We start from the raw sequence: 57,671 nt of genomic DNA on the forward strand, positions 1-57,671 counted from the left end.
ACGCCGTTCTTCGTGGCGGATCAGCTGGTGTCGTGGCCCCGGGTCGAGGGTGCGCCGCGTCGGGCGGCGGTGTCGGCGTTCGGGATGGGCGGGGTCAACGCCCACGTCATCGTCGAGGAGGCACCGGCCCCGGCGGCCCGGGAACCCCTGCCGCAGCAGTCGTACGTGGTCAAGGTCTCCGCCGCCACCGAGGACGCGGTACGCCGCCTCGCCGCCGCGTACGCCGACTCCTTCGCGGCCGCCCCCGACGACCGGGCCACCGCCGACCTCTGCCACACCGCCAACGTGGGCCGCTCCTCGCTCGACCACCAGACCGCCGTGAGCGGCCCCACCGGGCAGGCACTCGCCGAGCAGCTCCGGGCGGTCGCCGACGGCCGGGTCCCGGTCGCCCGCGTCGACTGCCACCGCCCCGCCGAGCCGCTCCCCGCCGACCCGGCGCAGCGGCACGCGGTGGTGGTGGACCAGGTCCGGCAGGGCCACGCCGACATCGACTGGGCGGCCCTGTCCGCACCGGGCGCACGGATCGTCGCGCTCCCCACCTACCCGTTCGACCGGGGCCGCTACTGGCACACCCGCCCCACCGCGACGGTGACCGTGCCGGCCCCGGTCACCACCGTGCACCTGCCCCCGGAGAGCATCCCGCCAGTGGACCCCGGGGCCGCCGACGGCCGCCCCGGCGACCCGGGGTCGACGCCCGCACCGCAAGCGCTGCGCACCCGGTGGCGGCCCGCCGACCCGCTGCAAGGCGCATCGGCGTACGGGGTCACCGTGCGGGTGGTCGTGACGGACCGGGCCATCGGTGGAGCGGTCTGCGCCGCGCTCGCCGCCCAGGGTGCCGACCTGGCCCCCGACGGGGCGACCACCCGGGCACTGGTGGTGGTCGACACCGCCACCGGGCCCGCCGACGCCGCGCCGGACCTGCGCGGGTTCTGGGAGCAGCTCCGCTCGTACGCCGCGACCATCCCGCCGCAGGGCAGGGTGGTCTGGGTCGAACACCGGTCGGCCACTGTCGACGAGGCGGACCGCGCGCTGCTCGACGCCGAGGCCGCCGCGCGGGCGTTCGCGGTCCGCGCCGCCGCCGCCGAGAACCGGTTCACCGTCGCCGTGCTCGACCTCGACCCGGCCGATCCGGTCGAGACCCGCGCCTGGCAGATCGCCGCCGAGTTCGCCGCGCTGCGCCCCGGCGCGGACACCGTCGTGGCCTACCGCCGGGGCGTCCGGTACGTGCCGACCCCGTTGCCGGCCCTGCCGGGGCCACCGGCCGACCTGACCGGGGACGGGTACCACCTGGTCACCGGCGGCCTCGGCGCGGTCGGCCGGCGACTGGTCACGCACCTGGTGACGCGCGGTGCCCGGCGCATCGGCATCGTCGGCCGGTCACCGGTCGACGGGGCCGCCGAGGGCTTCCTCCGCGGGCTGCACCCCGCTGCCGAGGTGGACTACCACCGGTGCGACGTCGCGGACCAGGCCGCGTTGACCGCCGCCGCCGCGTCCTTCGCCCGCCGGTGGGGCCGGCTGCGCGGGATCGTGCACTGTTCCGGCGGGGTCAACCAGTTCGGGTCGCTGCGTCGTCGGCAGTGGTCGGAGGCGGCCCGGGTGACCGCCCCGAAGGTCGCCGGCTCCCGCAACGTGATCCGGCTCGCCCGCACCGAGGGCGCCGACCACGTCGCCCTGGTCTCCTCGATCGCCGGCACCCTGCCCGACGCCGGCCGTGGCCTGGTGGACTACGCCCTGGCCAACGCGTACCAGTTGGCGCTGGCCGAGCAGACCGGCGACGACGGACCGACGGTGACCGCACACGCCTGGCCGAACTGGTCCGGCATCGGCATGGCGGCGGACGAGTCCTACTCCGCCGGGCACTCGATCACCCTCGACCAGGCGTTGGCCGGCTTCGACGCGTACCTGCTCACCGGGGGTGCCGTGGTGTTCCCCGGCAGCGCCGTACCGCAGCCGACCACCGTCTCCGCGCCACCGCCGGAGGCGGATCACCCGCCCGCACCGACGGCGGACCCCGGGCGTGCCCCGGCTTCGCCCACCGGCGGCGGCAACGGGGCGGCCGGGCCGTCGTCGGACGGTGACCCGGGGGTCGCGTACCGGCTGGTGCGGGACGCCTTCGTCGACGTGCTCGGCGAGGACCCCGGTGACTGCCCCCTGCCCGACCTCGGGCTGGACTCGTTGGTCATCGCCGACCTGACCAGCGCCATCGAGCGGCTCAGCGGGACGACCGTCGATCCCTCGCTGGTGATGCGGTCCCGCACCATGGCCGACCTCGCGGCCCGGCTCACCGACCGGGCCGGCAGACCGGCCGGACCACCCGACCCGGCGTCCGGACCCGCCCCGGTGCCCGGCACGCCCGTGGCGGTGTCGTCCGGCGCGCCCGGAGCGGTGTCGTCCGCGCCCGGCCCGGACGACCCGGCACCCACGACGAGCCTCAGCGCACTGCTGCGGCCACTGCTCGCCAATGGCCAGCAGTCGCACTGACCTGCCCACCGAGCCTGACGGAAGGAGCGACGCGAGCATGACGGACAGTCGAATCGCGGTGATCGGCATGGCCGTACGGCTTCCCGGTGCCGAGGATGTGGCGGACCTGCGCTGGCTGCTGACCCACGACTCGGTCGAGGTCGACGAGGTCCCGCCCAGCCGGTGGGCCCGCGACCACTACCTCGGCGACGGCGACCACCAGGGCACCCACCACCGGGGTGCCTTCCTCCAGGACCCGTTCTCCTTCGACCACGAGGCGTTCGGCCTGACCGCCGGTGACGCCGTCCTGCTCGATCCGCAGCAGCGGGTGATGCTGGAGGTCGGTGCGCGGGCGCTGGAGGACGCCGGCTACCGGTCCGTCCGCCGCCGCCTCGACGCGGGCGTCTTCGTCGGTGCCCGGATGAACTCCTACGGCTTCGACCACGGTCGTGGGCTGGCCCCGACCGGCTCGGACGGCACCGGACGGCCGGTCCCGGCGGCCCTGTGGGGCCGGTCGCAGAACTTCGTCGCGGCCTGGCTCTCCGACCGCCTCGACCTCACCGGCCCCAGCCTGGTCGTCGACACCGCCTGCTCGTCCTCGCTGACGGCGGTCTGGTTGGCCTGCCAGAGCCTCGCCGCAGGCAGTTGCGAGATCGCGCTGGTCGGCGGCGTGGACCTGCTGCTCGACCCGCTGACCTTCGTGTTGCTGTCCCGCACCGGCGCGCTCTCCCCGGACGGGCTGTGCCAGACCTTCGACGAGCGGGCCAACGGATACGTCCCCGGCGAGGGGGCCGTCGCCCTGGTGCTCAAGCCGATGGCCACGGCGGTGGCCGACGGTGACCTGATCCTCGGCGCGATCGCCGGCACCGGAGTCAACAACGACGGCCGCACCATGGGGGTGACCACCCCCAACCTGGAGGCCCAGATCGCGCTGCTCGACCGGGTGTACGGCCGGATCGACCCCACCACCGTGCAGTACGTCGAGACCCACGGCACCGGCACCGCCATCGGCGACCCGATCGAGGTACGGGCGCTCACCGACGTGTTCGGCCGGCGCGGCGTCGCCACCGGCAGCGTCGCGCTCGGCTCGCTGAAACGGCGGATCGGGCACCTGCACTCGGCGTCCGGCCTGGCCGGCCTGGCCAAGATCGTCCTCTGCCTACGGGACGAGATCGTCCCCGGGGTGCCGGTGCCCACGGTCAACCCGCGACTCCGGCTGGACACCGGCCCGCTGCACCTGCCGCCGCGTCCCCGACCCTGGCCGGCGGCCCCGATCCGCCGGGCCGGCGTGAGCGGCTTCGGCTTCGGCGGCACCAACGCGCACGTGGTGGCCGAGGCAGCGACCGGGCCCGCGCCGACCAGCACCGGGGCCGGCCGGCCCGCCGAGGTGCTGGCCCTCTCCGCCGACAGCCCGGACGTGCTGCGCGAACTGGTCGCGCAGTGGGTGGAGTTCCTCCCGTCGGCAGCCGACGAGATCGCCGACGTGCTCGCCACCGCCCGGCTCGGCCGGCCGGCCCGCGCCGTACGCTGCGCGGTCGCCGGACCGGACGCCGACCGCCTCGCCGCCGCGCTGCGCGCCCGGCTGCTGCACGCCGACGTCCCGCTGGGGGAGCCCACCGGACGACCGCCCGTGGTGGCCGTCCGCCCGGTGGCCGGGTCCGCGCCGCCGCGCTGGCTGCTCGCGCTCCACCACGACGTGCCGGCGGTACGGGAGATCGTCGGCCGGTTCGAGACCGCGGTCGGCAGCCCGGTGACGACGTTCTCCGGCCCACTGCTGCGGATCTGCGCGGGGGTCGTGCTGGCCGTGGCGCTGCGCGACACCGGGGTACCCGAGCAGGCGGTCGACCTGCCGCCCGGCTGGTCGCCGATCGCCGACTTCACGCACGGCCGTACCTCCCTGGAACAGGCGCTCAGCACGGTGCTGGCCGCCGGGGCCGCGACCACCGAGGCCCCGGCCCCCGCTGACGGCGCGGTGGACCTCGGTGCGCGCCTCGCCGCCGCCACCGACGGGCGGGAGGTCGCCGCGGTGCTCGCCGTCGTCGCGGCGGAACTCTACGAAGCCGGCGTGGACATCGACTGGGCCACGTTCCAGGGGCCGGTCGCCTGGCGCAAGCGCCTCCTGCCGGTCGGTCAGGCCCGGGGCCCCGCGCTGGACCTGCGGGAGCCGCTGCGCTCCGCCGAGCCCGGCGGCCCGCTCACGCTCGACGACGCCGGCCCGGCCGGGTTTGCCTTCTCCCGCGTCTTCGGGCCGGGCGAGGTGCCGATCGCCCAGCACTCGGTGTACCGCCGGATCATGCTCCCCGGTGTCGCCTGGTTCGACTTCCTGCGCCAGGGCGCCGAGCTGCGCGGCGGGCCGTTCCACGGGGTGCACGACGTGCTCTTCCACCGCCCGCTCATCCCGACCGGGGCGCACCGGGTGGTGTGCCGGGTCGATGCCGAGGGGCGGTTCACCGTCGCCGACGTCGCCGGCACCCCCTTCGTCACCGGCCGGTACGCCCCACAGCCCGATCCGGTGCCCGCGCCGCAACCGCTCGCGGCGCTGCTCGACACCTGCGCCCGGGTGCACGCCGGGTCCACCGTGTACCGCTGGCTGCGCCGCATCGGCTACCAGCACGGCCGGTACTACCGCAACATCTCCTGGGTCGCCAGCCTCTCCGGCGGGGGCACCCTCGCCCGGATCGAGGGGGGCCGGCAACGCATCCTGAACCCCCCGGACGTCCAGCTCTTCCCGGGGCTGCTGGACAGCGTCACCATCGCGGCGATCGACCCGGACAACCCCGTCTTCGGCACCGACCACGCCACCGCGTTCATCCCGCTCTCCGTCGACCGGGTGAGCGTGCACGGTGCGCTGGCCGACGCCGCCTACGTACGTACCGAGGTGTCCTTCTGGAACGAGGAGGCGTGCCGGGTCACCCAGGTCGTCCTCGACGCCGCAGGCGTACCCCTGCTGACCTTCGGGGACATCTCCTCCAAGCGGGTGCCCGTCCTCGCGTTCAGCGACCCGCCGCCGGCCGACACCGCGCGGCGACCGGCGGCCGGGTCGGCCGTCGCGCCGGTCACCGCCGCTGCTGCCGTCCCGGTGGGCCCTGCCGTGCCGGCCGCTGCGGTGAGCGCGGCGCCGGTGCGTGGGGACGCGCCCGTGCCTGTGGAGGCGCGCCGGCCCGCAGCGGAGCCGGCCGGGCCAGCGCCGGAGGTGCCGCCGGCCGGCGGCACCTCCGGCGCTGACCTGCCGGCCAGCGGCCCCGTCCCGACGACGCCGTTCGCCCGGGCGCTCGCCTGGTTCCTGGCCCTGGCCGGTACGGACGCCGAGCACGTCGATGTCGAGTTCCTCTCCGCCGGCTTCGACTCCGTCGGCCTGGTCGGTCTCAGTGAACGACTGTCCCGGGAACACGGGCTGTCGCTGTATCCGACCGTCTTCTTCGAGTACCCGACCCCCCGCAGCTTCGCCCAGCACCTCGTCGACGAGGCACCCGAGTTCGTGGCCGCGCTGACCGCGTCGCCGGCCCCGGTCGCGCCGGACGCCGTCGCCCCACCGCCAGCTGACACCACCCGCACCCCACCGGTCGGCACCGTCCCCATCCCGCCGCCGGCCGCCCCCGGGGCGGCGCGGGCCGGTACCGCCTCCGCCGCGCCGCCGGACCGTTCCGTGCCCGTCCCGCTGCCGGACCGTTCCGTGCCCGTCCCGCTGCCGGACCGTTCCGTGCCCGTCCCGCTGCCGGACAGGTCCGTGCCCGTCCCGCTGCCGACCGGCAGCGTTCCCACTCGGCCCCCGGCCGCCTCGATGTCGGCCGTCGCCGCGTCGCCCGTTGCCGGCGCGGCGGGGGTGTCCGGGGTCGACGGGACGGACCCCGGGCGCGACATCGCCGTCGTGGGTGCCGCGATCCGGGTGCCCACGGCAGGCGACCTCGACGCGTTCTGGACGCTGCTCACCGACGGGCGCGACACCGTCGGCGCCCTGCCCGAGGGCCGGTGGCAGCAACTGGAAGGCCCGGTGCCGCAGGCGTCGTTCCTGGACCGGGTCGACGAGTTCGACCCCGTGCCGTTCCGGATCTCCGCCCGGGAGGCACCGCTGATCGACCCCCAGGCCCGCATCGTGTACGAGACCATCTGGCAGGCCCTGGAGGACGCCGGCCGGACCGGGCAGGGGAGCCCGGACAACCGGATCGGCCTGTGGATCGCCTACAGCCACGACCACTATCACGAGGAGCGGTCCCGACACGGGGTGGCCGACGGGCGCGGGCTGGGCCTGGAGGCGATGATCCCGAACCGGCTGTCGTACCTGATGGACTGGCACGGCCCGAGCGTCGTGGTGAACACGCTCTGTTCGTCGTCGCTGGTGGCGTTGCACACCGCCGTACAGCACCTGCGGGCCGGCGACATCGACACCGCCGTCATCGGTGGCGTGCACGCCGCGATCAGCCCGGAGTACTTCGACTCCATGCGGGACCTGCGCGCACTATCCCCCAGCTTCCGTTGCCGGGCCTTCGACGTCGAGGCCGACGGGTTCGTGCCCGGCGAGGGAGCGGTGGCGATCGTGCTCCGCCGCCGCGCGGACGCCGAACGCGACGCCGACCGTATCCGGGGCCTGATCAAGGGGGTGGCGGTGAACCACGGCGGCCGGACCACCCGCTACTCCGCCCCGAGCCCCGCCGGCCAGCGGGAGGTGATTGTGGCGGCGTTGCGGGATGCGGGGGTGGGTGTGGATCGGATCGGGATGGTGGAGGCGCATGGGACGGGAACGTCGTTGGGTGATCCGATTGAGGTGGAGGGTTTGACGCGGGCGTGGCGGGGTTTCACGTCGCGGACGCAGTTCTGTGCGATCGGTTCGTTGAAGTCGAACATCGGTCATTTGGAGCCGGCGGCGGGCCTGGCGGGGTTGGTGAAGGTGTTGTTGTCGTTGGAGCACGGGGTGGTGCCTCCGACGTTGCATGTGGTGCGGCCGAATGACCACATCCGGTTTGAGGACACGCCGTTCTTCGTCGCGGATCAGCCGGTGTCGTGGCCCCGGGTCGAGGGTGCGCCGCGTCGGGCGGCGGTGTCGGCGTTCGGGATGGGTGGGGTGAACGCGCACGTCATCGTGGAGGAGGCACCGGCGCCGGCCGTCCGGGAACCCCTGCCGCAGCAGTCGCATCTGGTGAAGGTGTCCGCGGCCAGTGAGGACGGGGTGCGTCGGTTGGCGGGCGGGTATGCGCGCATGTTGTCGGGTGTGGATTCGTCTGTGGTGGGTGATGTGGGGTTCACGGCGAATGTGGGTCGGGCGTCGCATCGTTTTCGGGTGGCGGTGCAGGGTGCTGACGGGTCGGGGTTGGTCAATGGTCTGAGTGCGGTGGCGGGTGGGGATCGGCCGGTGGGTCGGTTGTCGAATGAGCCGCCGGTGTCGGTGTTCCTGTTTTCGGGTCAGGGTTCGCAGTATCCGGGGATGGGTGCTGGTTTGTACGCGACTGAGCCGGTGTTCCGGGCGGCGTTCGATGAGTGCGCGGAACTGGTGGCGTCGGGTGGGGATGTGCCGTTGCGGGAGGTGGTGTTGGGGGGTCGGGGTGGTGAGTTGGTGCAGACGCGGTTTGCGCAGGTGGGGATCGTGTCGGTGCAGGTGGGGTTGGTGCGGTTGTTGGAGTCGTGGGGGGTGCGCCCGGGTCTGGTGGTGGGTCACAGCGTGGGCGAATTGACCGCGGCGTGGGCGGCGGGGGTGCTCGCGTTGCCGGAGGTGTTGCGGTTGGCGGTGGTGCGGGGTGGGTTGATGCAGGCGCAGCCGTCGGGTGGGGCGATGGCGGTGGTGTTCGCCGACGCCGGATCGGTGGAGGCGGTGTTGCCGTCCTTCCCGGGGGTGGAGATCGCGGCGTGCAACGCCCCGCGCAGCGTGACGATCTCCGGCCCGGCCGAGGCGGTGGAGGCGTTCGGTGCCGGGTCGGGGTTGCGGATGCAGCGGTTGACGGTGAGTCATGCGTTCCACTCGGCGGCGATGGCCGGGGCGGTGGACCCGTTCGCCCAGGCGTTCGGGCAGGCGGTGGTGTCTCCGCCGCGGGTCGGGTTCGCCTCGACGGTGACGGGTGGTTGGCATGACGCCGGGTCGGTGGCCGACGGCCGGTTGTGGGGGTCGGGGATTCGCCGGCCGGTCCGCTTCACCCAGGCGATCGAGGCGGTGCACACCGCCGGCGGACGAGTCTTCTGGGAGATCGGCGCGCATCCCGTGTTGACCGGTCTGGCCCGGGCGACCCTCACCGACACCGATCTGACCTGGCTACCGACGCTACGCCGGGACCACGACGACCAGACCCAGCTCCACACGGCCATCACGTCGTTCTACAACCACGGCCACGGCGACCTCGACTGGGCCGGGGTGCACCACGGGAAGGGACACCGCACCACCACCATCCCCACCTACCCCTTCGAGCGCCGGGAGCTGAGCGCGCCCCGGGTCCCCGGGTCCGCCGCCGTGCGGCGTCGACCGGAGCCGGAGGTTTCCGTACCCGCAGCAGGTGATGAGGCAGTCGGCCACCCGTTGTTCGACCGTCACTACGAGCACTGAGCGAGGGAACGTGACGTACCGGGTTGAGACCTACGAGAAGACCTTCGCCGCACACGAGCCGTTCATCGCCCAGCACCGCTCCGGTGGTCTCGGCATCCTGCCCGCCGCCGTGCAACTGGAGATGGCCCTGCTGGGGGTCGCGCAGCGCCGGGCGTTCCGCCCGCTCGAACTCGTCGACGTCGCCTTCGTCCGGCCGTTCACGGTCGCCGACGGCGAGCAGGTCACCGGCCGCCTGGACGTGACCCTGGGGGAGCGGACCCGGTTCGAGTTGGGTGCGGTGACCCCCGAGGGCCGCAGGACGGTATCCACCGGGTCGGGCGGCCCGATCCCGCCGGGCACCCACCCGCCGGCCGCCTGGGCGGTGAGCTGTCCGGTGCCGGTCCCGCCGGAGCGCGTCTATGACGGCTGGTCGGCCGCCGGCCTGGTCTACGGGCCGGACTTCCGGACCGTACGCCGGCTCGCCGTCGGCGCGGGCACCGCCGAGGCGACCCTGGAGACGGTGGTCCAGCCGCTGCCGTGGTACTCCCACCCGCTGCTGGTCGACGGCGTGTTCCAGGTGGTCAGCTGCGCCCTCCAGGACCTCGCCGGGGGTGACCCGCCGGGGCCGATGCTGCCGATCGGGGTGGCCCGTCTCGCCCTGCACGCCGAGTTGTCCCCGCTCAGCGCCGGGGTGACCGTCCGGGTACGCCGTACCGCCGTGCAGGACGCCTGGTCCGTCGCGGACGCCATCCTGGTGGACGACGCCGGCCGGGTCGTCGCCGAACTCACCGGGGTACGGATGCGCCGGCTGCCGGCCGCACGTCCCGCGCCGGCGACCGGGCGGCTGCTCACCCGGATCGACTGGGCCCCCGCCGCCGCCCCCGCCCCCGGGGGGTCGGCGGCCGGCACCTGGGTGGTCCTGCACCACGGCGAGCGGGACGGCCCGGGAACGGCCACCGTGCGGGCACTGCGCGCCGACGGGGCCCGGGTCGTCGAGGTGCTGCCCGAGCCACCGGCGTCGGGCCTCGGGGCCGACCAGCGGGTCATCCCGGAGCCCGACGAGTCGACGTTCCAGCAGCTCTGGGCGGATCTGGCGGAGCCGGTCGCCGGAGTGGTGCACCTGTGGAACACCGGCCCGGCCCGACCGGAACCCACCGAACTGCGCCTCGGCCTCTACTCCTGCCTCGCCGCCCTGAAGACCCTCGGCCAGCGGCAGCGCTCCGGGCACTTCCTGGTCGGCACGGAACTCGGCCAACCGGTGGCCGGCGGCGACACCCCGGAGCCGGCCCGGGCCGCGCTGTGGGGGCTCGTCCGCACCGCCGCCATCGAGTACCCGGGGCTGCGGCCCCGCCTCGTCGACCTCGACCCCGCCTCGGCCGCCGCCCTGCCGGCCGAGCTGGGCGACGGGGGACCGGTGGAGGTCGGCTACCGCGCCGGGGTACGGCATCTGCCGGTCCGGGTGCCCCTGGGCGCGGCCGACGGTGGTCGGCCGTCGGTCCGGCCGGCCGGCCGTTACCTGATCCTCGGCGGCCACGGTGGGCTGGGCCTGGCGGTGGCGCGCCGCTTCGCCGCCGACGGCGCCGGCCTGGTCGCGCTGGTCAGCCGCTCCGGCGGCACCGGTATCGACCGGGCCGACCTGGCCGGTATCGAGGCGTACGGCTGCCGGGTGGTCTCGTTCGCCGCGGACGTCGGCGCCCCCGGCGCGCTGGCCGAGGTGGTGCGGGAGATCCGCCGCCGCTTCGGCGACCTGCACGGCGTGGTGCACGCCGCTGGCACGCTGAAGGACGGCCTGCTGCGCGGCACCACCGCCGGGGACGTGGCCGAGGTGCTGCGCCCGAAGATCGACGGGGCGCACGAGCTGGCCGCCGCCGTCACCGGCACCACGCTGGACTTCGCCGTGCTGTTCGCCTCGGTCTCCGGCACCTTCGGCAACCTCGGCCAGGGCGGGTACGCCGCCGCCAATGCCTACCTCGACGCGTTCGCGCACGCCCAGGGCAACCCGTGGACCAGTGTGGACTGGGGGTTGTGGGGCGAGGTGGGCATGGGCACGGCGGTCGCTGCCCAGCTCCGGCGGCGCGGTGTCCGGCCGCTGGGCACGGTCGAGGCGCTCGACGCGCTGATGACCGTCCTGCGCGACGACGTCCGGCAGGTCGTCATCGCCCACCCCGACGCCGCGTCGGGCGTCGGGCCCGTCGCCACGGGGGAGACACCCGGTGCTGCCCCCGCCCCTGCCTACCCCGCCCCTGCCCACCCGGCACCCGGGCCGCCGGCCGCCGGCGGCCCGGCCCCGGGTGCCGCCGCCGGGCCCGGTGCGTCCCCGCGCGGGTCCGGCGACACCGACGCCGGACGCACCGAGGACGGGCTCGCCGACTTCCTCGCGGAGCGGCTGGGCCTCGGCGACCTCGACCGGACCGCCCCGCTGACCGACTACGGCATCAACTCGATCCTGAGCGTCGAGCTGGCCGAGGAGTTGTCCCGGCGGTGGGCGGTCGCCCTCCCGGCCACCCTCTTCCTCGAGTACGGCGACTTCGCCGAGCTGGCCGGGGCGCTCGCCACCCGGTACGGGGCCCGGCCACCCGCCCCGCAGTCGGCACCGGCCGCCGCGACGTCCCCGCCGGCCGCCGCTGCACCCTCCCCGGCCGGTGTCGCCTCCCCGGTCGAACTGGTGTCGTCGCCGATGCCGCAACCGATGTCGACAACGGTGCCGGAGCCGGCATCGCTCCCCGAACCCGGCCCGGTGACCGGAACCGTGCCGGCCCCGGCTGCGGAATCGGCACCCGTCACCGGGCCGGCGACGCGGCGGGCCGGGGACATCGCCGTGGTGGCCGTCTCCGGCGACCTGCCCGGGGGCCGCGACCTGGCCGACCTGTGGCCGATGCTCCGCGCCGGCACGGACGCGTTCACCGAGATCCCGGCCGACCGTTGGCCCATCGACGACCACTACCAGCAGCGCAGCCCCGACATGACGGGCACCTACTGCCGGACCGGCGCGTTCGTCGCCGGGATCGACCGCTTCGACCCGAAGTTCTTCGGCATCGCCGTCCGGGAGGCCGAGGAGATGGACCCGCAGCAGAAGCTGCTGCTGGAGCACGCCTGGTCGGTGGTGGACGACAGCGGGCTCGCCGGCCGCCGGGACGTCGGTGTGTTCGTCGGGGCCACCTACACCCACCACCGCGACGCGCACGGCCTGGCGGCCGTCGGCCCGCACACCGCCCTCGGCTCGATGAACGCCGTCCTGGCCAACCGCATCTCCTACGCGCTGGACCTGACCGGCCCCTCGCAGACCATCGACACGCTCTGCTCGTCGTCCCTGGTCGCGCTCCAGCAGGCGGTGGTCAGCCTGCGTACCGGGCAGTGCGGCGCGGCCATCGTCGCCGCCTGCCACGTCGGGCTGACGCCCTGGTACTACCGCAGCCTCAGCCAGCTCGGCGCGTTGTCACCGACCCGGCCCCGGCCGTTCGACGACCGCGCCGACGGGTTCGTGCCCGGCGAGGGCGCGGTGGCCGTCATGCTCAAGCGACTCGACGACGCCGAACGCGACGGTGACCGCATCCATGCGGTGATCCGGGGCGCGGCGGTCAACCACGGCGGCCGGGGCAGCGCCCTGCCGGTGCCGCGCAGCGAGTCGCAGGTCGCGGTGATCCGGGCCGCGCTGGCCGACGCCGCGCTCACCCCGGCCGACATCTCCCTGGTCGAGACGCACGGCACGGCGACCCGGCTCGGCGACCCGATCGAGATCGCCGCCCTGGCCGAGGTCTTCGACGGCGACCGGCCCGAACCGTGCCAGCTCGGCTCGGTCAAGGCCAACATCGGCCACCTGGAACCGGCGAGCGGCCTGGCCGGCCTGGCCAAGGTGCTGCTCTGCCTGGAGCACGGTGAGATCCCACCGCTGGCCGGCTTCGCGACGCTCGGCGCGCACATCGCCCTGCCCCCGGGCCGGCTGGCCATCCCGACCGCGCCGCAGCCGTGGCGGGCCACCGGCCCACGCCGGGCCGGCATCAGCGCCTTCGGCATGGGCGGCACGAACGCCCACGTCGTCGTCGAGGAGTACCTGCCCGCCCCGGCCGCCCGGCCCGCCGACGGGTCGACGCGCGAGCACCTGCTGGTCCTCTCGGCGCACACCCCCGAGCTGCTGACCCGGCGGGTCGCCGACGTGCGGCGGCTGATCGAGGCGGACGACGCGGTCGACGTCGGGGCGCTGTGCTTCTCCGCCTCGGTCGGGCGGGTCCACCTGCCGTACCGGGTCGCCGTGCTCGGGGCGACCGGGTCGGCCCTCGGCGCGGGCCTGCGCCAGGCGCTGCGCCTCGGGCCCGAGCTGCCGGGCACGGTGCTGCGCGGTGACACGGTGCTGCGCGGTGACACGGTGCTCGCCGGTGACCCGGTGCCGGTCGGGCCGGACCTCGCCGAGCGGCTCGCCCGCCACCTGCCGTGGCCCGCCGAGCGGATCGCCGCCGAGCTGCGTACCCCCGACGGCGGGCTGCTCACCGCGCTGGCCGGCTGGTACGTCGCCGGCCGCGACGTCGACTGGCGACCGCTGTACGACGGTGGTGGGCTCCGCCGGCTCGCCCTGCCGCCCTACCCGTTCCGGGACCGCGCCGACCGGGTGCCCGCCCGCCCGGCCGCCGATCCGTCCGTGCCGTCGATGCCGCTCCCGGCAGTCGCCCCCGACCCGGCGGACGGTCACCGGGAACCCGGGCTCGACCGGCTGCTGGACGCCCACCGGGTCTTCGGCCGGCAGACCGTGCCGGCGGCACTCCTCGTCACCCGGGGGTTCGCCACCGCCGCCGTCCTGGAGCGGCTCGCCTTCACCGCCCGGGGCACCGGGCACCACCGGCTCACCGAGGACCGGTCCGACGCGACCGCCGGCAGCACGGTGACGTTCCGCTATGGCGGCCAGGTCATCGGCCGTCTCACGGTGGGCGCGGTCCGGCCGGCGGGACCACCCCCCGCACCGCTGCCGGTGGACCGGGAGTACGCCGCGCACCCCCGCACGCTCGAGCCGGCCGGCCTGTACGCGTGGTTCGCCGCGAAGCGGGTCGACTTCGGTGCGGTACTGCGGGTCATCGGCCACATCGCGTACGGCACGACCGGGGTGCTCGTCCGGGTCGACCACGCCGACGCCGACCCGGCGACGCGCACGGTGGCCGCGCTCGACGCGGCGTTGCAGAGCATGGCGGTGCTGACCCTGGCCGATCCGGCCGCCTCCGCGCTGACCTACCTGCCGGTGTCGATCGGCCGGGCGGTGCGCTGGGCGGACCCGGCCGACACCCGGCACGTGCGGCTGCGCCTCACCGGTCAGGACGTCGACGGCAGCCGTCGGGCCGACGTCGCGCTGCTGGACACCGCCGGCCGGGTCCTGGTCTCCCTCACCGACGTGGTCTACCGGCCGGTCGCCGCACCGACCGACACCCCCGTCGCGGACCCGCCGGCGGCGGACGCCTCCCCGACGGTGGGTCCGGCGTCCACGGCCGGGCGGCAGCCGGTTACCGCTTTCGCGGTCGAGGAGATCGTCGTCGAGGTGGTCCGCACGGTGCTGCGGGACCCGGACGTCACCGCGACCGGTGCGCTCGCCGCGACCGGCATCGACTCGATGCTCGCCACCATGGTCGCCGCCGAACTCCAGGAACGGCTCGGGGTGACGCTGAGCCCGGTGGAGGTGTTGCAGGCGCGGGACTGCCGCGCACTGGCCGCCGTGGTGGCGTCCGTCCTGCCCGAGCAGACGATGCCGGCGACCAACCTCCCGGCCGAGATCGCCCCGGCGGCGGCCGGGGCCGACATCCCCGGACCCGCCGTCGACGACGCCCCCGTCAGCACCGACCAGCCGGTGCCAGCTCTCCTGGCCGTCCGGGAACAGCCTCCGGCCGGGCCGGACGGCGGGGACCGGGGCGACCTGGCCGTCATCGGGATCGCCTGTGCGCTGCCCGGTGCCACCGACCCGGAGGGCTTCTGGTCCCTGCTGGCGCGCGGGGGCAGCGGCATCGGCCCCGCGCCCGCCTTCCGCTGGGCGGGCGGCGACGGTGCCGCGATCGGCGGCTTCCTGGGCCCGATCGACGAGTTCGATGCCCGGTTCTTCGACTTCTTCGCCAAGCAGGCCGAGGTGCTCGACCCGCAGGTCCGCTGGCTGCTGCGCACCGCCTGGGAGGCACTGGAGTCCGCCGGGATCGCCCCGCTGTCCACGCCCGCCGCGACCGGTGTCTTCGTCGGCGCGAGCTATCAGCACTACAAGGACTACAACCTCGCCCCGGAGTTGGACGCGCCGAGCGGACTGGGTAACCACAACGCGTTCCTCGCGAACCGGGTGAGCTACTTCCTGGATCTGTCGGGGCCGAGCATGACGATCGACACGTTGTGTTCGTCGTCGTTGGTGGCTCTGCACACCGCCGTGCGCAGCATCCGCAGCGGCGAGTGCGATCAGGCGATCGTCGCCGGGGTGCGGCTGGCGATGTCCCCCCTGCACTACACCGCGATGCGGAACCTGCGGGCCCTCTCCCGCATTCATGGGTTGGCGGTGGTGCGGGGTGGGTTGATGCAGGCGCAGCCGTCGGGTGGGGCGATGGCGGTGGTGTTCGCTGATGCGGGGTCGGTGAGTGAGTTGTTGCCGTTGTTTCCGGGGGTGGAGATCGCGGCGTGGAATGCGCCGCGGAGTGTGACGATTTCTGGTCCGGCCGAGGCGGTGGAGGCGTTCGGTGCCGGGTCGGGGTTGCGGGTGCAGCGGTTGACGGTGAGTCATGCGTTCCACTCGGCGGCGATGGCCGGGGCGGTGGACCCGTTCGCCCAGGCGTTCGGACAGGCGGTGGTGTCTCCGCCGCGGGTCGGGTTCGCCTCGACGGTGACGGGTGGTTGGCATGACGCCGGGTCGGTGGCCGACGGCCGGTTGTGGGGGTCGGGGATTCGCCGGCCGGTGCTTTTCGCTCAGGCGGTGGAAGCGGCCTATGCGGCGGGGGGAAGGGTGTTCTGGGATATCGGCGCGCATCCCGTGTTGACGGGGTTGGGTCGAGCGACGCTTACGGGCACTGATGTGACGTGGTTGTCGACGTTGCGTCGGGAGCATGAGGATCAGGCGCAGTTGCATGCGGCGGTGGCGTCGTTCTACAGCCAGGGTCTGGGTGATATCGACTGGGCCGGGGTGCATCGCGGGAAGGGACACCGGACCACCACCATCCCTAGCTACCCATTCCAACGGCAGAGATTCTGGGTCCACGGTGGAGTGGACGAGGTGGCGAATGCCCCCTCCGCCCGGCCGCCTTCCCTGAGGCAGGAGCCGGGCAAACGTAAGATCCACCTCTATCCGCCCGACCGGGAGAACTACGTCGACAAGGACCGGATGTCATGACTACGGAATATGGACTCAAGCGTCACTTCAATGGTGACGCCGCCCGCCTCATCGGTGGGAAGATCCGCGAGGTCCACCCGGACTTCGACGTCGAGGAGTACGCCGCCGAGGTGGAGCGACGTATTCCCGGAAAGGAGTTGAAGGACCGCGTCCTCGTCCTGGCGGAGGGGCTGCGCAGCCGGCTCCCCGAGGACTACCCCGAGAGCGTGAAGATCCTCCTGGCCATTCTCGGCGACGAACTCGCCGAGGGTGAGGGGATGTTCAACGTGAGCTGGTACCTCATGCCGGTGGCCCGGTTCGTCGAGGAGTACGGCCTGGACCACCCGGAGGTGTCCCTCGACGCGCTGGTCGAGATCACCAAGCGGCACACCGCCGAGTACGCCATCCGCCCCTTCATCGAGCAGCACCACGAGTTGACGATGACCCGGATGGTCGACTGGGCCCGCGACCCCAGCCACAACGTCCGGAGAATGGCGAGCGAGGGGGTGCGTCCCCGGCTTCCCTGGGCGCGTACGCTCACCGTCTTCGTGCGGGACCCGCAGCCCGTCTTGGACATCCTCGAACCGCTGCGCAGCGACCCCTCCGAGTACGTGCGCAAGTCGGTGGCGAACAACCTCAACGACATCTCCAAGGACTCACCCGACCTCGCGTTGGCCACCGCGTTGCGCTGGTCGCAGGAGAGCCCGACCCCGGAGACCACCTGGATCGTCCGGCACGCGTTGCGCACGCTGGTCAAGAAGGGCAACCAGGAGGCGCTGGCGATCGTGGGCGTCACCGGCGGCGAGCACCTCCGGGTGCCCTCGATGGGGCTCCACCCGCGCACCCTGGCGCTCGGTGAGTCGACCATGATCCGCCTCGACGTCGAGAACACCGACAGCCGCCGGCACACCGTCACCGTGGACTACGTCGTGCACCACGTCCGCAAGAACGGCCAGCGCATCCCCAAGGTCTTCAAGCTGACCACGCTGGACCTCGCCCCCGGCGAACGCCGGACGGTGGAGAAGTCGCACCCGGTCCGGGAGGTCTCCACCCGGCGCTACTACGCCGGGGAGCACCTCGTCGACATCCAGGTCAACGGCCAGGTGCTGGCCACTGACAGATTCGACCTCCGGCTGTGAGCGCCCCCCGTACGCCGCTCGCCGCCGACCACCCGGTGCTGCGCGACCACCGGATCGGCGGCACACCGGTCCTGCCCGCGGCGGCGCAGCTCGACGCGATGCTCACCGCCTGCGCGGCGGCCCACGAGGGCGGCAGTTGGCGGCTCGACCAGGTGGCGTTCCTCGCGCCGCTGCCGGTCGCGCCCGGCGGTTCGGTCGAGATCGAGACCGTACTCACCCCGGCGGGGGAGTGCACGCTCGCTTCGTGGCAGCCGGACGGGTCCGGCCCGGTCCTGCACAGCCGGGCCCGGGCCACCCGCAGCGCGTTGACGCCGCCGAGCTACCGGGACGTGGCGGGGCTGCGCGCCGGCTGCGTCGACGAGGTACCGCTCTCCACCGTCGCCGAGTGGCGGCGGGACAGCGGTATCGCGTATGGCCCGACGTTCCAGGCGATCCGCGCCGCGCACCGGGGGCCCGACCGGATGCTGGCCGTGCTCCGCGCCTCCGGTGGGCTGACCGAGCGGCACTTCGTCCCGCCACCGCTGCTGGACAGCGTGTTCCAGTGCCTCGGGATGCTCGACGACGGCACCGCCGGGGCCTGCCTGCCCTGGTACGTCGGGCGGATCACCGCCCGCCGCCCGGTCACCGGCACCGTCCTGGCCCTGGTCGAGCGCACCGACCCGCCGGGCGGGGCCGGCGGCGCGGTGCGCGGGCGGGCCACGGTCTGCAACCAGCAGGGCGAGGTGCTGGTGGAGCTGGACCGGATCGTCCTCAAGGCGGCCGGCCCGACCACCGCCTCCCACAAGCGGCCCCCGTCCCGCCAACCCACCACCCACCCCGCCGATCCGACGCCCGCCGGGACGCGTTCCGCCGATCCGACGCCCACCGGCCCGTGTCCCGCCGATCAGCCGGCCGCCGGCCCGGTGCCCGCCGGCCCGGTGCCCGCCGGCCCGGTGCCCGCCGGCCCGGTGCCCGCCGGGTCGGTGACCACCGTCGCCTGGCGGCCGGTCGTTCCCACCCCGGAGCCGGCCACCGACCCGGGCCGCACCTGGGTGGTGTCGGGGGAGGCCGGTGTCGAGTCGTACGAGGGTGGACCGGTCCTGCTCACCCCGGCCGACCTGCACGACGCCCACCTCGACCGGACGCGCGCCGGGACGCCGCCCGCCGAGGTGGTGTACGTGGCACCCCGCGCCGTGCGGGACCGGACCGAGGCCGTCGCGCTGCTGCACGGCGTCTTCACCCTGGTCCGGCGGCTCGCGGCGCAGCCACCGATGCCGGCCCTCACCATCGTCACCAGCGCCGCCCAGCAGGTCAGTGGGGACGAGTCGATCGAGCCGGGGCAGGCCGCGCTGTGGGGCCTGGCGCGTACCCTGCGGATCGAGCACCCGCAGGCCCGGGTCCGCCTCGTCGACATCGGCCTGGGTGGCGGCGCCGAGCCGCCGACCCTCGACGAGGTACGGCTCGGTGAGGCGGAACTCGCCTGGCGGGACGGCTCCTGGTACGCCCCCACCCACCCGGCGGTGCCGGTCGTACCCGGGCGGTCGGCCCGGCCGGTGGCCGGTGGCCGGTTCCTCGTCACCGGCGGCCTGGGCGGCATCGGCCTGCACGTGGCGGAGTTCCTGGCCGGTGCGGGCGGTGCCCACCTCACCCTGGTCGGCCGCACGGCACCGACCGAGGGGCCGACCCGGGACCGGCTGGACCGGCTCGCCGCCACCTGCGACCTGCGGGTCGTCGCCGCCGACGTCCGTACGCTGCCGGACGTGCTGCGGGGCGCGGAGCCCTTCGACGGGGTCTTCCACGCCGCCGGTGTGCTCCGCGACGGGTTGGCGCGCAGCCTGTCGGCGGAACGGATCGACGAGGTGTTCGGGCCGAAGATCGGTGGGGTGCATGCGCTCGACGAGGCGTTCCCCGCCGACGCGCGGCCCGGGTTCGTCGTCCTGTTCTCCTCCGTCTCGGCGACCCACGGCAACCTCGGCCAGAGTTCGTACGCGACCGCCAACGCCTACCTCGACGGCTACGCCGCGCGCCGCCGGGCGGGTGGGGAGGCGTGGTACAGCCTCGGCTGGGGCCTGTGGCGCGTCGGCATGGGGGCGGGGATCGCCGACGCCGCGGCGGCACGGGGCATCCCGGCACTGACCGTCGCCGACGGCATCGCGCTGCTGCGGCACACCCTCGAACTGGCTCCCGCGAACTACGTCGTGTCCGCAGTCGACGAACCGGAGGACGACCAGATGACCCCTGTGACCCCTGTCGAGACCCGGCTGTGGCCGGTGCTGTCGGCGATCCTGAAGCGGACCCTGCACGTCGACCGGGTGTCGCCCGACGACAACCTGCTGGAGTTGGGGCTGGACTCGATGATGGCGGTCGAGGTCTCGGCCGCGCTGGCCGGCGCGGGGCTGGACGTCGATCCGGTGGCCATGTTCGACCACCCCGACGTCGGCGCGCTGGTGCGGCACCTGGAAGGGCTGCCCCGCCACACACCCACCCCGGACATCCCGATCCCGTCCGCCGTCACACCGACCGCGCCGTCCTTCGCCGTACCGGCGGTGCCGGGTGCCGGGCGGTCCGGGTCCGCCGCCGTACCGGCCGGCTCTCCTGCCGGGCCGGCCGCCGCCCGGCCGGCCGGTGCGCTGCCGGACCCGGTGGCCGCGTCGGCGACGCCGCGCTTCGTGCCGGACTGGGACCGCTACCGCGACGTCGACGGTGCCGCCGACCGACCCCCACCCCGACCTGACCACCGGGCGGAAGCCGGCCGGGCGGCGGGGCGCCCGGCGGCGAACGGACCACGGCCGACGGTGGGCCCGGCGGCGAACGGGCACCGGCCGACGGTGGGCCCGCCGATCGGCCGGGAGCGGGCCGCCGGGCCGCCCGGCGTCGCCGTCCCGGCCGGCGCGTCGGTGCCCCGCCGCACCCTGCCCGGCCGGCTCGGCGACCACCCGGGCGGCTCCTTCCTCGACCGGCGCATCGACGCGCTGTCGGTGGACGACCGGGTGGTCATCGCCCAGGACGACTACTTCTACGAGCCCGTCATCGAGGACTCCAAGGGCGCCTGGATCAAGTTCGACGGCCGCTGGTTCCTGAACTTCGCGTCGTACAGCTATCTCGGGCTGATCGGCCACGACTACATCAACCACCAAGCGCAGCGGGCCCTGGAGCGGCACGGCACCGGCGCGCACGGCGTGCGGTTGCTCGCCGGCACCCTGCACCTGCACCGCGAACTGGAGTTGGGCATCGCCCGGTTCCTCGGGGCCGAGGACGCCATCGTCTACACCAGCGGCTACATGGCCAACGTGGCGACGATCGGCGCGCTGGTCGGGCCGGGCGATGTGGTGATCGGCGACGTCTACAACCACGCGAGCATCCTGGACGGCTACCGGTTGTCCGGCGCGACCGTGATCACCTACGCGCACAACGACCTGACCGACCTGGAACGCGCCCTGCGCCGGGCGGGCGACGCCGGGAAGCTGGTGGTCACCGACGCGGTCTTCAGCATGGACGGCGACATCGCCGACCTGCCCGGCATCCTGGCACTGTGCGAGCGCTACGACGCGCCGCTGATGGTCGACGAGGCGCACAGTCTCGGCGTGCTGGGTGCCACCGGCCGAGGCATCACCGAACACTTCGGCATCGATCCGGCCCGGGTCGCGGTCAAGATGGGCACGCTGTCCAAGACGGTGCCCAGCACCGGCGGCTACGTGGCCGGCTCCAGCGACCTGGTCTTCGCCCTGAAGAACAACGCCCGGGGCTGGATGTTCTCCGCCGCCGGCACCCCGATGCAGGTGGCCGCCGCGCGGGCCGCGGTGGAGGTGATGGAGGCGGCCCCGCAGCTCACCGGGGAACTGCGGGCGCTCACCGACCGGTACCGGGCGACGCTGCGCGGCCTCGGCTTCGACACCCTGGCCAGCGAGACGCCGGTGGTGCCGATCATCTGCGCCAGCGCCGGGCAGGCCCAGGAGATGGCCCGGCTCTGCCAGGCCGACGGCATCTTCGTCCAACCCATCGTCTATCCCACCGTCCCCAAGGCGCTGCCCCGGCTGCGCACCATCGTCAACCTCAGCCACTGCGCCGACGACCTCGACCATGCCGTCGCCGTCTTCACCCGGGCCGGACGGCAGGTCGGGCTCATCGCCTGAGAGCTGCCGGCGCGCTCCGACCGAGACCCACCCGTGTTGCCGGCCGCCCGACCGGGCGGCCGGCGGAGGAACCCCGTCGAGAGGAGAACGCAGTGAGTGACATCGACAGCAGGGCCTTCTTCGGTGCCGTCCTGAAGGCCGTCGCCTGCACCCGCAACCACAACACCGACGAGACCGGTTACGCCGAGGGGGTCCTGACGCCCACCGCCCGGATCCGGGAGTTCGAGAAGGAACTCGGCGACCGGGCGCTCACCGAGGCCGAGGCCGCGCAGGTGCTGGGTTGGCTGGACTCGACGTTCCAGGCCAAGCTCACCCCCGCCGAGGAGCGGGAGCACTACCACCGGTACATCGCCGAGGTGTCCGGGGCTACCCGGGCACCGGCCGCCGTCTCCGCCTGACCGGCGGCGTCCGGTCCGGGGCGCGCCACCGACCCGGTCCCGTCGGTGGCGTGCCCCGGCCACCCGCCCCTGCCCGATCGTCGAGCGCCGAGGACGTCGCACATGTCGAAGCTCGCCTGGTACAGCCACGAGATCTGCTTCTGGCACGACCCCGGACCGGGGTCGGGCTACCTGCCGGTCGGTCCGGGCATCGAACCCCTGCGCCAGCACGCCGTCGACCCGGACCTGCGCCGGGCCGAGGGGTTGGTCCGGCTGGCCGGGGTGCTGGACCACTACACCCGGGTCACCCCGGCGCCGGCCACCGACGACGACCTGCTGCTGGTGCACGTGCCGGAACACCTCGCCCGGGTCGAGGCGGCCTCCGCGCTCGGCGCGGGCGACGCCGGGGTGTACGCGTACGTCAACCACCACAGCGCCGAGGCGGCCCGGGTCGCGGCGGGGGCCTGCGTGCAGGCGACCACCGCCGTGCTCGACGGGCGCTTCGACCGGGCGTACTGCCTGGTCCGGCCGCCCGGACACCACGCCGAGCCGGACCGGGCGATGGCGTTGTGCCTCTACAACAACGTGGCGATCGCCGCCCGGGCGGCGCAGCGGCACGGGGTACGCCGGGTGCTGGTGCTCGACTGGGACGTGCACCACGGCAACGGCATCCAACGGACCTTCTACGCGGACCCGGACGTGCTCTACGTCTCGATCCACCAGGAGGGGCTGTTCCCGCCCGCGTCGGGGCTGGTCACCGAGACGGGTACCGGTGCCGGTGCGGGTCGCACCCTCAACGTGCCGCTGCCGGCCGGTTCGGGGCACGAGGCGTACCTGGCGGCGCTGTCCCGGCTGGTCGCGCCGGCGGCGCGCACCTTTCGTCCGGAGTTGATCCTCGTCGCGGCCGGTGTCGACGCGAGCGGTCACGACCCGATGGGTCGGATGATGTGCACCAGCCGGACCTTCCACGCGATGACCGTGGGAATGTGCGCGCTGGCCGACGAGCTCACCGACGGGCGGATCGTCTTCGTCCACGAGGGCGGCTACTCGGCCTGGTACCAGCCGACGCTGGTGCTGGCCATCGCGGCGGCGATCGCCGGGCTGCCCGCGCCGCCCGATCCCTTCCTGCACTCGCTGGAGCACCTTCCCGGGCAACGGCTGCGACCGCAGCAGAGCCGCGTGGTCGAGCACCTCGAAGCCCACCACCCGATGCTGGCACGAGGAGGGCGGAGCCGATGAACGGCTGGTTGATGCGAGTGGGCGCCGGTCTCCGGCACCCGGTCGACGGTGGATCCCGCGCGGCCGGCCCGGTCCGGAGTGGGCCGTGGGCGCGACTGATCGCGCTGCCGCACGCCGGTGGCTGGCCTTCGGCGTTCCGCACCTGGCGTCCGGTGCTGCCGGCGGGGGTCGAGCTGCTGGTCGCCCAGCTACCGGGCCGGGGGCTGCGGGCCGCGGAACCGCCGCTGCGTCGGGTGGCGCCGCTCGTCGACGGCCTCAGCCGCGCCGTCGCGGAGCTGCCGCCGCTGCCGTACGCGGTCGTCGGGCACAGCTTCGGCAGTGTGCTGGGCTACGAGCTGACCCGGGCGATGGAGCGGGCCGGTCGGCCGCCCCGGCTGCTCACGGTGTCGGCCCGTCAACCACCGTGCTTTCCCAGCGAGCCGCCGTTCGCGCACCGCCGGACCGACGCCGAACTGCTGGAACACCTGGTGGAGATCGGCGGGATCGGCCCCGAGCTGCTGCACCGGGGGGACCTGGTGCGACCCGCGCTGGCCGCGATCCGGGCCGACCTCGAAGCCATGGAGACCTACCGCCGGCCGCCGACCGGGGTGGGGGTGCCGATCCTGTCGCTGGGTGCGGTGGACGACCCGGTGGTCGTCGCCGACCGGCTGCACCTGTGGTCGCTGGAGACGACGGGGGCCTTCACCCGTCGGATGTTCCCCGGCGGCCACTTCTACCTGTACGAGCCGGAAACCGCGGTAACCATTGCGAATCATCTTCTAGACATCTGTTTCCCGCATGTCGCGGAACGGCAGGAAATGTCCCACTCCAGTGCGACGCTGTCGCGCTGACCACTCCGCACCATCCAGAGAGGAACCACCTTGGCCACCACGAGCGAACCGCAGCACCGGGCGAGCCCCCGGGAATGGCTGGGCCTGGCAGTGTTGGCACTGCCGACGCTGCTGCTCTCCATCGACATGAGCGTCCTGCACCTCGCGGTGCCGCACATCAGCGAGAGCCTGCTGCCCAGCGCGCCGCAGATGCTGTGGATCATCGACATCTACGGCTTCATGATCGCCGGCCTGCTGGTGACCATGGGCACGCTCGGTGACCGTATCGGCCGGCGTCGGCTGTTGCTGATCGGTGCCGCCGCCTTCGGGGTCGCCTCGGTGATCGCCGCGTACGCCGACAGCCCGGCCACGCTGATCGCCGCGCGTGCCGCGCTCGGCATCGCCGGCGCCACCCTGATGCCGTCCACCCTCGCGCTGATCAGCAACATGTTCCAGGACGCGAAGCAGCGGGGGATCGCGATCGCCGTCTGGGTCACCATGTTCTCCGTCGGCATCGCGCTCGGCCCGGTGGTCGGCGGCGCGTTGCTGGAGTACTTCTGGTGGGGCTCGGTCTTCCTGCTGAACGTGCCGATCATGGCGGTGCTGCTGCTGGCCGGCCCGCGCCTGTTGCCCGAGTACCGGGACGCCGACGCCGGCCGGCTCGACCTGACCAGTGTGGTGCTGTCGCTGGCCACCATCCTGCCCGTCATCTACGGCCTCAAGGAGCTGGCCAAGGACGACCCGGGCCTGCTGCCGGTGCTCGCCATCGTTGCCGGCCTGGCCGTCGGCGTGTTCTTCGTCCGTCGGCAGCGGGGCCTCACCAGTCCGCTGATCGACCTGCGGCTGTTCCGCAACCGCGCGCTGACCACCGCCCTGGTGGCGATGCTGTTCAGCATGCTGATCGCCGGCGGGACGTACCTCTTCGTCACGCAGTACCTCCAGCTCGTGGTGGGGCTCTCCCCGCTGCGGGCCGGTCTCTGGCTGCTGCCGGCGGCGATCGCGCTGATCGTCACCTCGATGCTCTCGCCGGTGCTGGCCGGGCGCTTCGCCCCGGCGCACGTGGTGGCCGCCGGCCTGGCCGTCTCGGCGGTCGGGCACCTGACCCTGGCCCTGGTCGGCAGCGAGGGCGGGCTCACCCAGCTGGTGGTCGGCTTCCTCCTGGTCTACGCCGGGGGTGGCCCGCTGATCGCCCTCGGTACCGACATCGTCGTCGGGTCGGCACCGCCCGAGCAGGCCGGCTCCGCCTCGGCCGTCTCGGAGACCAGCACCGAGCTGGGCATGGCGCTCGGCGTCGCCATCCTGGGCAGCATCGGCGCCATCGTCTACCGCAGCCAGGTGACCGTTCCCGAGGGCGCCGCCGCGGGCGACACGCTGGCCACCGCCGTCGCCGCCGCCGAACGGCTGCCCGGGGAGGTCGGCGCGACGCTGCTGGCCTCCGCCCGGGCGGCGTTCACCGACGGGCTGAACGTGATCGGCGCGATCAGCACCGTGATCACCGTCCTGCTCGTCGTGGCGGTGCTGACCATGATCCGCAACCGGCCGGCCGCGCCGGACGACGCTCCGGTGGACGATGCCGACGTCGTGCCCGCCCGGTCGGCGTCCTGACCGGGTGCCCCGGCGTTGTCGGGGCTGAGGGGCGCGGGCCGGGGCCAGGCCCCGGCCCGCGGGGCCTCCGGTCGGAGGTGAGCAGCAGGGCGTCGTGATCGACGCGGGCAGTGCCCGACCCGGGTGCCCGGACCATGGGGTCCGGGCACCCGGCGCGTCCCGGGGGCGCACCGCGTGCGGGTGGCGGGGGCGGTGCCCCGCCGGCCCCGCCTCCGGCGGACGGCGGCGCCTGTGGGCGGGGCGGGTCAGTACGCGTAGGTGACCGAGATGGTGGCGTTCGGGCAACCACCGGCCAGGCTGGTCAGCGCGCTCTTCTCGGCGCTGTCGACGGTGAGCCGCCAGCGGATCTTGGTGGCGACCCACTCGTTGACGTACCGGCACCGGGCGGCGGCGTACGGCGGCAGCCAGCTGGCCGGGTCCTGGTCGCTCTTGGCCTGGTTGACGTTGTCGGTGACGGCGGCCAGCGGCCGGCTGTCGCCGAGGTCGTTGGCGTACGCCTGGCGACGGCTGGTGGTCCAGCTGCGCGCGCCGGAGTCCCACGCCTCGGCGAGCGGCACCATGTGGTCGATGTCGAGGTCACCGGTGGCGGTCCAGTAGGCGTTGTCGTAGTAGGAGTACCAGCGTCCCCCGCTGAGGGCGCAGCCGCTGCCGACGGTGGGTGCGCCGACCGCCTCGGCGAGCAGCACCTCGTCGCGGGTGGTGCAGCCGTCGCCGTCGGCGTCGACCCAGTGCGGGAAGAGGTCGCGGCTGTAGCCGGTGCGGTTCTCGGCGGCGACGGTGAGGTTGGCGACGGCGGTGGTCAGCGGGGCGGAGTAGCCGGCGGCCTCGGCGGGGTGGGCGAGGCCGGTGGTGGCGAGGACCGCGGTGAGGATGGTCGCGGTGGCGCGCAGGCGTCGGTTCATGGTGCTCCGTCCGGGTGAGATGCGGAATCCCTGCCACATGTATAGACGGGTGTCGAACGAACGGTCCAGCGGGCGACGCGTGAACGGTGGCGGAACTCGCCGGTCAGCGGCGGGCCGGCAGCCGACCCAGTTTGTCCGGGTTGACCACCAGCAGCAGCCGTTCGATGCCTCGTACCGTGGTGTCCAGCGTGATCAGGGTGATCGGGCGGTCGGTGGCGACCAGCAGCCCCGGGCCGCCGTTGACCTCGACGAGGTCGATCGTCGTCCCCCGCCAGTACTTGCGCCGCACGTTGTCCAGGAAGTTCGTCACCCGGGCCGCCCCGCACACGTCCCGGCGGGACGCGTGCACCCGGCCGCCACCGTCGGCACGGGCCACCACGTCGTCGGTGAGCAGCCGCTCCAGCGTGGCCAGGTCACCGTCGCGGGCTGCGCCGAGGAACGCCCGCACCAGTTGCCGCCGCCGCTGCGGCGGAGCCGGCGGGGACCCCTCGACGGCGAGGTGCCGCCGGGCGCGACTGGCCAGTTGCCGGGCGTTCGGCTCCGACGTGCCGAGCACCTCGGCGATCTCCCGGTACGGGTAGTCGAACGCCTCACGCAGCACGTACGCGGCCCGTTCGGCGGGGGCCAGCCGCTCCAGCAGCAGCAGGACCGCGACGTCCAGCGCCGCCGCCCGTTCCGCGCCCAGGGTCGGATCGGCGCTGGTGTCGACCGGCTCGGGCAGCCACGGCCCCACGTACGTCTCCCGGGTGGCCCGCGCCGAGGTAGCCGCGTTCACCGCCAGCCGGGTGGTCGTGGTGGTCAGGAAGGCGGCCGGGTTGCGTACCCCGCTGCGCTCGGTGCCCTGCCAGCGCAGCCACGCCTCCTGCACCACGTCCTCGGCCTCGACGACGCTGCCCAGCATCCGGTAGGCCAGCCCGAACAGTCTCGGCCGCACGTCGAGGAACGCGGCCAGGTCCGCCGCCGCGACAGCCGGTGGCCCGTCGGCAGCAGTCCCGGGCCCGGTCGTCATCCGCCTACCGTAGGCGGTGCGCCGCGCGGGCCCGACGTCACCCGACGCCGGGCCCGCGCACAGGGTCAGCGCGCGCGCCACTCGGCCAACCGGGTGCCACCGGTACGCGCGCCGTCGCCGAGCGGGACCAGCGACTGCTCCGCCAGCAGCGCCCCGAAGTAGCGCCCCTGCGGGTCGGTGACCACCGGCCGGGGGTCACCGGCGGCGGTCAGCGTCTCCCGGCCCAGCTCGTCCAGGGGGAACCGCTGCGGCCCGGCCAGCTCCACGATCCCGTCGACCGGTGCGCCGACGGCGATCTCGGCCAGCGCCGTCACCACGTCGTCGGCGGCGATCGGCTGGATTAGCGCCGGCGGCAGACGCACCTCGTCGCCCACCACGGCCGCGTCGACGATGGCCGGCACGAACTCGAAGAACTGGGTGGCGCGCACCACCGTCCACGGGATGTCCGCCCCGGTGATCAACGCCTCCTGCGCCACCTTGGCCCGCATGTAGCCGCTGTCCGGGATGCGGTCGGTGCCGACGATCGACAGCGCCACATGATGCCGTACGCCGGCCTTCGCCTCCGCCTCCAGCAGGGTCCGGGTGGACGTCTCGAAGAACGTCAGGACGGCCGTCTCCTCGAACGACGGCGAGTTCGACACGTCCACCACGACGTCGGCGCCGTCGAGCGCCTCGGCCACCCCCGCACCCGTGAGCGTGTCCACCCCGGTACGCGGTGAGGCCGGCACCGCCTGGTGGCCCTGCTGCCCGAGCAGCGCCACCAACCTGCTGCCGATGAGTCCGCTGCCCCCGATGACGACGATCTTCATGGTCGGTCCACTCCCTGTTCCGTCCGTGGCGGTCCTACCGCCCTGCACCACTAACGACCGACCGGACCGCCGATCCGTGACAGCTCCGCCCGGCACGCCGTCCACCCGCCGCTTTCCGGGACGCCGACGGGCCGCACCCCGCCGTCCGGCCCGCCCACCGCGGGGCCGCCCCACCAGTCGCCCGTGCGTCACCGGGGACGCGATGCTGCGCCCCGTCGGTCGGTCCGGCACCGGGTAGCGTGCCCGCGACGGGTGCGCCGGCACCCGGTGAGGAGACACCATGGCGGGCACGACGACGGTGGAGGTTCCGACCAGTGACGGCGCGGCCGACGCGTACCTGGCCCGGCCGGACGGCGACGGGCCGTTTCCGGCGGTGCTGTTCTTCATGGACGCCTTCGGGTTGCGTCCCCGGCTCGCCGAGATGGCCGAGCGGATCGCCGCGCGGGGTTACCTGGTGCTGGTGCCGAACCTGTTCCACCGGACCGGCCGGATGCCGCAGTTCGACCTCGCCGACCTGGCCGATCCGCAGCGACGCGGTGAGCTGTTCGGGCAGATCGTGCCGCTGATCAGCACGCTCACCCCGGAGCTGGTGGCCCGGGACACCGGGGCCTATCTGGGCTTCCTCGCCGCCCGGGGCGACGTCGCACCGGGACCGGTGGCGATCGTGGGTTACTGCATGGGCGGCACCAACGCGTTGCGCGCGATCGAGGCGCACCCGGACCGGATCGCGGCGCTGGCCAGCTTCCACGCCGGCCGGGTCGTCACCGACGAGTCGGACAGCCCGCACCGGGGAGTCGGCACGGTCACCGGTGAGCTGTACTTCGCCCACGCCGACCGGGACGAGTCGATGACCGCCGACCACATCGCGACGCTGGAGGGGGCGCTCGACGCCGCCGGGGTCAGCTACCGCTCCGAGGTGTACACCGGCGCCCCGCACGGCTTCACGATGGCCGACACCGCGATGTACGACGAACAGGCCGCCGAGCGACACTGGACGGCGCTGTTCGACCTGCTGGAACGGACCTTCCGGGGGACGGCGCGACGGTCGGATGACGGTCCCCACGCGAGCGCATGACAGTCGCGTGACATTTGGCCCGCAGCGTCCCACCGTGGTTTCGCCGCCCGCTCACCCGGGGCAGAAGCCAGGTCGACAGCGACTCGAGGAGGGACGACAGACGTGGAAGTACAGGGCTTCTTCACCGCCATCATCATCGGTCTGATCATCGGTGCCCTGGGCAGGCTCGTGGTGCCGGGGAAGCAGAAGATCTCCATCCTGCTCACCCTGGCCATCGGTGTGGTGGCCGCGATCCTCGGCACGCTGGTCGCCGGGGCGCTCGGCGTCGACGACACCGCCGGCATCGACTGGATCGAGTTGTTCATCCAGGTGGTCTTCGCGGCTCTCGGCGTCGCCCTCCTCGCCGGCACCTACGGCCGACGTCGGCACTGACCCACACCCCACGTGCCGGCCCGCCCCTCCCCGGGGCGGGCCGGCGGCAGTGGGGGGAGGGGGCAGCTCAACGCCGTGATCGAGATGATGGAGAACGGCGAGGACTGCCGGGAGGCGTCGACCCAGCTCGCGGCGGTCTCGAAGGCCATCGACCGGGCCGGCTTCAAGGTCATCGCCTCCGGGCTGCGGCGCTGCGACGCGGCGCGTGCGCGTGGTGAGACTCCCGAGATGACCGAGGCCGAACTGGAGAAGCTCTTCTGGGCGCTGGCCTGACCCGCGAACGGTGTTCCGGCCGGCCCGCCTGAGTGCGTTCCCGGTGGGTGGTCCGTGCCCGAGGCAGCGCATCAGTCTGTCGTTCTTATACCCCCCGGGGTACAAGCGGACGAGGAGGTGGTGCTGATCTGCCGCTCCGGCGCGCGGGCCGGCCAGGCCGGGCGGGCGCTCGCCGCCGCCGGCCTGCCCCACCTACGGGTCCTCGACGGCATGCTGGCCTGGGAGAGGACCTCGGCCCCCGTACGGCGGGGCGCCCCCCGCTGGGACCCGGAACGGCAGGTACGCCTGGTCGCCGGGTCGGTGGTGCGGGTCAGCGTCCTCGGCTCGATGCTGGTGCCGGGGCTGAAGTGGGTCGCCGCGCTGCTCGGCACCGGGCTCATCGTCGCCGCACTCACCGACACCTGTGCGCTGGGCCTGCTGCTGGGCCGGCTGCCGTACCACCGGGGGGCCGGTGGCGACCTGGACGGCGTCGTCGCCACGCTGCGCGGTGACACCGGACGGCAGGGGTGAGCGCGGCCCTGCCGCTGACCGTCGGGTTGGCCGTGCTGGTCGGGATCAGCCTCGGCCTGCTCGGCGGCGGCGGCTCCATCCTGGCCGTACCGCTACTGGTCTACGTCGCCGACCTGCCGCTACGGGAGGCCATCGCCACCTCGCTGCTTGTCGTCGGCGTCACCAGCCTGGTCGGGGTGCTGCCGCACGTGCGGGCACGCCGGGTCCGCTGGCGTACCGGGCTGGTGTTCGGGCTCGCCGGGATGGCCGGGGCGTACGTCGGCGGGCGGCTGGCCGGTCACCTCCCGCCGACGTTCCTGCTCACCGGCTTCGCGGTGATGATGCTGGCCGCCGTCGCTGCCATGATCCGGGGTCGACGCGCCGCCGGGGAGGCCGGGCCGCCTGGGCTGCCGCTGGCCCGGGTGGTCGCCGACGGGGCGGTGGTCGGGCTGGTCACCGGCCTCGTCGGGGCCGGCGGCGGGTTCCTCGTGGTGCCCGCGCTGGCGCTGCTGGGCGGCCTGCCGGTGCCGGTCGCGATCGGCACCTCGTTGGTGGTGATCGCGATGAAGTCCTTCGCCGGTCTCGCCGGTTACCTCTGGACCGTCGACGTCCACTGGCCGCTGGCGGTCGCCGTCACCGCCGCCGCAGTGCTCGGCAGCCTGCTCGGCGGGCGGCTCACCAGCCGGGTGCCGGCCGACGTCCTGCGCCGGTCGTTCGGCTGGTTCGTCCTGGTCATGGGCGGTTTCGTGCTGGCCCGGCAACTGCCCGGCGGGGTGCGGACCGACCCGGCGCTCTGGACCGGGCTGGCCGGCCTCGCGGCCGGCGCGGCGCTCGCCTCGCTGGCTTGTGCCCGACGTGCCCCGGTCGGGGCCGGTCGGGAAGCGCCCCGCCCCGCCGACTGACCACCCGGCCGGGCCTCCGGCGCGGTCACCGGGGGCGGCGGCGCTGGCTGGCCATCTTCTCCATGCCCTGCCGGGCCTGGACGGTACGCAGCAGTTTGCTGGTCTCCTTGTGGAAGTGGCTGCACTGCTTTCCGAACTCGCCCACCGACTGGTCCTTGCTCGCCTGGAGCCGCTGTTCGGCGTACTCCAGCCAGCTGTGACCCTCCCACGGGCACGGCTCGGCGATCGGATCGGCCGAGGAGGTCAGTTGGGCGGCCAGCAGGATCGCCCGGGCCATCAGGAACATGGTGACCGGGGTGACCCGGCCGGCCAGGTGGACCTGCTGGAACACCCGGCACCCGTCGAAGAAGTGGAACGCCTTCACCGCCTTCTCGGGGTCCCGACGCAGCTCCGCCATCCGCAGGTAGACCGCACCGAGGCCGCGCAGGAGCTGCACCTCGGTGAAGTTCTCCCGGAGGAGGTCGGCGATCGTCGAGTGGGACTCGTCGGTAACCTCCCGGTCGGCCGGCAGACGCACCCGAGGTGTGGGGTGGAAGACCCGGTTGAGCTGGTCGGCGAACTCGCTGCCCTCGGCGATCCGCCACACCCCCCGGTCGGCCAGGCTGGTGACCATGGCGTCGCCGCTCCGTCGCCGGTTGAGCATCCTCGCGACACCCTCGATGTAGCCGCCGTTGCTCATGATCTCGGTGGCGACGTTCTCGACGTCGCTCCAGGCGATCTCCCGGTCCAGCTCCAGGTCCACCCGGGTCCGCAGGATCACCAACTGCTCCAGCAGCGGACCCTCCCGCTCCTCGGCGGCGAGCAGCTCGCCCGCCTCCAACAGCAGCGGGCGCGGGTCGGGATTGTTGCGCGGCCAGCCGAAGTGGGCATACCCGACGATGGCCTCGACCATGGCCAGCCCGTACCGCAACCGTCCCCGACCGTCCGACGCGGTCACGATCAGCCGCCGGTACGTCTCGATCGCCTGGCGGTACTCCCAGATGTAGCGGTGGAACTCCGCCCGGACCTCCAGCACCCCCGGATGGTCCGGCCAGCGCTGCTCGGCGGTCCGAATCAGCTCCCAGACCGCGCTGTTGTCGACGTCGTTACGCCGGTGCACCCCCTGCTCGTCCGGCAGCTTCTCGCCCACCCCCAGCCAGCGCCGGTACTGCCGCTCCAGCCCCACCTCCATCTGGAGCAGCTCGATCGAGTGGCTGAACCGGCGCAGGTGCCCGTCGAGCTTGTCCCGGCGGATCCGGTAGACCCGGCGGATGTCGACCAGATCCTCCGGCCGCAGCCTCTTTCTGCGCTCCAGGCGTTCCACGCCCTCCGGGGTGGCCGCGGCCAGCAAGTTACCCTCGCTGCTCCACCGGGCCCGGTGGCACCACAGGTCGAGCACCGCGTGGTGCCAGGTGGTGTGTTCCTGTTCGGCCAGCCAGTTCTGCACCTCCTTGATCCGGTGCAGCAGTTTCTGGTCCCTGGGCCGGGTCCGGGGGGCGTCGCCGCCGCGCGGGGACGCGTCGATCTCGGCCCGCCAGCCGCCCAGCTCCCGCTGGATGCGCAGCTCCCGCAGCAGCGACCGGGCGCCCGGTCGGTCCTCGTGGGCCCGTTTCGCGCACTCCAGCGCGACCTCGGCCTCGGTCGTCGCCTCGGCGAACCTGTTGTTGCGGCGCAGACAGTGCGCGACGAACAGGTGCACCTCCGCCTCGATCCCGGGGAACAGCGGGAACTCGCCGTCGGTCAGCACCAGGGTCATCGTCCGTCGGGCGGCCTCCAACTGGCTGACCACGTCCGGGTCGCTCCGGTGCACGGCGTGCAGCAGCCGCCACACGTACATCCGGGTGTCGCCGGGCCAGCGGGCCGGCGAACCCCAGGCCGCCGTCAGCTCCTCGACCACCCGCCGGCCCGTCGCCGCCTGGTCGGCGTAGGTGGGCTGCTCGGCGACGAGCAGCGTCGCCACCCCGCACAGCCGCATGCTCCACAGCCCCCGGTCGCTGTCCGACCCGGACAGGGCCAACCCCTCGCTGACCGCCGCCGTCGCCTCGGTCAGCGTCGCCACCCGCTCCGCCAGGGTGCGCTGCTCCCGGGCACGGCCGCACAGCAGCCGGTGGCGCATCTGCAACACCGCGAACCGGTCCCGCAGGGTGACCGGCTCGGGCATCAGCGCGAACAGCTCGAACGCGGTGCCGAGCGTGGCCCGCGCGGCCGGCACCCGGCCCGAGGTGAGCTGGAGGTCGACGGTGTTCAGCAGCCAGGAGATGGCCACCGTGATCAGATCCGGCCGGCTGCCGCCGGCCACCCGGGCGCACTCGGCCAGCACCGGCGCGGCCCGCTCCCGGGCCGGCAGCAGGCTCGTCCCCGCCCGCAGCCGGCGGCCACCGATGAACAGCGCGGTGTCGATCGACTTCAGCAGCCGGTGCGACAGCGCGTCCCGCGCGGCCAGCCCGATCGCCTCCGCCACGGCGTCGGCGGCGGCCACGAACGCCTCGCGCACCTGCTGACTCTGCCCGGTGGCCCGCATCGCCTGGTTGAGCCGGGCGGCACCGGCGACCACCGGGTAGCCGGTGGCCCGGACCGGCCTGTCGGCGGGGGCGTCCGCCTCGGCCGGCGGCGCGACGGCGTCGGTCGGAGTGGTGACCGGCTCGTCGGTGGCCACGACGGCCGTGGCCTCCAGCAGCACCGGGCTGAACGCCGCGTCGCCGGAGTGCGCGGCGGCGAGCTTGGTCAGCGTCTCCCGCAGCCGGGGGTAGCCGGCCACCATCGCCTCGTCGAGGCAGCCGATCGCCCGGTCGACGCCCTTCATGACGTGCCGGTCGGAGTTGGCCGGATGCCGTTGCCGCTGCCGCAGCATCGCCATGATCAGGGCGAACATCGCCTCGGCCACCGGCTCGTCGAGCTGGTCGGGGGTGAGTTCGGCACCGTCGACGAGCGCCCGACCGTAGACGTTGTTGCCGCCGCTGCCGCGCAGGGTGGCGGTCAACGCGTTGTTCAGCGCGTGCCGGGTCGACCGGCCCAGGTCGTGCCAGAGGGTGCCGTCGTGCTCCTGCTGGGTGAGGATGCGCGCCTCGACCAGATGGTGGGTGGCCTGCGGGGTGAGCCCGCAGCCCATCGCTTCGAGCAGCTCGGCGGACAGCCACAGCCCGTCGGTGATCGCCCAGGCGGTCAGCACGGCCAGCGCGCCGGGCCGGCCCCGCTTGCCGTCGGTGCCGGTCCACAGCGCGAAGCAGTCGACGTCGCGCAGCCCGGCGCCGACCGTGGCGGCGGAGCGGCGCAGCAGCGCATCGACGAGGTGTTCGACGCCGGGCTGTTCGATCCGCTTGTTGAGCACGTCGTTGGCGAGTTCGTCGACCCCGTTGTGCAGCACCCCGGGCAGCCGGACCAGCTTGTCGTCCAGCTCCGTCCAGAGCCTGCCCTCGGCGAGCCCGGTGATGGTCAGGCCGCCGCCGTACAGCGGGTCGGCGAGCACCTGGTCGACCAGCGCGGTGGCCTCGTCCTCGCTGAGTTCCCGCAGCTGGATCACCGGCAGGTAGCGCAGCTTGATGTCGCCGCTGACCTGGACCTCCGCCCGGGTGGCGATGATGACCAGCGCCCGGTCGAACACCGACAGCTTCAGCAGCCGGTCCAGCTGCGCCCGGACCGCCTCCGGCCGGGTGCCCAACCGGGACCCCTCGACGAACAGGATCAGCCGGCGGCGGTGCAGCTGCCGCTGCAACTCCTCGGCCAGGGTCATCCGGACCGCGTCGGCGTAGTCCATGCCGTAGTCGGTGACGTCGTCGATGGTGACGTCGAGTTCCCGGGCGAGCACCCCGAGCACCGGCTCCGGCGCGCTGCTGTTGGGGATGTCCAGCCGCAGCAGCGCCACCTCGTCGAGCTGCCCGGCCTCCTCCGCGAAGCGGGCCAGCACCTCGTCGACGAAGTACCGCTTGCCGGCGTGCCGGGGCCCGACGACCGGCAGCACCGCCCCCTGCGGCACGCGCAGGCTGGCCCCGCCCCGGGCCAGTTCCGGCACCCGCCCGGCGAACGGCACCTGCCGGGCCGGCCAGGCGCTCTCGAAGCCGGCCCGTTCACCCTGGTCGGCGGGGGAGCCCAGCGGTCGGTGGGGAAACGGCACCGCACGCCGCTGCGGCCGACGCCACGCCGGGTTTTGCACCCAGCCCCGGTCGAACTCGACCGGGCTGCGGGCCGGCGCGGGATAGCCCGCATCAATGAGGCGTTCCCCGGCCTCCCGCAGCACCTCCGCCGGGCTCAGCCACTCGGGCGCGTCCTTCCGGCCGTGCTTGAGGGCCCCCAGCAGGGCCCAGGTGAACGGGGTGTGCAGATCGTCCGGGCCGGCGTCGAGCGCCGGTCCGCTGCGGACGGCCGCCATCAGCTGCCAGCCACGGTCCTCGTCGAGGTGCAGCGCCTCCGACGGCAGGTCCAGGCTGGCGTTTCCCGCGTGGCAGCAGTCGAGAATCAGCAGGCACCGCTGGGCGTCCGTGCCCCTGGCCGCCGCCACGAACCTGTCCACCGGGAACTCTTTGCCGGAGGTGTCCGCAGCCTCGTGGGGAAGGAGTCGTAGCGACCGACCCACCAGGACGGCGTGACCGGCGAAGTAGACCACCAGCACGCCGTCGCGGCCGACGAGTCGGGCCGCGTCCTCGACGTAGCCGGCCAGGTCGTCGGCCGTGGGGTCGGACACCACGGCGATCCGCCGCTTCGGCAGCCCCCAGGCGGCGGCGAACGCCTCGGTCAGGGCGGTGAGGTTGTCCTTGACGGCGGGAACGGCCAGCCCCAGATGGGGGTAGGAGCTGACCCCCAGCAGGACGGCACGGGACTGGGCCGGATCGAACCGTGGTTGGTGCGCAGCGGTCACCGCAGACCCTGTTGGAGCACCGCGATGACGTCCTCGGCCGTGCCGCTGGCCTCGATCTTCACCTCCCGGGTGCCGTCCGGGCTGTCGGTGAGGGTGACCGTGACGGTGGTGTCGCCCCCCCGGCGGGCGCCGCGCCGGGCCTGGAACCAGTCGTACACCGCCTGGATCACCACGGGCAGCAGGACGTCCTGGCCGATGAACTCCAGCACCTCGGCGGCCCCGAGGGTGCCCGGTTCGGGTGCGCGGTGGATCAGCCGGACCCGGGCGTCACGCAGCTCCGGGTCGGCCACCAGATCGTCGCGAAGGTCGTGCACCGGCGACTCGTCGGAGTCCGAGACCGAGAAGATCAGACGCATGCCGCCATCATGGCCCATGCCGTCACGCGGTGTCAGCCGCCGGACGACGTCCTGTCGTCCTGTCGACACAGTCCCGCCGACCGTCCACCTCGGACCACCGCCACGGCCGAGCCCGGTGGGAATTGCGCGGTGGGCGGACGGTCCGATGTGGTCCGCGCCGGCCCCGGGCGGGCGGGACGGCGGGGGCGTGGACAGCGCGCCGACTCAGGAACCGGCGGGCCCGGTGTCCCCGGCGGGCGGGAACGCCAGCGCCACGGTCAGGTCGAGCACCGTGCCGGGCTCGTGTAGCCGGTCGCCGTACAACTCGCGCAGCCGACCCATCCGGTAGCGGACCGTCTGCGGATGCACGAAGAGGTCGGCGGCGACGTCGTCGCGGCGGCCCTGGTGCAGCAGCCAGGAGCGCATCGTCTCGGCCAACCGCGCGGCGGTGGCCGGCGAGAGCCCGGCCAGTGGTGCGAGCACCTGGGCGCGCAGGTCGGCCAGCGCCTCCGGGTCGGTGTGCAGCACCAGCCGGGCGAGGTGCTGCTCGGTGTCCAGCGCGGTGCCGTCCGGTGGTTGCGGCACGCCGAGGACGAGCGCCTTCAACACCCGCTGGTACGACCGGCCCACCGCGACCCAGGGGCGGTCCGGCCCGAGCACCGCGCGGTGCCCGTGCAGCATGGTGCTCAGCCGCCGACGTCGGCTCCCGTGCATGTCCGGCACGAGCAGCAGCGCCGCCTCCTCGGTCCACTGCGCCCCGGGCAGCTCCTCGCCGCTCTCCAGGGTCTGCGGGGGGAGTACGGCGAGCACGGCGCGCAGGCTGCTGCGCGGCAGCACCACCACGGTCAGGGTCTGCGGCGGCGACCACTCGGCCCGTTCGGCGCTGCGCCGCAGCACCTCCTCCGGCTCTCCGGCGAGCAGGTGCTGGGTGAGCCGGTCCAGGTCGCGCCGCCGGGCCCGGCCGACGTTGGCCAGTTCGTCGGAGTGGCCGGCGACGCTGGCGGCGGAGAGTTCGTCGATGTAGGCGAACATCAGCTCGGCGAACTCGGCGACCGTCTCGGCGGACAGCCCGCTGCGCACGGTGGTGGTGGACACCTCCCGCCAGGCCACCCGGGCCCCCACCCGGTACGCGGCCAGCAGCGCGTCCATGCTCCGACCGGCCCGTGCCTCCCCGGCGCCCAGCGCGTACGCGGCCTCCAGCCCCCGGCTCAGCGGGGTGTTCGGGTCGGCCACCCCCGACCGCTCGATGAGCTGGAGGAAGGTGCCCAACGCGATCCGTACCGCGTTCTCGATCTTCTCGCGCATCTGGCCGGTGAGGGTGCCGGAGTAGGCGGGCACCTCGGCGGTGATGGTGGTGACGGTGTGCGCGGCCACCAGCGGCAGTCGTCCGCGTAACCGCTCGGCCACCTGGGTGTCGAGTTCCAGTCGGCCGCCGAGGTGACCAGCTGCCCCTGATTCCGACATGTTGTTCCCTCCGCACAAGTTACCGGGTCCGATTCACCTTCCTGGGTCAAGATGTTATGCGGAAAAGTGAGCACTCTGGGAGTCATGACCACCACCGTCCCGCGTCCTGCGGCGAAGACGTCCGTCCGGGACCGGCTCCTGCGGCTGGCCGAGACGGTCACCACCCCGCTGCTGCCGGAGGACTACCTCGACCTGGTCGCGCCGTTGCGTGCCGGGGCCGCCCTGCGCGGGCGGATCGTCGCCGTCGACCCGGAGACCCGGGACGCGGCCACCCTGACCATCCAACCCGGCCGCGCCTGGCGCGGCCACCGCCCCGGTCAGTACGTCCGCCTCGGCATCGACGTCGACGGGGTACGGCAGTGGCGGGCCTACTCGGTGACCTCCGCCCCCGGTCGTCCCGACGGTCGGATCAGCGTCACCGTCAAGGCCATCCCGGACGGCCGGGTCAGCAACCACCTGGTCCACCGGACCCGGGTGGGCACCATCGTCCAGCTCGATCAGGCGCTCGGTGACTTCGTCCTGCCCGATCCGGTCCCGGCCCGGGTGCTGTTCCTCACCGCCGGCAGCGGCATCACCCCGGTGATGGGCATGTTGCGCTCCGGCGCGGCCACCCGGGCCGACGTGGTGGTGGTGCACTCCGCGCCGACCCCGGACGACGTGGTGTTCGGCGCGCAGTTGCGCGCGCTGGCCGCGCAGGGCGACATCCGGCTGGTCGAGCGGCACACCGACCGGCACGGCCTGCTCGGCGTCGACGAGCTGGCCGACCTGGTGCCCGACCATCTCGACCGGCAGACCTGGGCGTGCGGCCCGGTCGGCATGCTCGACGCGGTGCAGGAGCACTGGGCGGCGGCCGGCGTCGCCGACCGGCTGCACACCGAGCGGTTCCGGCCGACGGTCATCGCCCCCGGTGAGGGCGGCACCGTCACCTTCACCCGGGCGGGTCTCACCCTCGCCGCCGACGGCGGCACCCCCATCCTCGACGCCGGTGAGGCCGCCGGGGCGCTGATGCCGTCCGGCTGCCGGATGGGTATCTGCTACGGCTGCGTCCTGCCGCTGCGCCAGGGCGCGGTGCGGGACCTGCGCGACGGGACCCTCACCACCGCGCTCCCCGGCGACGGTGTGCTCATCCAGACCTGCGTGTCGGCGGCGGCCGGTACCTGCGACATCGATCTCTGACCAGGAGGCCGGACGTGACCGTCATCCAGCACAAGCCCGTCAACCCGATCGCCCACCTGAGCGCCGAGGACATCGAGATCCTCGGCAAGGAGCTCGACGCCATCCGGGACCGGGTGCTCGCCGAGCGTGGCGAGAGCGACGCGGCCTACATCCGCAAGGTGATCAAGACCCAGCGGACGCTGGAGATGAGCAGCCGTGCGGTGCTGCTCTTCTCGCTCTTCCCGCCGGCCTGGGTGGTCGGCACCGCCGGCCTGGCGGTGGCCAAGATCCTGGAGAACATGGAGATCGGCCACAACATCCTGCACGGCCAGTACGACTTCATGCGCGACCCGAAGATCCACTCCACCACCTGGGAGTGGGACCACGTCTCGCCGGCCGAGCAGTGGAAGCACTCGCACAACCAGCTGCACCACACGTACACCAACGTGCTGGGCAAGGACAACGACCTCGGGTACGGCATCATGCGGGTCGACGAGGACCAGAAGTGGTACCCGCTGCACCTCGGCCAGCCGCTCTGGAACTTCGTCAACGCCTGCTTCTTCGAGTACGGCATCGCCGCGTACGACCTGGAGCTGGGCCGCAATCTGCGCAAGGGCCGGCACAAGACCCCCGAGTTCCGGGCCCGGCTGCGCGGGGTCGGCCGCAAGATCCGCCGCCAGGTGCTCAAGGACTACGTCATCCACCCGCTGCTGTCCGGCCCGTCCTTCCTCAGTACCCTGGCCGCCACCTTCACCGCGAACCTGATCCGCAACGTGTGGAGCCACTCGGTGATCATGTGCGGACACTTCCCCAACGGGGTGGAGACGTTCTCGAAGACGTCGATCGAGGGGGAGACCCGGGGCGAGTGGTACCTGCGGCAGATGCTCGGCTCGGCCAACATCAGCGGCAGCCGGCTGATGCACATCATGACCGGCAACCTGTCCTTCCAGATCGAGCACCACCTCTTCCCCGACCTGCCCAGCAAGCGCTACCAGGAAATCGCCCCGCAGGTGCGGGCGCTGTTCGACAGGTACGGGCTGTCCTACACCACCGGCCCGCTGCCCAAGCAGGTCGCCTCCGCCTGGTGGAAGGTCATCCGGCTCTCCCTGCCCAACCGGGCGGTGGCCCGACCCGGCACCGACGAGCGGCCGTCGCGCGCCCTCGCCGCCTCCGGAGTCTGACGCCGGAGGCGGCGGCCCCACGGCGGTCGCGGTGTCCACCGCCGGCCGCTGGTGGAGCCCCGCCGGACGGGTCGAGCCGACGCCGACGCCGGGCGGCCGGACCGTCAGCCGTCCCCGTCGTCCCGGCCGGCCAGCTCCGCCGCCCGGCCGGGACGCGGGCCGGGCCCTCCGCGTGGCCCGTCAGCAGCCGGTCCAGCGCACCGGGGTGAGCCGGTCGCCGACGGTCCAACCGACCACCGTGCCGTCGTCCGCGATCGCGCTCGCCCGGACGAAGCGGATCTCGTCGGTCACCCCCGGCAGCGGCGTCACCCGGTCACCGTGCCCCACCGCCGACTCGCCGAGCACCACACCGCTGGCCGTCACGCCGTATATCCGCCACCCCACCGCCGGGTGGACCGGCGTCGCCGCCCCGGTGCGCAGGTTCCACCGCTGTGGGGTCCCGTCGCCGTCCTCCGGGGTGTCGTCCACCCCACCGGCGGCCCAGTCACCCCGGCCCGTGGCCGCCCAGGCGCGGGGCTTGCCGGGCACGCTGAGCCAGCGGATGCCGCCGTCGGGGCGACGTACCCAGCCCGCGTAGCTCGGCGGGCCGCCCGGCCCGACGGAGGTGCCGACGATGCTGCCGTCGTCCAGGACCGCGTTGGCGACCCCGTCGGTCAGCGGCGCGACCGTCTCGACCGTGCCCGGCCGGTCCGCCGGCCACCGCAGCGGGAGTTGGCTCTCGGTGGCCTCCACCGAGCCGCGTCCCACGATGTCGCCGTGCGCGTTGATCCCCATGGCCCAGACGTTCGAGACGGTCCCCGGGACGGGTAGTTCGGTGAGCTGACCGTCCCGGTAACGCCAGGGGCGGTACGTCGCGGAGCTGGACCCGTTGCCGATCACCACGCCGGCCGGGTTGATCCCGGTGACCTCCCCGGCCAGCGGGGTGTCCACGGCGGTGACCCGGCTGCCGTGCCAGAGCAGCAGCACCTGCTCCCACACCCCGTCGGTGATCCGGGTGCCGATGCCGGCGATGAACCGGCCGGTCGGGTCCACCGCCTGGGCCTCGCCGTGCGTCACCCCGGCCGGCAGCGGCAGTGGGTGCAGCCCGCAGTACCGCAGGCTGTCGCGGCGGGGGCCGGACACCGCCGTCCCGGGCAGGCCCAGGGCGGCGGTGAGCAGGCCGACGGCGGCTCCGGCGAACACTCGTTGACGGATCATGGTGGCTCCCATCGGACGTGGTGGTCCCGGCACCCGCCCGGTCCCGCTCCGGCGCGGTTCGGGCCGGCGACGGCCGGGGTCCCGGTGCGGTCGACCGGGGTGACCCGGACGACGGTGACGCCGGTATGACGGTCGAGGCGGGGGCCGGGTTACGAAGTGTCCGATACACGACCGGCCGGTCGCCGGTCGGCCCCGCGCCGGCCGCCACCGGGCCGCCTCGCCGGTGCGGGATCATGGGGTACGCAGCGGAGGGAGTGAGATGGCCTACGTGTTCCTGCTGATCGCGATCAGCGCCGAGGTGGCCGGCACCAGCCTGCTCAAGGCGACCGAGGGGTTCACCCGGCTCTGGCCCACGGCCGGTCTGGCCGTCGCCTACCTGCTGGCCTTCGGCATGCTCGCGCTCGCCGTCCGGGACATCCCGGTCGGGGTGGCGTACGCCATGTGGTCCGGGCTCGGCACCGCCGCGATCGTCGCGATCGGGGCGGCCTTCCTCGGCGAGCCGTTGAGCGTGTCGAAGGTGGTCGGGGTGGGCCTGATCATCGGGGGAGTGGTGGTGCTCAACCTCGGCGGGGCACACTGAGCCGGCCGCCCCTGGCGTCTGAGCCGCCGCCGCAGGGCCGCCGGCGATGTCCGTGACGGTCAGCAGCCGGTCCAGCGCACCGGGGTGACCCGGCCGTCGTGGCGGCGCGCGTGGGCCGATGCCGAGGAGACGGCGGGACCCGGGTCCCGTACGAAGGGACCCGGGTCCGTGACGCGGCTACCGGTACCGGCTAGCGGCGGCCCGCGGAGTGCCGGTGCACCGACTGCCGTCCCCGCAGGAACGCCAGCACGATCACCACCAGCAGTGCGACGAGACCGATGATGGCCAGCCAGCGGACCGCCTCCAGGAGCAGCCCGAGCAGAATGAGCGCGCCGCCGACGACACCGACGACGAAGAGCATGGCCCGCATGTCCCACCTCCTTCGACAGCACTGACCGGGCGGCATTCCCGTTTCCGGCCGCCGTACCCCTCGACCGGCAGCGCGTCGTACCTGCCCGCCCGGTGGTGCCGGGCGGGCAGGAGCGGTCAGCGTCGGGCGACGTAGACGGTGTTGGCGGACTGCCCGCCGGTCAGCGGGTTGGCGAACGGGACGACGTGCGCCTGCCAGGTCGGGAACACCTCGGCGAGGACTCCGCCGAACGCGTCGTCCGGCGGGTCGTCCGACCAGAGCGCGAACACCCCGTCGGGCAGCAGCAGGTCGGCCAGCCGGCGCAGGCCCTCGGTGGTGTAGAAGGCGGCGTGGCTGGGGTGCAGCACGTTGCGGGGGGAGTGGTCGACGTCGAGCAGCACCGCGTGGAAGCGGCGGCCCGGCCGGTCCGGGTCGAAGCCGCTGCCGTCGGCGACGGCGGCGAAGAAGTCCGCCCGGACGAACCGGGTCCGCGGGTCCGGGGCGAGGCCGGCGGCGAAGGGGAGCAGTTGGCGGCGGTGCCAGTCGATGACGTCCTCGATCGTCTCCACCACCAGCACCGAGCGCACCCGGGTGTCCTCCAGGGCGGTACGGGCGGTGTAGCCGAGGCCGAGACCGCCGACCACCACGTCGAGCGGCTCGTCACCCAGCGGGGCCAGGCCCAGCCGGGCCAGTTCGATCTCGGCGACCGGGAAGAGGCTGGACATCAGGTACTCGTCGTCGAGCTTCACCTCGTACACGTCGACGTCGAGGGCGGGGTCCCGTCGCCGGCGCAGACTGATGGCGCCGATCGGGGTCTCCCGCCAGGCCAGTTCCTCGAATCGCACGCCCACCTGGCCACCCTTCCACCGTCGTCGTGCCGGGATGGTACCGGGGCGACCGGTTCGGATCGGTATCGGCCCGCGCGCCCGCACCGTCGGGCCCGGACCCGTCCCCGGCCGGCGCACCGTGGTGGACTCCGCGGACGCCACCGGGCCGCGACGGAGGGTCAACGGGACATCGACGCAGCGCATATCCTGTCCGCCGAAGACTCGCGGAAGGGACGCCATGCCGTCGCGGCAGGACCAGCTCCACTCCTACCAGTTCACCGTGCAACGGGCCGTTGCCGCCCTGGTCATGCGGGAGACCGACCCGGCGCGTTCGCCGTTTCGTCGGCTGGCCGGGGCCGGGTTGGCCAGTGTCCTGGTCGCGGCGATCGGGCTGGGTGGCTTCGCCCTCTACGGCCTGTTCGCCGGTGGCGGGTCGAAGTGGCGCGATGCCGGTGCGGTGATCGTGGAGAAGGAGTCCGGGGCCCGGTTCGTCTACCGCGACGGCCGGTTGCACCCGGTGCTCAACTATGCCTCCGCGCTGCTGATCGTCGGGGCGGACCGGTCGCACACCGTGCTGGTGTCGCGCCGGTCCATCGAGGGGGTGCCGCGTGGACTGCCGCTGGGCATCGCCGACGCGCCGGACTCGCTGCCGGCCTCCGGTCGGCTCTCCACCGCCCCGTGGACGGTCTGTTCGCTGGAGCCGGCCGAGGCCGTGCGGGCCACCCCGCGTTCGGCGCTGCTGATCGGACGGGAGGCGACCGGCGGGCGGCGACTCACCGAGGAGGCGGTCCTGGTGCGGCACCCGGACGGCACCCTGCACCTGATCTGGCACCAGCGCCGGCACCTGCTGCGGGACGCCGCCCGCGTGCTCGCGGCGCTGGCCGCCACCCGGGAACGCGCGGTCCCTGCCGCCCCGGCGTTGCTCAACGCCCTGCCGGCGGGTGTCGACCTGGCCCCGCCCGCGCTGGCCGGTCTCGGCGAGCCTTCCGCCGAGGTCGCCGGTGCCGCGGTCGGTGATGTCTACCTGGTGCGCAACTCCGGCGGTGGCCGGCAGTACGCGGTCGCCGAGCGGGACGGCCTGGCCGGCATCACCGAACTCCAGGCGGCCCTGCTGATGGCCCGCACCGGTCAGGGCGAGCCGGCACCGATCACCCTGGGCCGGTTCGCCGCGCTACCCAAACTGCCCGATCTGGTGCCGGCCGGCCCGACCGCGCCGCCGCCGGCCCCACCGCGCCTGGCCGGCGTCGACGGCGGCGCGCTCTGTGCCCGGGTCGGGGCCGACGGCACGGTCCGCGACGTCCGGATCGGCACGACCGTGCCGGATCTCTCGGCCGCCGCCCGCACCCCCGACGGCTCGGGCGGGGTACGCGTGGACCAGGTGCTGGTCGAGCCGGGGCGGGGCGCGGTGGTCGAGTCGGTGGCCGCGCCGGGCGCCGACGGCGGTGCGGTCTCCGTGGTCACCGACCTGGGCCGCCGGTACGTGCTCGCCGACGCTGAGGTGCTCGGCATGCTCGGTTACCAGGGGGTGACCCCGGTGCGGCTCCCCGCCGGCCTGGTCAGTCTGGTCCCCGCCGGCAGCCCTCTCGACCCGGCCGCCGCCCGGGCGGTCGCCGCCCCGTCCTGACCGATACCGCCCACCCCGGGCGGTTCAGTCGGCCGGGCGGCGCAGCAGGCTGACCGCGAAGTCGGCCTCGTCCCGCCAGGGGCGCAGGTCCCAGGTGGCGAAGCGCTGGTCGAGGCGGAGGCCGGCGGCGGCCACGTCGGCGTCGAAGTGGTCGAGCCGGTAGCCCCGGTCGAGACCGAAACCGACCAGCACCACCCCGTCGGGGCGCAGGTGGGCGGCGATCCGGGCCAGCACGGTCGGTTCGGTGCCGGCGGCGACGAAGGCCATCACGTTGCCGGCGACCACGGCGGCGTCGAAGGGTTCGCCCTCGCCGGCCCCGGCGAGATCCAGCTCGACGAGGTCGGCGACCAGCCAGCGGGGCCCGGGGTGGTCGGCACGGGCCGCCTCGATCAGGGCGGGATCGGCATCGACCCCGACCACCCGGTGCCCCCGCGCGGCGAGCGCGGCGCCGACCCGACCGGTGCCGCAGCCGGCGTCCAGGATCCGCGAGCCGGGGGCCACCACGGCGTCGACCAGGCGGGCCTCACCGGCCAGGTCGGCACCCTCGGCGGCGAGCCGCCGGAACCGGTCGATGTACCACTGCGAGTGTTCGGGGCCGGTCTCGGTCGCCCACCGGGTCGGGTTGGTCATGTCGCCACGGTAACCGGCCGGCCGGGTGTCACACGGCGCCCACGGCACCCCCGGTGCCGGCGTACGGCACCCCGGACCGGCCCGCGGCGGGGCGGGGGTCCGGGGCGGTGCCGGCACCGGCCGGCCCGAGGCTGGGGCGACCGGTTCGCGACGGGGCTCAGGGCAGTTGGGCGACGGTGACGAACTCGTTGTAGGTGAAGACCTTGCCCATCGACCGGGGGAACGGGAAGGAGTACTGCTTGACCACCGTCATGCCGAGATCCCGGGCGGCCTGTGCCGCCTCGTCGAAACCGACGAACCGGACATGGGTCGCATCGCTGGCGTACCCCCGCTCCTGGGGGGTGATGAAGACCGCGGTGCCGCCGGACCGCAGGAACGGCAGGTAGCCGGAGATGACCTCCAGCGCCGCCTCGGCGGGCAGGTGCTCCAGCAGGTGGGCGGCGAGCAGCGCGTCGAACGCGCCGGGCCGGGCGTGCGGAGACTGGTGGAACTCCTCGATCGTGTACGCCTCCAGGCCGGCGGCCCGGGCGTGCGCCACCGAGGTCGGGTTGTGGTCCACCCCGACCGCGCCCTCACCCAGGTTGGCCAGGTTACGGCCGAGGCCGCAACCGACGTCGAGGGTACGGCCCAACTCGAGCCGCTGGAGGTTCCACCGGTAGGGCGCCTGCACGTCGAGCACCTGCTTCCAGCGCGCGCCACCGAGGCGCTGCAACCGCTGGGTGTAGTCCTCGCCCTCGGTGCCCGCCGCGGTGTCCTGCTCTGCTCGACTCATCGCCGGCCTCTCTGCCGTCGCGGAAACGTCGCCACCCGGCGCGCGTACGGGGCACGCCGCCGGCTGTCGGGTGCCCGCACGGGTGCGGGCACCCGACAGATGCTACGGACCTGGACGGCCATCGTCAGCCCCCGCGAGCGGCGGTTTGACACCGGGTCGAGCCGGGTGACGCTGGGTGTCACGCGGGTTGACCCTGGGTGTCGGCCGGCGCGCCCTCCGGCCCGGTCCGGCCGGGGACATCCGGCGGGACCGCCGGGCGTCGCCCCTGCGCGGGTGGGTGCCGGGTGGCCGGGGTGCGGCCGGCGTGTTCGCGGCTGCCGGGTGCCGGGTGATGCCGGCGGGGGCCGGGCCACCGGTCCGGCCGGCCGGTGCCTGCACCCAGGGTCGCGCCGGGGGAGGCGTCGCCCGGGGTGGGGGCGCGGGCCGGGCCGGGTGGGCCGACGGTCCCGGGGTCGGCCGGCGACCCTAGGATGGTGGCGGCGAACGGCCGCGGTAACCCACCTGACCTGCCGTTAAGGTGCCGTCCATGGTGGAAAATCGCCGGTTTGCAGGGGCTTTTGCCGCAAAATTACTTGTCGGTAGGCGCTTAGGATGAAACTCCTTTTCGCGCTAGGGGGATGATCGGCCGAATTTCGCCATCCGATCTTCAGGGTCCGGTGGGCCCTTCGGTCCGACTCCGATCGATGATCTTTTCTCGGCGGCATCGAGCCCTATTCTGCTTCCATTGTGAAGTCCTGGGGGGGATCATGATCACAATTGACCATTCCTGCGCGCCTGCCCACAGTGGAGCCGAGCCGGCCCGCTGACATGGCGCAACCGACGATCATCCAACAGTTCGCCGAGGTGGCGGCCACCCGTCCCGACCGACCGGCGATCCTCGGCGAGACCCACGAGGTCAGCTACGCCGCACTGGCCGCCACCGTCGGCGGGCACGCCACCGCGCTCACCACCGCCGGTGTCCGCCCCGGTGACCGGGTCGCCCTGCTCACCGGGCACGGCGCGGCCACCGTCGCCGCCGTCCTCGGCACCCTCGCCGCCGGTGGCGCCTACGTGCCGCTGGACCCCGGGTTTCCGGTCGACCGCCTCCGCCGCCTGCTCACCGCCGCCGCCGACGTGCGGGTCATCGCCTGCACCGCCGACCACCGCGAGCTGGCCGACACGCTGTGCGCCGAGCGCCCCGGCACCGGCGTGCTGGTCCTCGACGACACCGCGACCGCGCCGCTGCGGCCCACCCCGGTGGACCCCGACAGTCCCGCGTACGTGCTGTTCACCTCAGGCTCCACCGGCACGCCCAAGGCCGTCGCCCAGACCCACCGCAACCTGCGGCACGTCGTCGACAACCAGATCCACAGCCTGGCGATCGGCCCGGCGGACCGGCTCAGCCTGCTCGCCTCGTTCAGCGTCGACGCGGCCATCCCCGACCTCTACCCGGCGCTGCTCACCGGGGCCGCCGTCGTCCCGATCGACCTGCGCCGGCACGGTCTGGCGTACGCCGTCGAGCGGCTCGTCCGGCACCGGGTGACCGTCTACCACTCCACCCCGACCGTCTACCGGTTCCTGCTCGACACCCTCGGCGACCGGCGGCTGGACACCGTCCGGGTGGTGCTGCTCGGCGGTGAACAGGCCACCCACGCCGACGCCGCCCGGGGCCGCGACCGGTTCGCCCCGGACTGCGTCCTGGTCAACGGCTACGGCGCCACCGAAATGACCTTCGCCGCCCGGTACGCGCTGCCGCTGGCCACCGCCGCCCCGGACGCCGCCGGCCCGCTGCCGATCGGCACGGCGCTGCCCGGCTACACGCTGCGGCTGGCCGACTCGGGCGAGATCGTCGTGCGCAGCCGGCACCTCGCCCCCGGCTATCTGGGCCAGCCGAGCGACCGGTTCGGCGTCGACCCCGACGGGGTGCCCACGTACGCCACCGGCGACCTGGGGGCCCGGCTGCCCGGGGGTGAGCTGGTCTGCCTCGGCCGGCTCGACCGCCAGGTCAAGGTACGCGGGTTCCGGGTCGAGCTGACCGAGGTCGAGGCGGTCCTCGCCGACCAGCCCGGCGTCGCCGCCGTACGCGCCATCGCCCGGGGTGGCGAGCTGCTCGCGTACGCCGTGCCGGCCGGCGGCGACCTCGACCCGGTGGCCCTGCGCGCCGCCCTCGCCCGACGGCTGCCGGAGTACGCGCTGCCCCGCGCCGTGCTGGTGCTCGACGCGTTCCCGCTCACCGTCACCGGCAAGATCGACGAGCGGGCGTTGCCCGACCCGTCCCACCCGACCCCCACCGGGCAGGAGCCGACCACCGCCACCGAGCGGGTCGTACACGACATCTGGTGCGCGGTGCTCGGCCGGACCGCCGTCGGGCGGCAGGAGAGCTTCTTCGACGCCGGTGGGCAGTCGCTGCTGCTCGGCCAGGTCCAGCAGCGCCTCGCCGAGCGGTTCGGGGTGATGCCGCCCATGGTGCGGCTCTTCGCCCACCCGACGATCGCCGCGCAGGCCCGCCTCCTCGACGTGGGGCACCCGCCCGCCGGCGACGGGCCGTACCCGGCGGGGGCGTCGGTCCGCACCGGGCCGGCCCCCGCGCCGAGCCTGCCCACCCCCGCCACGCCGCCGGTCGCCGCCCGCGAGTACACCGGCGACGAGATCGTGGTGGTGGGACTCGCCGGCCGGTTCCCCGGCGCACCCGACGCGGCGACCTTCTGGTGGAACATCTGCGCCGGGGTGGACTCCGTGCACGACCACACCGAGGTCGAGCTGGCCGCCCTCGGCATCGGGCCGCGACTGCGCGCCGACCCCCGGCACGTGCGGGCCGGCGGCCGGCTCGACGGGGTCACCGACTTCGACGCCGAGTTCTTCGCCATGGGCGACGAGGAGGCGGCCCGGACCGACCCCCAGCACCGGCTCTTCCTGGAGGCCGCGTGGGAGGCGCTGGAGGACGCCGGGCACGACCCGACCCGCTTCCCCGGCCTGGTCGGCGTCTACTCGGCCACCTCCGCCAACCGCTACTTCCTCTTCCACCTGATGGACAACCCGGCCGTGGTCGGCGACGTCGACCCGGACGACTGGGAGGCCCGGCTGATCGGCCGGCAGGCCACCGACCACCTGCCCGGCCAGGTCGCCTACCGGCTCGGACTGACCGGGCCGGCGGTGGCGGTGCAGAGCGCCTGCTCCAGCTCGCTGGTCGCGGTCTGCCTCGCCGCCCAGAGCCTCGCCGACTACCAGTGCGACATCGCCCTTGCCGGCGGAGTCAACGTCACCTGGCCCCGCTACCGGGCCACGCCGGGCGGGCTGGCCTCCCCGGACGGCCGCTGCCGAGCCTTCGACGAGGCCGCCGAGGGGTCCGGGTTCGGCTCCGGGGTCGGGGTGGTCGCGCTGCGCCGGCTCGCCGACGCCCAGGCCGACGGGGACCGCATCTATGCCGTCCTGCCCGGCTGGGCGGTCACCAATGACGGCCCCGACCGGGCCGGCTTCGCGGTGCCCGGCCCCGCCGGGCAGAGCGCCGCCGTCGCGAACGCCCTGGCCGCCGCCGAGGTCGCCCCCGGCGAGGTCCGCTTCATCGAGGCCCATGGCAGCGGTACGCCGCTGGGCGACGCGATCGAGGTCGCCGCCCTGCACGAGGTGTACGGCGGGGCGGCCCCCGCCGAGTCCTGCGCGCTCGGCTCGGTGAAGACCAACATCGGTCACCTGGACGCCGGGGCCGGCATCGCCGGGCTGATCAAGACGGTGCTCGCCGTCCAGCACGCGGTGATCCCGCCGAACCTGCACTTCACCCGCCCGCACCCGGAGATCGACCTGGCCGGCGGCCCGTTCTACGTGCCGACCAAGGCCCGGGACTGGCCGGACGCGCCCCGCCGGGTGGCCGGGGTCAGCTCGTTCGGCCTCGGCGGCACCAACGCGCACGTGGTGGTGGAACAGCCACCCCCGGCCGTACCGGTCGGGTCGACGGCACCCCGGTCCTGGCTGCTGCCGGTGTCGGCGCGTACCCCGCAGGCGCTGCACGCGGCGCTGACCCGGCTGCGTACCCACCTGGCGGGCACCGGGCCGGAGCTGTCCGAGGTGGCCGCCACCCTGGCACTGGGCCGGCGCTGCTTCGGCCGGCGGGCCGCCGTCGTCGCGTCCGACCTGGCCGACGCGATCGCCGGGCTGGACGACCTGCTCACCACCGGCGTCGCCGTGGCCGGCGAGCCCGGCGCACTGCGCGACCTGGCCGCCGGCTGGGTGGCCGGCCGGGACGTCGACTGGGCCGCGCTGCACCCGGAGGGCGCCGTCCGGCGTACCGGACTGCCCGGCTACCCCTTCCAGCGCCGGCGGCACTGGATCGACCCACCGCAGAGAGGCGCACGGTGAACTGGTTCGTCTCGCCCGGAAGCCGACCCCAGGCACCGGTGCAGTTGTTCTGCCTGCCGTACGCCGGGGGCGGAGCCAGCGCCTTCCGCCGCTGGCAGTCGGAGATCGGCCCGGACGTCGAGGTGCTGCCGGTGCAACTGCCCGGCCGGGAGAACCGGATCGGCGAGGACCCGACCTTCACCGTCGCGGAGGTGGCCGCCGTCGTCGCCGACCGGGCCGACCGCCCGTACGCGATCTACGGGCACTCGATGGGGGGACGGGTCGGCTTCGAGGTGGTCCGGGAGCTGCGCCGTACCGGCCGGGAGCTGCCGCTGCGGCTCTACGTCGGCGGTGCCCGCGCCCCGCACGTCACCGCCGCGAGCCTCTTCGACGGGCTGTCCCAGGTGACCGACGAGGAACTGCTGCGCCGGCTCGCGGCCGGTGGTGGCCTGCCGGCCGGGCTGCTCGACCACCCGGAACTGGTGGAGCTGCTGCTGCCGTTGCTGCGCGCCGACTTCGGCCGGGTCGACAGCTACCGGTACGCCCCCGAGGCGCCGCTGCCGGTGCCGGTGGTCGCGTTCGGTGGCCGGGACGACCGGGCGGTCAGCCGAGAGTACAGCGCCGGCTGGGCCGAGCACACCGCCGCCGGCTTCGTCCTGCACGAACTCGACGGTGGGCACTTCTTCCTGCACGACCGGCTGCCCGAACTGCTGGACCTGATCCGCACCGACCTGACCGCCGCCCTCGGCTCTGGAGCCACCGGGCCGACCGCCGCCGGCCCGGCCGGTACCCCGACCGCCGCCGTGGCCGACCCGGCCCCGGCGGCGGTCACCGCCGACCCGGCCCCGACCGCCGCCGTGGCCGGTGCCACCCCGGGGACGGCCGGGCCGACAGCGGCGCCGGGGGCGGCCGGCCACCGGGTCCCGCTGGGCGACACCGGCTGGTCGGTGTGGGGGGACGCGATCCTGCGCGGCACCGGTTTCCCCGCCGACGGGCTGACCCGCTTCGCCGCGCCGCAGGCCGCCGCCGCGGCCGATGAACTGCTCGACGGTGGCGGTGACCCGGACCGCTTCGACAAGGAGTTCGCCGAGGCCGTCCGCACCGCCGCCCACCGGATCAGCGAGCTGGCCGGCGACCCGCTGCTGCGCGAGGCCGTCACCTGGCAGAACCGGGGCGCGCTCGTCGCCCTGGACGGCCTGGCCCGGGGCGGCGGCGAGGCACCCCGCAACGTGCGCCGCCGGGACCGGGAGCGGGCCCTGCTCAAGTACTGGCAGCGGTACGCGGGCAAGAACGAGACGGTCGGCTTCTTCGGGCCGAGCTGCTGGGTCACCCTCGACCCGGAGCTGCCGGAGGTCGCCCAGGTCAGCCACGGCACCGGCCTGACCCGTCGCCGGTGGGTCTGGTTCGAGTCGTGGGCCCTGTCGGCCTACGCCGACCGGATCGGCACCGACCTGGCGGTGCGCCGTTGGTGGCCGCCCCGGCTCTGCGCCCAGCTCAGCGTCCGGGGGCGGGAGGTGCTGCGTCCCGGCCGGCCACCGGTGCCGCTGTCCCCGGTGGAGGCGGCGCTGTTCGCCGCCGTCGACGGCCACCGACCGGCGCACGAGTTGGTGGCCGACCCGGCCGTCGGGCTGCGCCGGCCCGAGGACGGCTACGCCCTGCTGGACCGGCTGGTGGCCCGGGAACTGCTCACCTGGGACGCCGCCCTGCCGGTCAGCCCCGACGCCGAGCAGGTGCTCACCGCCCGGATCGACGCGATCGGCGACACACCGGCACGGGTGGCCGCGCAGGCCGGCTGGGACCGGTTGCGCGCGGCCCGCGACGCGGTCGCCGCGACGGCCGGCGACCCGGACCGGCTGCGGGCCGCCCTCGACGAGCTGGACGACACCTTCACCACGCTGACCGGGGCCGCCCCCCGCCGCCGCGAGGGGCAGATGTACGCCGGCCGGACGATCTGTTACGAGGACACCAGCCGTGATCTCGACGCGGTCTTCGGCGGGCCACTGCTGGCCGACCTCGCCGCCCCGCTCGACGTGCTGCTGCGCGCCGCCCGCTGGCTGGTCGGTGCGCTGGCCCAGGCCTATGGTGCGGTGTTCCGGACGCTGTACGAGGAGCTGCACGCCGAGGCCGGCGACGGGCCGGTCGCCCTGTCCGACCTGTGGTTCCTGGTCCAGGGTCTGTTCTGGGGCGAGGGCGAGCGACCGGTCGACGCGGTGGCCGCCGAGTTCGCGGCCCGCTGGGCCGGGCTGTTCGGGCTGGACACCCGACCCGCCGACGCCGGTGCGGTCCGCCTGCGGGTCGCCGACCTCGCCGGCCGGATCGACGAGACCTTCCCCGCCGCGCGACCGACCTGGTCCAACGCCCTGCTGCACAGCCCCGACCTGCAGATCTGCGCCTCCGATGTCGACGCACTACGACGGGGCGAATACACCGTCGTGCTGGGTGAACTGCACGCCGGGTGGGCGTCGTTCGACTGCTCGGTGTTCACCCCCGCCCATCCGGACGTGGCCCGGCTGCGTGCCGCGCTCGCGGACGACCTCGGTGCGCGGCGGGTCCGGCTGCTCTTCCCGACCGACTGGCCGCGCCGCACCAGTCGTACCGCCGAGGCGTTGACCGGGCCGACGGACCGGCACCTGGCGTTCCTGCCGGCACCGGGCGGCGACCCGGCCCGGCTGCTGCCCACTGTGGATCTCACCGTCACCGACGAGCAGGGTGAGCTGGTCGCGACCGGCACCGACGGGCAACGGTGGCCGCTGGTCGAGATCTTCGCCGAGCTGCTCAGCGCGCACGCCGTCGACGGGTTCAAACTGGTCGCCGCCGCGCCCCGCACGCCCCGGATCGTGCTGGACAACCTGGTGGTGGCCCGGGAGACCTGGCGGACCACCGTCGGTGAGTGCGGGTTCGTCGATGCGCGTGGGGAGCGGGACCGCTACCTCGCCGTCCGGGCCTGGCGGGGGCGGCTCGGCCTGCCGGAGCAGGTCTACGTCAAGCTCGGCACCGAGACCAAGCCCTGCTTCGTCGACCTGGGCAGCCCCGCCTTCGCGAACATGCTCTGCGCCATGGTCCGGGCCGCCCGGGTCGACGGCGGTGACGGGGTCTCCCTGGTGATCAGCGAGATGCTGCCCACCCCCGACCAGGCGTGGGTGCCGGACGCCGCCGGCCAGCGCTACTTCAGCGAGTTGCGGTTGCAGATCGTGGACGCTCCGGCCGGGGAGGCCACCCGATGAGCCACCTGATCCCCCTGGGCGACACCGGCTGGTCGGTGTGGCGGGACGTGGTGCTGCGCAGCGCCGGCTTTCCCGCCGCCGGGCTCGACCGGTTCGCCGCTCCCGGTGTGGCGGCCGCCGCCGACGCCGTGCTCGCGGGGGAGGGCTCGACGGACCTCTTCGGCAAGGCCCTCGGTGTCGCGTTCCTGGAGTCCTCGGTGGTCGCCGGGGAGATCGCCGCCGACCCGCTGCTGCGGGAGGCGGTCACCTGGCAGAACCCGGACATGCTGGTGGCGTTGGACGGGCTGCTGCGGACCGACCCGGCGGTCCGCAACGTCCGTCGCCGCAAGCGCGAGTCGAGCCTGCTGCGCTACTGGCAGCGGTACTGCGGCAAGGCCGAGACGATCGGCTTCTTCGGACCGGTCTGCTGGGGCGTGTTCGATCCCGCCCACCCGGGTGTCCAGTTCCGGCCCGGTGCGGGCCTGGTCGCCCGCCGACAGGTGGTCTTCGAGGCGTGGGCCCTGATCGAGTACGCCGACCGGCTCGCCGACGACCTCGCGGTGCGTCGGTGGTGGGCCCCGATGCGGCAACCGCACCTCACCGTCGAGGAACGCCGGCTGCGATGGCCGCTGCACCCACCGATCGAACTGACCGCCACCGAGGCCCGGCTGCTGGCCGCCTGCGACGGGCGTACCCCCGCCGTCGAACTGGCCCGGCGGCTGCACGCCGAGGGGCTCGTGCACCGCGCCGACGACGGCTACCTGCTGCTGGACCGCTGGGTCGACCGTGGGCAGCTCTCCTGGGGTGCCAACCTGCCGATCAGCCCGGACGCCGAGCGGGTGCTCGCGGAACGGATCGCCGCGATCGGTGACGACACGGTCCGGGCCGGGGCCACCGCCGGGTTCGACCGGCTTCGGGCGGCCCGGGACACGGTCGCCGCCGCCGCCGGTGACCCGGACCGGCTCGTCACCGCGCTGGCCGGCCTCAGCGCCGAGTTCACCGCCGTCACCGGTCGGCCCGCCACCCGCCACCGGGGCCAGATGTACGCGGGCCGCACCGTCTGCTACGAGGATTCCGCCCGGGACCTGGAGTTCCGCCTCGGCGCGACGGTCCTGGACGCGCTGGCCGCCCCGCTGGCCGTGGTGTTGCAGGCCGCCCGCTGGCTGACCGCCGAGATCGGGGCCGGGGTCACCACCCTGCTGTCCGAGCTGCACGACGAGTTGGCCGTGGACGGTCCGGTCCGGTTGGCCGACATCTGGTCGCTGGCGCAGGGGACGCTGGTCGCCCCGCACGGGCCGATCGCCACCGCGGCGGCCGACCTCACCGAGCGGTGGGCGCGGTTGTTCGGCCTGCGGGACCTGCCGGCCGGCTGCGTCGAGCTGCGGTTGTCCGCCGCGGATCTGGCGGGGCAGGTGCACGCCGTGTTCCCCGCCGACCGGCCCGGCTGGCCGTCGGCCCGGCTGCACAACCCCGACGTGCAGATCGCCGCCGCCTCGCCCGAGGCGTTGGACCGGGGGGAGTTCCTGCTGGTCCTCGGTGAGCTGCACCCGGCCGCGATCGCGTTCGACAGCGCGGTGCTCAGTATGTTCCACCCCGACCCGGCGACGCTGCGGGCGGATCTCGACACCGACCTCGGCCCGGCCCGGCTGCGGGTGCTCTGGCCGGAGAGCTTCCCCCGGCGGACCACCCGCACCACCTACGGACTGACCGGGCCTACCGACCGCGAGCTGGGCATCGACACCGCGCGGGGGGCGGACGTCGACCGGCTGGTGGCGGCCACCGCCGTCACCGTCGGATACGACGGCGACGAACTGGTCGCGGTCCTCCCCGACGGCGTCCGGTGGCCGTTGGTGGAGGTCTTCGCCCAGTTGCTCGGCGCGCTGCTGCTGGACGCCTTCAAGCTGCTCGACCCGGCCCCGCACACGCCCCGGATCACCATCGACCGGCTGGTGGTGGCCCGGCGGACCTGGCGGACCACGGTGGGGGCCTGCGGCCTGGCCGGGCACCCCGACGAGTCGACCCGCTACCTGGCGGTACGCCGCTGGCGGGCCGCCGACGACCTGCCCGAGCGGGTGTTCGTGAAGGTCGGCACCGAGGTCAAACCCTGCTATGTCGACCTGACCGGCCCGCTGTACGCCCAGTCGCTGTGCGCCATGGTCGACGCCGCCGCCCGGACCGGCCCGGACGTCCCGCTGGTCGTCACCGAACTGCTGCCCGCCCCGGCCGACGCCTGGGTGCCCGACGCGGCGGGCCGGGGCCACGTCAGCGAACTGCGCCTGCAGATCACCGACCCCGCCACCTACCGGGGCGTCGATCCCGCCAGCCACCGGGGAGCCGACCCCACCACCGTACGGGGAGCGAAGTGACCGACATCCTGTCCATCAGTGCCGTCGCCGGGGAGCAGTTGCCCTGGCCGGACGGGACGCTGGCCGAGCTGATCGCCGACCGGGCGGCCCGCTGTCCGGACGCGGTCGCGGTCCGCCAATGGGACGACCAGCTCACCTACCGGGACCTGGTCGGTCGGGCGGCCGGCCTGGCCGCCGCGCTGCGGGCCCGGGGGGTGGGCCGGCAGACCCGGGTCGGGGTGTGTGCGCACCGCCGGCCCGACCTGGTGGTCGACGTGCTGGGCGTGCTGCTCGCCGGTGGTTGCTACGTCCCGCTGGAGCCCGGCGGTCCCCGGCAGCGGCTGCGGGAGATCGCCGCCGACGCCGGCGTGACGCTGGTCGTCGGCGACGCGGCGGCGGCCGAGTTCGCCGACACCCCCGGCGTGGAGGTGGTCGGCCCGGCCGGCCCTGCCCCGCTGACGCCCTGCCCGTCCCGGGCCGGCGACCCGGCGTACGTGCTGTTCACCTCCGGCTCCACCGGGCGGCCCAAGGGGGTGCTGACCACCCACCGCAACGTGGTCGAGTTCGTCACCGGGTGCGCGGCGCTCAGCGGCGCCGACGCCGGGGTGCGCAGCCTCGGCATCGCCTCGCTCGGCTTCGACGCGGCCACCATCGACCTGTTCGTTCCGCTGCTGCTCGGCGGCAGCGTGCAACTGCTCGGCGTCGACGACCGGTCCGACCCGGAGCGGCTGGCCCGGTTCATCACCGCGCACGACGTCAACTGGGGTTTCATCACCCCGACGGTGCTGTCCATGCTGGACCCGGCGCGGATGCCCGGCTGGCGGACGGTGCTCTGCGGCGGCGAGGCGGTCCCCGCCGAACTGGCCGCCCGCTGGGCGCCGGGCCGCCGGCTGCTCAACGGCTACGGCCCCACCGAGACCACGGTGCTGGCGGTCAGCGGCGAGCTGACCGCCGCCGACACCGACCCGGTGCCGATCGGGCTGCCGCTGCCCAACCACCGGGCGTACGTGGTGGACGACGCGTTGCGGGCGGTGCCGCCGGGGCAGACCGGTGAGCTGCTGATCGGCGGGCCGGGGCTGGCCGACGGCTATCTCAACCGGCCCGGCCTGACCGCCGAGCGGTTCGTCCCGGACCCGTTCTCCGGGCTGCCCGGCGCGCGGCTCTACCGCACCGGCGACCTGGTCCGGCAGGCCGACGACGGGCGGATCGTCTATCTCGGCCGGGCCGACCGGCAGGTCAAGATCCGGGGCCAGCGGATCGAGCTGGGCGAGGTGGAGGCCGTGCTGGCCGGGGTGCCCGGCGTGGACCGGGTGGCCGTGGAAGCGGTGCCCGGACCGGCCGGACTCGACCTGGTCGCCTTCCTCACCCCGGCCGACGCGCCCGACGACGACACCGTCCGGGCGTACGCCGGGGGGCGGCTGACCGCCGCGATGCTGCCGGCGCGGCTGCTGCGCCGCGACGACCTGCCGGTCAGCGTC

33 protein-coding genes (1 of these 33 running past the window's edge) are annotated in these 57,671 nt (G+C 74.4%); 22 read left to right on the forward strand and 11 right to left on the reverse strand.

Going from position 1 to position 57,671, the window contains the following annotated elements; all coding sequences use genetic code 11:
* The 9 genes from GA0070216_RS03785 to GA0070216_RS03835 all read left to right on the forward strand — a co-directional run.
* Positions 1–2,481 (forward strand): beta-ketoacyl reductase (locus GA0070216_RS03785; RefSeq protein WP_141723004.1); only part of this gene is annotated, 2,481 nt, incomplete at its 5' end.
* Between the two features lie 37 nt (positions 2,482–2,518).
* Entirely contained in the window at positions 2,519–8,986 is a 6,468-nt protein-coding gene (locus GA0070216_RS34965) for a type I polyketide synthase (RefSeq protein ID WP_218108126.1), read from the forward strand.
* A gap of 10 nt (positions 8,987–8,996) precedes the next feature.
* Positions 8,997–16,298 (forward strand): type I polyketide synthase, encoded by a 7,302-nt coding sequence (locus GA0070216_RS34970; RefSeq protein ID WP_218108127.1) that lies wholly within the window; start codon positions 8,997–8,999, stop codon positions 16,296–16,298.
* The gene (locus GA0070216_RS03810; RefSeq protein WP_091239038.1) at positions 16,295–17,416 is read left to right on the forward strand and encodes a DNA alkylation repair protein; all 1,122 of its coding nucleotides are present in this window, start codon (positions 16,295–16,297) and stop codon (positions 17,414–17,416) included. Before GA0070216_RS34970 ends, GA0070216_RS03810 begins: the two co-directional genes overlap by 4 nt.
* Positions 17,413–21,528: a bifunctional SDR family oxidoreductase/pyridoxal phosphate-dependent aminotransferase family protein gene (locus tag GA0070216_RS03815; protein WP_091239042.1), complete on the forward strand. Its 4,116-nt coding sequence runs from the start codon at positions 17,413–17,415 to the stop codon at positions 21,526–21,528. Before GA0070216_RS03810 ends, GA0070216_RS03815 begins: the two co-directional genes overlap by 4 nt.
* A 92-nt stretch (positions 21,529–21,620) precedes the next feature.
* Positions 21,621–21,926, forward strand: a complete 306-nt coding sequence (locus GA0070216_RS03820; protein WP_091239046.1) for a hypothetical protein — start codon at positions 21,621–21,623, stop codon at positions 21,924–21,926.
* A gap of 102 nt (positions 21,927–22,028) precedes the next feature.
* Positions 22,029–23,144: a class II histone deacetylase gene (locus GA0070216_RS03825; RefSeq protein WP_091239051.1), complete on the forward strand. Its 1,116-nt coding sequence runs from the start codon at positions 22,029–22,031 to the stop codon at positions 23,142–23,144.
* Positions 23,141–23,974: a thioesterase II family protein gene (locus tag GA0070216_RS03830; RefSeq protein WP_091239055.1), complete on the forward strand. Its 834-nt coding sequence runs from the start codon at positions 23,141–23,143 to the stop codon at positions 23,972–23,974. Before GA0070216_RS03825 ends, GA0070216_RS03830 begins: the two co-directional genes overlap by 4 nt.
* Before the next feature lie 12 nt (positions 23,975–23,986).
* Complete coding sequence (locus GA0070216_RS03835) at positions 23,987–25,558, forward strand: MFS transporter (RefSeq protein WP_425413133.1); 1,572 nt, start codon at positions 23,987–23,989, stop codon at positions 25,556–25,558.
* Between the two features lie 245 nt (positions 25,559–25,803).
* Here GA0070216_RS03835 and GA0070216_RS03840 read toward each other — a convergent pair whose 3' ends face one another.
* The 3 genes from GA0070216_RS03840 to GA0070216_RS03850 all read right to left on the reverse strand — a co-directional run bounded on the left by GA0070216_RS03840 (position 25,804) and on the right by GA0070216_RS03850 (position 28,278).
* A complete protein-coding gene (locus GA0070216_RS03840) occupies positions 25,804–26,460 on the reverse strand; it encodes an HNH endonuclease family protein (protein ID WP_091239061.1) in 657 nt (218 codons plus the stop codon).
* Between the two features lie 103 nt (positions 26,461–26,563).
* The gene (locus GA0070216_RS03845) at positions 26,564–27,469 is read right to left on the reverse strand and encodes an RNA polymerase sigma-70 factor (protein WP_091240732.1); all 906 of its coding nucleotides are present in this window, start codon (positions 27,467–27,469) and stop codon (positions 26,564–26,566) included.
* 65 nt (positions 27,470–27,534) lie between these two features.
* The gene (locus GA0070216_RS03850) at positions 27,535–28,278 is read right to left on the reverse strand and encodes an SDR family oxidoreductase (RefSeq protein ID WP_091239064.1); all 744 of its coding nucleotides are present in this window, start codon (positions 28,276–28,278) and stop codon (positions 27,535–27,537) included.
* Between the two features lie 280 nt (positions 28,279–28,558).
* On the opposite strand from GA0070216_RS03850, the gene GA0070216_RS03855 reads away from it, so the two are divergent.
* From GA0070216_RS03855 to GA0070216_RS03875, 5 genes are all read left to right on the forward strand, one after another.
* Positions 28,559–29,353 (forward strand): dienelactone hydrolase family protein, encoded by a 795-nt coding sequence (locus tag GA0070216_RS03855; protein ID WP_091239067.1) that lies wholly within the window; start codon positions 28,559–28,561, stop codon positions 29,351–29,353.
* A 102-nt stretch (positions 29,354–29,455) separates the two neighbouring features.
* Positions 29,456–29,725, forward strand: coding sequence for a GlsB/YeaQ/YmgE family stress response membrane protein (locus GA0070216_RS03860; protein WP_091239071.1), 270 nt, complete (start codon positions 29,456–29,458; stop codon positions 29,723–29,725).
* 12 nt (positions 29,726–29,737) lie between these two features.
* The gene (locus tag GA0070216_RS03865) at positions 29,738–29,998 is read left to right on the forward strand and encodes a metal-sensitive transcriptional regulator (RefSeq protein ID WP_245722289.1); all 261 of its coding nucleotides are present in this window, start codon (positions 29,738–29,740) and stop codon (positions 29,996–29,998) included.
* Positions 29,999–30,115: 117 nt separating this feature from the next.
* Complete coding sequence (locus GA0070216_RS03870; RefSeq protein WP_425413129.1) at positions 30,116–30,508, forward strand: YgaP family membrane protein; 393 nt, start codon at positions 30,116–30,118, stop codon at positions 30,506–30,508.
* Entirely contained in the window at positions 30,505–31,389 is an 885-nt protein-coding gene (locus tag GA0070216_RS03875; RefSeq protein ID WP_091239077.1) for a sulfite exporter TauE/SafE family protein, read from the forward strand. Before GA0070216_RS03870 ends, GA0070216_RS03875 begins: the two co-directional genes overlap by 4 nt.
* A gap of 25 nt (positions 31,390–31,414) precedes the next feature.
* Here GA0070216_RS03875 and GA0070216_RS03880 read toward each other — a convergent pair whose 3' ends face one another.
* The 3 genes from GA0070216_RS03880 to GA0070216_RS03890 form a co-directional block, all read right to left on the reverse strand.
* Positions 31,415–36,220, reverse strand: a complete 4,806-nt coding sequence (locus GA0070216_RS03880) for a caspase family protein (protein WP_091239080.1) — start codon at positions 36,218–36,220, stop codon at positions 31,415–31,417.
* Positions 36,217–36,576 carry an effector-associated constant component EACC1 gene (locus tag GA0070216_RS03885; RefSeq protein ID WP_091239083.1) on the reverse strand — a complete coding sequence of 120 codons (360 nt, stop codon included), beginning with the start codon at positions 36,574–36,576 and terminating at the stop codon, positions 36,217–36,219. The genes GA0070216_RS03880 and GA0070216_RS03885 overlap by 4 nt, the downstream gene beginning before the upstream one ends.
* 204 nt (positions 36,577–36,780) lie before the next feature.
* A complete protein-coding gene (locus GA0070216_RS03890; RefSeq protein ID WP_091239087.1) occupies positions 36,781–38,019 on the reverse strand; it encodes a PucR family transcriptional regulator in 1,239 nt (412 codons plus the stop codon).
* Between the two features lie 84 nt (positions 38,020–38,103).
* Here GA0070216_RS03890 and GA0070216_RS03895 point away from each other — a divergent pair, with 84 nt between their 5' ends.
* Together GA0070216_RS03895 and GA0070216_RS03900 are read left to right on the forward strand one after the other, a co-directional pair.
* On the forward strand, positions 38,104–39,195 hold the full coding sequence (locus GA0070216_RS03895; RefSeq protein ID WP_091239090.1) for a ferredoxin reductase: 1,092 nt from the start codon (positions 38,104–38,106) through the stop codon (positions 39,193–39,195).
* A gap of 14 nt (positions 39,196–39,209) precedes the next feature.
* Positions 39,210–40,355, forward strand: a complete 1,146-nt coding sequence (locus GA0070216_RS03900) for a fatty acid desaturase family protein (protein WP_091239094.1) — start codon at positions 39,210–39,212, stop codon at positions 40,353–40,355.
* 180 nt (positions 40,356–40,535) lie between these two features.
* Here GA0070216_RS03900 and GA0070216_RS03905 read toward each other — a convergent pair whose 3' ends face one another.
* The gene (locus GA0070216_RS03905; RefSeq protein ID WP_141723005.1) at positions 40,536–41,552 is read right to left on the reverse strand and encodes a hypothetical protein; all 1,017 of its coding nucleotides are present in this window, start codon (positions 41,550–41,552) and stop codon (positions 40,536–40,538) included.
* Positions 41,553–41,811: 259 nt separating this feature from the next.
* Here GA0070216_RS03905 and GA0070216_RS03910 point away from each other — a divergent pair, with 259 nt between their 5' ends.
* The gene (locus GA0070216_RS03910; protein ID WP_091239099.1) at positions 41,812–42,132 is read left to right on the forward strand and encodes a DMT family transporter; all 321 of its coding nucleotides are present in this window, start codon (positions 41,812–41,814) and stop codon (positions 42,130–42,132) included.
* Between the two features lie 190 nt (positions 42,133–42,322).
* Here the strand turns inward: GA0070216_RS03910 and GA0070216_RS03915 are convergent, their stop codons facing one another.
* Positions 42,323–42,502 (reverse strand): hypothetical protein, encoded by a 180-nt coding sequence (locus tag GA0070216_RS03915; protein WP_091239102.1) that lies wholly within the window; start codon positions 42,500–42,502, stop codon positions 42,323–42,325.
* 116 nt (positions 42,503–42,618) lie between these two features.
* Complete coding sequence (locus GA0070216_RS03920; RefSeq protein WP_091239106.1) at positions 42,619–43,332, reverse strand: polyamine aminopropyltransferase; 714 nt, start codon at positions 43,330–43,332, stop codon at positions 42,619–42,621.
* A 214-nt stretch (positions 43,333–43,546) separates the two neighbouring features.
* Between GA0070216_RS03920 and eccB the strand changes: the two genes are divergently transcribed.
* Complete coding sequence (eccB, locus tag GA0070216_RS03925) at positions 43,547–44,932, forward strand: type VII secretion protein EccB (protein WP_091239110.1); 1,386 nt, start codon at positions 43,547–43,549, stop codon at positions 44,930–44,932.
* 24 nt (positions 44,933–44,956) lie between these two features.
* Here eccB and GA0070216_RS03930 read toward each other — a convergent pair whose 3' ends face one another.
* Positions 44,957–45,562, reverse strand: a complete 606-nt coding sequence (locus tag GA0070216_RS03930) for a class I SAM-dependent methyltransferase (protein WP_091240740.1) — start codon at positions 45,560–45,562, stop codon at positions 44,957–44,959.
* A gap of 157 nt (positions 45,563–45,719) precedes the next feature.
* Positions 45,720–46,334: a methyltransferase domain-containing protein gene (locus GA0070216_RS03935; protein ID WP_091239114.1), complete on the reverse strand. Its 615-nt coding sequence runs from the start codon at positions 46,332–46,334 to the stop codon at positions 45,720–45,722.
* Positions 46,335–47,090: 756 nt separating this feature from the next.
* On the opposite strand from GA0070216_RS03935, the gene GA0070216_RS03945 reads away from it, so the two are divergent.
* The 4 genes in view from GA0070216_RS03945 to GA0070216_RS03960 are tightly spaced (each overlapping or abutting the next) and all read left to right on the forward strand, a layout consistent with a single transcriptional unit that may run on beyond the window.
* Positions 47,091–50,666 (forward strand): AMP-binding protein, encoded by a 3,576-nt coding sequence (locus GA0070216_RS03945; protein ID WP_245722290.1) that lies wholly within the window; start codon positions 47,091–47,093, stop codon positions 50,664–50,666.
* Complete coding sequence (locus GA0070216_RS03950; RefSeq protein ID WP_091239124.1) at positions 50,663–53,869, forward strand: thioesterase domain-containing protein; 3,207 nt, start codon at positions 50,663–50,665, stop codon at positions 53,867–53,869. Before GA0070216_RS03945 ends, GA0070216_RS03950 begins: the two co-directional genes overlap by 4 nt.
* Complete coding sequence (locus GA0070216_RS03955; RefSeq protein ID WP_091239127.1) at positions 53,866–56,214, forward strand: lantibiotic dehydratase; 2,349 nt, start codon at positions 53,866–53,868, stop codon at positions 56,212–56,214. Before GA0070216_RS03950 ends, GA0070216_RS03955 begins: the two co-directional genes overlap by 4 nt.
* Positions 56,211–57,671 carry the 5' portion of a non-ribosomal peptide synthetase gene (locus tag GA0070216_RS03960; protein WP_091239131.1) on the forward strand. 2,103 nt of this gene lie beyond the right edge of the window, so only the first 1,461 of its 3,564 coding nucleotides appear in the window; the start codon lies at positions 56,211–56,213; its stop codon lies beyond the right edge, outside the window. The genes GA0070216_RS03955 and GA0070216_RS03960 overlap by 4 nt, the downstream gene beginning before the upstream one ends.

The sequence above is a fragment of the Micromonospora matsumotoense genome, assembly GCF_900091525.1.
In the GTDB taxonomy this organism is placed as follows: Bacteria; Actinomycetota; Actinomycetes; order Mycobacteriales; family Micromonosporaceae; genus Micromonospora; species Micromonospora matsumotoensis.

What these genes read in the sequence shown, in the direction of transcription:
- GA0070216_RS34965 (WP_218108126.1), top strand. Translation starts at nt 2,519, where the DNA reads ATGACGGACAGTCGAATCGCGGTGATCGGCATGGCCGTACGGCTTCCC.
- GA0070216_RS03810 (WP_091239038.1), top strand. Translation starts at nt 16,295, where the DNA reads ATGACTACGGAATATGGACTCAAGCGTCACTTCAATGGTGACGCCGCC.
- GA0070216_RS03825 (WP_091239051.1), top strand. Translation starts at nt 22,029, where the DNA reads ATGTCGAAGCTCGCCTGGTACAGCCACGAGATCTGCTTCTGGCACGAC.
- GA0070216_RS03830 (WP_091239055.1), top strand. Translation starts at nt 23,141, where the DNA reads ATGAACGGCTGGTTGATGCGAGTGGGCGCCGGTCTCCGGCACCCGGTC.
- GA0070216_RS03840 (WP_091239061.1), bottom strand. Translation starts at nt 26,460, where the DNA reads ATGAACCGACGCCTGCGCGCCACCGCGACCATCCTCACCGCGGTCCTC.
- GA0070216_RS03845 (WP_091240732.1), bottom strand. Translation starts at nt 27,469, where the DNA reads ATGACGACCGGGCCCGGGACTGCTGCCGACGGGCCACCGGCTGTCGCG.
- GA0070216_RS03850 (WP_091239064.1), bottom strand. Translation starts at nt 28,278, where the DNA reads ATGAAGATCGTCGTCATCGGGGGCAGCGGACTCATCGGCAGCAGGTTG.
- GA0070216_RS03855 (WP_091239067.1), top strand. Translation starts at nt 28,559, where the DNA reads ATGGCGGGCACGACGACGGTGGAGGTTCCGACCAGTGACGGCGCGGCC.
- GA0070216_RS03885 (WP_091239083.1), bottom strand. Translation starts at nt 36,576, where the DNA reads ATGCGTCTGATCTTCTCGGTCTCGGACTCCGACGAGTCGCCGGTGCAC.
- GA0070216_RS03890 (WP_091239087.1), bottom strand. Translation starts at nt 38,019, where the DNA reads ATGTCGGAATCAGGGGCAGCTGGTCACCTCGGCGGCCGACTGGAACTC.
- GA0070216_RS03895 (WP_091239090.1), top strand. Translation starts at nt 38,104, where the DNA reads ATGACCACCACCGTCCCGCGTCCTGCGGCGAAGACGTCCGTCCGGGAC.
- GA0070216_RS03905 (WP_141723005.1), bottom strand. Translation starts at nt 41,552, where the DNA reads ATGATCCGTCAACGAGTGTTCGCCGGAGCCGCCGTCGGCCTGCTCACC.
- GA0070216_RS03910 (WP_091239099.1), top strand. Translation starts at nt 41,812, where the DNA reads ATGGCCTACGTGTTCCTGCTGATCGCGATCAGCGCCGAGGTGGCCGGC.
- GA0070216_RS03915 (WP_091239102.1), bottom strand. Translation starts at nt 42,502, where the DNA reads ATGCGGGCCATGCTCTTCGTCGTCGGTGTCGTCGGCGGCGCGCTCATT.
- eccB (WP_091239110.1), top strand. Translation starts at nt 43,547, where the DNA reads ATGCCGTCGCGGCAGGACCAGCTCCACTCCTACCAGTTCACCGTGCAA.
- GA0070216_RS03930 (WP_091240740.1), bottom strand. Translation starts at nt 45,562, where the DNA reads ATGACCAACCCGACCCGGTGGGCGACCGAGACCGGCCCCGAACACTCG.
- GA0070216_RS03935 (WP_091239114.1), bottom strand. Translation starts at nt 46,334, where the DNA reads ATGAGTCGAGCAGAGCAGGACACCGCGGCGGGCACCGAGGGCGAGGAC.
- GA0070216_RS03955 (WP_091239127.1), top strand. Translation starts at nt 53,866, where the DNA reads ATGAGCCACCTGATCCCCCTGGGCGACACCGGCTGGTCGGTGTGGCGG.